This is a genomic window from Alcaligenes faecalis (assembly GCF_002443155.1).
Classification (GTDB): Bacteria; Pseudomonadota; Gammaproteobacteria; order Burkholderiales; family Burkholderiaceae_B; genus Alcaligenes; species Alcaligenes faecalis.
Genome location: NZ_CP023667.1, coordinates 2,232,805 through 2,288,921, shown reverse-complemented (window position 1 = coordinate 2,288,921; position 56,117 = coordinate 2,232,805). Strand labels below are relative to the sequence as shown.

Here is a 56,117-nt window from a genome sequence, read left to right as displayed (position 1 = left end):
CCCAGCTCATAAGACATTTCCTCGACTGAGGCCACCATCCCGGCTCGTGAAGGCGGTACGCTTTGCATGATGGTGCTGGAGGCGGCGGTCATGGCTGCCCCTACACCCAGTCCAAGCATGACCAGGCTGATCACTTGCAGAAACTGTGCGCTGTTATGCCACAACAGATACGTGGCCATGCCCGCTCCAGCCAGGCTCAGCGCGCCCATCAAGAGGTACTTGCTGCCTATGACGACCAGCAAACGACCGGCCAGAGGACCTGCTACAAAAGCGGCCAGAGGCAAAGGCAAAATTGCCATACCGGCTTCCAGGGGCGAGAAACCCAGCACCAGTTGCAAGCGTTGGCTAAAGACCAGCTCCATGCCAATCAGGGCCGCTGAGGCCGTCAGTGCAGCCAGCACGGCCGTGCTCAGGGTGGAGTCCTTGAACAGGGAAAAGTCCAGTAAAGGAAATGGGCTGCGATTTTGTTGACGGACAAACCAGCTTAGAAAGGCAATGCCTGTCAGAAGGGCGATAGCGGTCAAGCTCCAGTTGATGTGCAGCTTGCCCATCTCCTTGATTGCCAAGGTGCTGGCCACCAGACCCACCATGATCAGCAAAGAGCCTTTGATGTCCCAGGGGCGGGAGGTGTCCGGTGTAGAGCGGGGAACCAGCAGCCAGCCCAAGGGCAAGGCGATCAAGACAATAGGGACGTTGATCAGAAAGACCGACCCCCACCAGAAGTGCTCCAGCAAGAAGCCGCCCAGGACCGGACCGAAAGCGGCTCCGCCTGACGCAATCGACGACCAGACACCAAAAGCTACCGCACGCTCGCGTTCATCGTGAAAGGTGATGCGTATCAGCGACAAGGTGGCTGGCATCATCATGGCGGCGGCCACCCCGAGAAACGCACGTGCGGCAATCAAGGCCGTTGGGTTGGGGGAGTAGGCTGCCGCAATCGAGGCCAGCCCAAAGGTAGCCAGGCCAGACAGAAACAGGCGTTTGTGACCCAGGCGGTCGCCCAGGGTGCCCATGCCCAGGAGCAGTCCGGAGACGACCAGGGCATAGCTGTTGACGATCCAGAGCTTGTCCGAGGCCGAAGCCTGCAGGTCATGCGTCAAGCGGGGCAGGGCGGTGTAGAGCACCGTCATGTCCACCACAATCAGCAAAAGGGCTGCCGACACAATCGCCAGGATCAACCAGCGACGGCTTGGAGACAGGGGAGCAGTTTGGGCTTGATGGGTAATCGAGCTGTGCAACATAGGGAACCAGAAGGGTAGGAAAGCCATTATGATCTATCAATATTATCAACAGAAAAAGTTGATTAGCATCTATAAAATAGATAAATGGATTGGACTTTAGAACGTATTCGACACTTTGTAGCCGTGGCTGAAACCGGCTCCATGACCCAAGCGGCCAAAGAGCTGGGCAAGGTCCAGTCCGCGGTCAGCACCTCGATTTCTCTGCTGGAAGCGGATTTGAATCTGGAGCTGTTTGATCGCTCAAGACGAACCTTGAGTCTGACGGTGCCAGGTGAAATCATGTTGCTTGAGGCCAAGGCCTTGTTGCGTCAGGCAGACGGTTTGAATCGTCGCGCTCTGGATTTGTCACAGGGACAGTCGGCCCGCCTGGAAATTGGTCTGGATGAGGCTTTGCCGCAGGAGCCCCTGCGCTTATTGCTGAAAGAGCTGGCTGTACGTTGGCCTGCGCTGGAGTTGACGATCTGGAACGGGACGGCATCCGAGGTCATGGATTACCTTGCCGAGGGGCGCTCGGATGTAGCCATTCAGTTTGATCGTGGGGCCGATGCCAGTTCTTTTGCGCAAAGCTATATCGGAGCCGTACCACAAGCGATTTGTGTTGCGCGTACGCACCAGCTGGCCAGTCAACAGCAGGTCAGTCGTAAGGAACTGACAGCGCATAGACAGCTGCTGATTCATATTGAAGGGGTGGAACAGACGGTGGTCAGCCCCAGTGTGTGGCGCTCGGACAGCTTTTATGTGATTGCCGATATGGTGGCTGATGGCTTGGGCTGGGCGATTCTGCCCTTGAATATTGCGGAGTATGAAAACCTGCGCAATAAATTAGCGCAGCTGCATTGCAAGGAACTGGCCTTGCCGCCTTTGCCGGTGCAGATGTTGTGGCGACAGGGGCAATCCTTAGCACCTGTGGCTGTGTGGATGCAGCAGCGCCTGTCGGAGCTGCTGCCCTGAGCCTGCTCAACAGGCCAGCGGAGTGGGGCGGGGCAGTTGGCCATTTGCCCAGCGCTTTACGCCTTCCCAAATATCGTTGGCGTGGTGCACGGTCAGATCAGCCTGCCAGGTGCCGATGCTTTCGTCGCCAGCGCAATAGCCGTAGGCGGCAACCATGGTCGCCATGCCGGCCGCCTGACCAGCCTGAATATCACGCAAATCGTCGCCTACATACAGGCAGTCTGCCGGCGTAAAACCGGCTTTTTTAGCCGCGTACAACAGGGGCTCGGGATGCGGCTTGGTGTGCTGGGTCGTGTCGCCGCCTACCGTGACGGCACACGTCTCTGCCAGGCCCAGGTGACGAATCAGTGGCAGGGCCAGGTATTCCAGCTTGTTGGTGACAATGCCCCAGGTGTAGCCCGCCTGCTCCAATTGCGTGAGCATGTGAGCCACGCCTTCAAACAAATGGGTCAACTCCGTCATGTGATCGTGATAGTCCTGCAGGAACTGCGCTCGCAACTGCGCGTAGTCAGGATGATCGGTATTGATATCCAGCGCTACCTTGAGCAGACCACGAGCGCCGTGCGAGGCATAGGGCCGCAGCGCTTCGTAAGGCAGTTCAGACAGGCCATGTTCCTTGCGCATCCGATTGGCCGTAGCAGCCAGATCCGGGGCAGAGTCGGCCAGGGTGCCGTCAAAATCGAATAGAACCAGTTTATTCATGAGGACTTAGCTTTGGCGACGACTGGCCAGCAGGTAGTTGACGGAGGTGTCGCCGGACAGGCGATAGTGCTCGGTAATCGGGTTGTATTCCAGACCTTTCAGGGCGAGGGCATCCAGACCGCTGCGACGGGCCGAGGAAATCAGCTCGCTGGGCTTGATGAAGCCTTCGTAACTGTGGGTGCCCTTGGGGATCAGTCGCAAGAGATACTCGGCGCCCACGATGGCGAATAAAAAGGATTTGGGATTGCGGTTCAGGGTCGAGAAAAAGACCCAGCCACCGGGTTTGACCAGCTTGGCGCAAGCCGCAATGATGGAGCCCGGATCAGGGACGTGTTCCAGCATTTCCATGCAGGTGACCACATCAAAACGCCCGGGGTGCTGATCGGCCATGTCTTCGGCGCTGATCATTTCATATTTGACCGGCACACCCGACTCCAGGCTGTGCAGACGGGCAATCTTCAAGGAGCGCTCGGCCAGATCAATGCCGGTGACGTCAGCGCCGGACTGAGCCAGGCTTTCTGACAGAATTCCGCCACCACACCCCACGTCCAGAACCTGCTTGCCCGCCAGGGAGCCGGTGTAGGACAGAATCCAGTCCAGACGCAAGGGGTTGATGGCGTGCAGCGGTTTGAATTCGCTGTCTGGGTCCCACCAGCGGGATGCCAGTGCACTGAATTTATCGATCTCTGCGGGATCGACATTGACGTTAGTGACGGTGGAAGCGGTCATGGCTCATCCAAAAAAATTAAGGCCCCGCAAAAGCGGAGCCTTAATTGTAGCCTTAGCTACAGAAATACGTGATGCAGCAAGAATTACTTGCGGTTGCCCACGATTTCGATTTCTACGCGACGGTTTTGAGCACGGCCTTCGCGGGTCTTGTTGGACGCCACGGGCTGAGCTTCGCCCTTGCCTTCGGTGTAGATACGGTCAGCAGGTACGCCTTTGTTGACCAGGTATGCTTTAACAGCATTGGCGCGACGCTCGGACAGCTTCTGGTTGTAAGCTTCAGCGCCGATCGAGTCAGTGTGACCGGTAGCAATCAGAGTTTCCAGATCGATGGACTGAACAGTGTCAGCCACTTGATCCAGAACCTGGCGGCCTTCTGGCTTGATGGTGGATTTGTCGAAGTCGAAGAAAGTGTCAGCGTTCAGGGTCACTTTAGTGACGGTAGGAGCGACGACAGGAGCTTCGGGGGCTTGGGCAACGGGCACACCGTCACAACCTGGAATACCTGTAGCAGGTGTCCAGAAGTTGTTGCGCCAGCACAGTTCGTTGGTGCCGTTTTTCCAAACGTCGCCGAACGGATTGCGCCAGTTGTTAACTTCGCCGGACTCTTGTGCGGAAACTGCACTAGTGGCCGATGCGGCGGCAATGGCGAGTACAAGTGCGATTTTGGAGGGTTTGTTCATATTTCTCCTCGTTGAGCTGATGCTGTTAAGTGACCGCAGCGAACCCCTGCCGCTGATTAACGGAACCAGTATAGCAATCCTTTGAACGGAACAAAGACTTGCTTGCGCTGGGTTTCATGCGTGTTAGGTCGAATCTTAAGACATTTCGGCCGCATGCGTGAGGGGGACAAGGAACGATTCGCGAAGATGCGTGGAATTAGCCTTGTTCTTTCCCGTTATTGTTGGTTTTAGGCAACAGGATGAGGGTGGGGCTACGGCTCTGATCCATGATCGATACGATTAGTGGATGAAGGATTTTTGGTGAATCGACTGTTTCAATCACCTATCGCTCGCCTTGTCGCCGCGCTACGCTGCGTCCCTCTATGTGAAAGTGCTAGAATTTCCTCTTGTCCGTTTACGGCTGGCTTACTGCTTAACCCATATCTATAAAGAATTGACCTATGGATTCCTTTGCCAAGGAGACGCTTCCCGTTTCGCTTGAAGAGGAGATGCGCCGCAGCTACCTCGATTACGCCATGAGCGTGATTGTGGGCCGTGCTCTTCCCGACGTGCGAGATGGTTTGAAGCCCGTGCATCGCCGTGTTCTGTTCGCCATGCATGAACTCAATAACGACTGGAATCGTGCCTATAAGAAGTCGGCTCGTATCGTCGGTGATGTGATCGGTAAGTACCACCCTCATGGTGACTCTGCCGTCTATGACACTATCGTGCGTCTGGCGCAGGACTTTTCCATGCGCTACACCCTGGTCGACGGACAAGGTAACTTTGGTTCCATCGACGGGGATAACGCCGCGGCCATGCGTTACACCGAAATCCGTCTGGCCAAGATCGCCCACGAACTGCTGGCCGATATCGACCAGGAAACCGTGGATTTCGTGCCTAACTATGATGGCAGCGAAAAAGAACCGGCCTTGTTGCCTTCGCGTCTGCCCAACCTGCTGGTTAACGGCAGCTCGGGTATTGCCGTGGGTATGGCCACCAATATTCCGCCGCATAACCTGGCTGAAGTGGTCAATGGCTGTCTGTACTGCCTGAGCCACCCCGAGTGCACGGTTGATGAACTGATCGAATACATCCCGGCCCCCGACTTCCCGACTGGCGCCATTATTTATGGCATGTCCGGTGTGCGCGAAGGCTATCGCACGGGTCGTGGCCGCGTCATCATGCGTGCCAGCACGCACTTTGAAGACATGGAAAAGGGCAACCGTCAGGCCATCGTGGTCGACGCCATCCCTTATCAGGTCAACAAGAAGTCGCTGCAGGAACGTATTGCCGAGCTGGTCAACGAAAAGCGCATCGAGGGTATCTCCGATATTCGCGACGAGTCCGACAAGGATGGCATGCGTCTGGTCATTGAACTGAAGCGCGGCGAAGTGCCGGAAGTTGTGCTGAACAACCTCTACAAGAATACGCAGCTGCAAGAAACCTTCGGGATGAACATGGTGGCACTGGTCGATGGCCAGCCCCGTCTGCTCAACCTGAAGCAGCTGGTGGATTACTTCCTGAGCCACCGCCGTGAAGTGGTGACACGCCGCACCGTATTCCAGTTGCGTAAAGCGCGCGAGCGCGGTCATGTGCTGGAAGGTCTGGCTGTGGCCCTGGCCAATATTGATGAGTTCATCGAAATCATCAAAGCCGCTCCTACGCCACCCGTTGCCCGTGTCGAGCTGATGGCTCGTTCCTGGGATTCCGGTCTGGTACGCGAGATGTTGGCCCGTGCTGACACCAGCGCCATTGTGGGTGGCCGTCAGGCTTACCGTCCTGATGATCTGGGTACCGAATTTGGCATGAACACAGATGGTCTGTACCGTCTGAGCGAAGTGCAGGCTCAGGAAATCCTGAACATGCGCTTGCAACGCCTGACTGGCCTGGAGCAGGACAAGATTGTTCAGGAGTACCGCGAGGTCATGGACAAGATTGCTGACTTGCTGGACATCCTGTCCAACCCGGCTCGTGTGTCTGCCATTATTGGTGACGAACTGATCGCCGTGCGCGACGAGTTCTCGGCGACTGGCAAGGACGTTCGTCGCTCGCAAATCGAGCACAACGCCACCGAGCTGGATACCGAAGACTTGATCACCCCTATGGATATGGTGGTGACGCTCTCGCATACCGGCTACATCAAGAGCCAGCCGCTGTCCGAATACCGGGCCCAGCGTCGTGGTGGCCGTGGCAAGCAGGCCACCGCCATGAAAGAGGACGACTGGATCGACAAGCTGTTCATCGCCAACACGCACGATTACCTGCTGTGCTTCTCCAACCGTGGCCGTGTGTACTGGCTCAAGGTCTGGGAAGTGCCACAAGGTTCGCGCAACTCGCGTGGCCGTCCTATCGTCAATATGTTCCCTCTGGAAGATGGCGAGAAGATCAACGTGGTGCTGTCCGTCAAGGAATTCAGCGAAGATCAGTTCGTGTTCATGGCGACCTCGCGTGGCACGGTCAAGAAGACCCCGCTGTCCGACTTCTCCAACCCCCGTAAGGCCGGCATTATTGCTGTGGGCCTGGACGAGGGCGACTACCTGATCGGTGCTCAACTGACCGATGGTGTCCATGACGTCATGTTGTTCTCTGACGCCGGCAAGGCCGTGCGCTTTGATGAGGGTGATGTGCGTCCAATGGGCCGCGCTGCCCGTGGCGTGCGCGGCATGACGCTGGAAGAGGGTCAGTCCGTGATCGCCCTGCTGGTGGCCGAAGACGAAACGCAATCGGTGCTGACCGCAACCGAGAACGGTTTTGGCAAGCGCACTCCGATTGGCGAATACACCCGTCACGGTCGTGGCACCAAGGGCATGATTGCCATCCAGACCTCGGCCCGTAACGGCAAGGTGGTGGGTGCCGTGCTGGTCCGTGAAACCGACGAAATCATGCTGATTACCAATGCGGGTGTGCTGGTCCGCACCCGTGTGGCTGAAATCCGCGAAATGGGTCGTGCCACACAAGGCGTTACCTTGATCAGTGTGGATGACGACAGCGAGCTGTCTGGTGTGTACCGCGTGGTAGAGACCGATGATGAGGTCGATGCCGAGCTGGCTGAAGACGGTCAAGCGCCAGAAGGTCTTGAGCAGGACAATCAAACTGATTCCGCCCAAGATCAGGCGGACCCTTCCGGCGAGGAAAACGAGTAATGCGTGTATGGAATTTTTCGGCAGGCCCGTCGATGCTGCCGTTGGAAGTGCTGGAACAAGCCGCTGCTGAAATGACCGACTGGCACGGCACAGGCATGTCCATCATGGAAATGAGCCACCGTAGCAAGGACTACATGGGTGTGCGTGACGAGGCGGAAGCCGATTTGCGCGCCTTGCTGTCCGTGCCCGATGACTTCGCGGTGCTGTTTGTTCAGGGTGGGGCACAAGGCCAGAACGGCCTGTTGCCCTTGAACCTGATCCAGCGCAACGGCAGCGGCAAGGCGGACTACGTGCTTTCGGGCAGCTGGTCGGTCAAGTCCTGCGAAGAGGCTCAGCGCTACGGCGACATTCGTGTTGCCGGTACCAGCGGCCAGGCTTGGCAGGATCAGGGCAAAGAGTGGGCGCCCTGGACCTGGTTTCCCGAGCCTTCCCAATGGGACGTGCGCCCGGATGCGGCTTACTTGCACGTCTGCACCAATGAGACCATTGGTGGCGTGGAGTTCAACGATATCCCGAAGCTGGATGTGCCCGTCGTTGTCGACGTGTCGTCCAACATCCTGTCCTGCCCGATTGATTTCTCGCGCGTGTCGGTTGCTTACGCCGGTGCCCAGAAAAATGCCGGCATGTCCGGCATCGCCTTGATGATGATACGCAAGGACTTGCTGGGCCATGCCATGGACCTGTGCCCGTCGGCGTTCAACTACGCCAACATCGAAAAACAGCAGTCCATGTTCAACACGCCGCCGACCTACTCGATCTACATGGCTGGTCTGATGTTCAAGTGGCTGGAGCGCCAGGGTGGTGTGGCTGCCATGCAGGCACGCAACGCGGCCAAGTCCGAAGCTTTATACGGTTTCCTGGATGCGTCCGAGTTCTATACGAACACCGTGCATCCGGCGTACCGTTCGCGCATGAACGTACCGTTCCTGTTGCGAGATCAGTCGCTGGATGCCTTGTTCCTGGAACAGGCCACGGCAGCGGGTTTGACCTCCCTGAAAGGGCACAAGAGCGTGGGCGGTATGCGCGCTTCTATCTATAACGCCATGCCGCTGGAGGGTGTGCAGGCACTTATCGATTTCATGACTGAATTTGAACGACGGAATGGCTAATACCTTAACTGAGCGCCTGCTCCCTTGGCGCAATCGTATTGATGAGCTGGATCGCCAGATCCTGGAGTTGCTCAACGAGCGTGCTCGGGCGGCTTTGGAAGTGGGCAAGATCAAGCAGGACTTCAATACAGAGGAAGTCATCCTCAAGCCCGAGCGCGAGGCACGTATTGTGCGCCGCCTTCAGTCTGAAAATATTGGACCCTTTACTCCGGCAGCAGTAGAAGCTGTGTGGGGGCAGATTATTTCTGCTTGCCGCGGCCTGGAAAGCGTATTGCGCGTGGCGTATCTGGGCCCACAAGGCTCTTTTTCCGAGCAAGCTGCTTATGAGCATTTCGGCCATGCTTTGGATGGTCTGCAATGCGATTCCTTTGACGAGGTTTTCCGCAGCGTCGAAGTGGGTCAGGCCGAGGTGGGCATGGTGCCTGTTGAGAACTCGACAGAAGGCGCCGTGAACCGCACGCTGGATCTTTTGCTGAACTCACCCTTGCGTGTGCTGGGTGAGCGCTCGATTCGTGTGCACCATAATCTGCTGACCCAAACCGGCACCATGGAAGGCGTCACCCGTGTGATGGCTCATCCGCAGGCCTTGGCGCAGTGCCAGAACTGGCTGCAAAAGCACTACCCCCAGCTTTTGCGTGAAGCCGCTTCCAGCAATGCGGAAGCCGCTCGCATTGCAGCCTCCGATCCCACTGTGGCGGCGATTGCCGGTAATACCGCTGTTACCGCCTGGAATCTGGGCGTGGTAGAAGCCGGTATTCAGGACGATCCGCACAACCGCACTCGTTTTCTGGCTATCGGCAATATCGAGTCCCTGCCTAGCGGCAATGACAAGACCAGCATCATTCTGGCTGTGCCCAACCGGGCTGGCGCTGTCTATGACATGCTGTCTCCTTTGGCGGTTCATGGTGTGTCCATGACGCGTCTGGAGTCGCGTCCTGCGCGAACAGGGCAGTGGGAATATTATTTCTACGTAGACCTGATCGGCCATCGTGATGAGCCCGCCATGGCTGCAGCCTTGGCTGAATTGAAGAAACAAGTCGCCTTTTTCAAGATTCTGGGTTCTTACCCCGTAAACGACTTTTAAGCATCAGAAACAAGAAAGGCCTGGGTGGGGAAGGTTGCGCTTTTCCCCCTCAAGGCCTTTTGCCTGAGTTAACGCAACAATCAGGCAAAGTCTGCATCAATATCCCGGTTTTGCTCGTGCTATTTCACGCAATACGCGCAGCATGGACGGCCTGAAAGGGAACGGAATTAATCATGATAGCGTCATCAGAAACTATGGCGCCGCCGCCCTTGGTTCCGGTGCTGGCGGTCGTCGGAGTCGGTTTGATTGGCGGCTCTTTGGCCCTGGCGCTCAAGCGCTTCGGGGCAGTAGGAAAAGTACTGGGCGTAGGCCGGCAGCTGAAAAGCTTGCGGCGCGCCCAGGAACTGGGCTTGATCGACGAGGTCGTCACGCTGGAACAAGCCGCGCAGCAAGCGGACCTGATTGTGCTGGCCACACCTATTGGTGCAATGGCTTCGGCATTGAAAACCCTGCGTCCTCATCTGCGCGACCATACCCTGATCAGTGACGCAGGTAGCACCAAAGTCGATGTGGTCAGTGTGGCACGTGAGGCACTGGGTGATCGTATTGGCCAGTTTGTTCCCGGCCACCCCATCGCCGGTGCGGAAACCGTAGGTCCTGAAGCGGCGCGTGCTGATCTGTACGACGGCCGTAACGTCATTTTGACCCCCCTGGAAGAAAACAGTGCCAGCGCACGCGAGCGTTTGATCGCCGTGTGGGAAGCTTGCGGGGCGCGGGTCATGTTGATGGACCCGGCTACACACGATGAAGTGCTGGCATCAGTCAGCCATGTGCCGCATTTTTTATCCTCGGTTTTCATGTGGCAGGTCGCCTCCAGCGCCAACTCGGATCAGCGTTTTGCCTTGGCGGGGACAGGTTTTCGGGATTTCACCCGTATTGCGGCCGGATCAGCTGAAGTGTGGCGCGATATTTTCCTGAGCAACCGCGAGGCTGTCCTGGGCCAGTTGCAGGAAGTACGTCAGGCCCTGGATCAGGCCGAACAGGCTTTGCAGGACCAGGATGGCCAGGCTTTATACGAATTTTTAGAGCGTGCTGCCTTGGCACGCCGTTTTTGGGCAAGTAGGAGTGGTTTGCAATGAGTCAGAGCGACAGTCTTGTTTTGAACCCCGTCAGCCGCGCCAGTGGACAGCTGCAATTGCCGGGGTCCAAGAGCATTTCCAATCGGGCCCTGTTGTTGGCCGCTTTGGCTCAAGGGCAAACGCGCCTGGAAGGCTTGCTCCATTCGGATGACACCCGCGTCATGATGGCTGCGCTGCAGCAAATGGGCGTGGCAGTACAGGATCTGGGGCAGGGCACAGTAGTAATCGACGGTGGGGCTCCTTTTGCGCATCGCGATGCCGACCTGTTTTTGGGTAATGCCGGTACGGCTTTTCGCTCCTTGACGGCTGCCTTGGGTTTGATGGGCGGCCGTTTCAATCTTGGTGGTATTGCTCGCATGCACGAGCGTCCTATCGGGGATCTGGTCGATGCGCTGCGCACCCTGGGTGCTGAGGTGCACTATCTGGGCACAGAGGGCTATCCTCCTTTGGCGATCGGTGAATTGGCCCAGGCAGATCAGCGTTGCGTGTCGGTGAAAGGCTCGGTATCCAGCCAGTTCCTGACAGCCTTGCTGATGGCCGCGCCGTTGTTGACCGCCCGTACGGGACAGCCTTTGCGTATTGAGGTGGAGGGGGAGTTGATCTCCAAGCCCTATATTGAAATTACGCTGGCCATGATGGCGCGTTTCGGCGTGCAGGTGGAGCGTGATGGCTGGAGCAGCTTTACCGTGCCCGCTGATGCGGCCTATGTCAGCCCCGGTTTGTATGTGGTGGAGGGGGATGCCTCGTCTGCCTCTTACTTCATCGCTTTGGGAGCGATAGGCGGTGGGCCCCTGCGCATTCAGGGCGCAGGCACAGAAAGCCTGCAGGGTGATATTCAGTTTGCGGATGTGGCCGAGGCCATGGGCGCGCAGATCGAACGTCATGCCAACGAGTTGATCGTCTCGGGCTTGTCCGTGGCCAAGGGCGACAAGCTCAAGGCCTTTGATCTGGACTTCAATCACATACCCGATGCGGCCATGACAGCCGCTGCCATGGCCATGTTTGCCGATGGTCCTTGCACCTTGCGCAATATCGCCAGCTGGCGCGTCAAGGAAACCGATCGTATTGATGCCATGCAGGCCGAACTGCGCAAACTAGGTGCGAAAGTGGAGTCCGGGCCGGACTGGCTGACCGTGCATCCTGTTGCGGCCGATCAATGGCGTTCGGCCAGTATCGAGACGTATGATGATCACCGCATTGCCATGTGTTTTTCGCTGGCCAGCTTTGGCCCGGTGCCGGTCACTATTCTGGACCCTGCCTGCGTCAGCAAGACTTTCCCCGAGTATTTTTCTGTTTTTGAACAATTGGTGCAGGTATGACAGAGCAGACCATTCCCGTCATCACCATTGATGGTCCTACGGCTTCCGGTAAAGGAACGATAGCCTCTCTGGTTGCGCAGCGGCTGGGCTGGCACACGCTGGATAGCGGCGCCTTGTACCGTCTGACAGCCTTGTCCTGCTTGCGTGCTGGCGTAGATGTGCAAGACGAGGCCCAGGTCCAGCGTGCAGCCCAGAACCTGAACGTGCGTTTTGACTACCCTCATATCTATATGGACGGTGATGACGTTACAGATGCCATCCGTCAGGAGGAGGTGGGGAATCTGGCCTCTCAGGTGGCGGCCTTGCCGTTGGTGCGTGAGGCACTTTTGCAACGTCAGCGGGATTTTCGCGTTGCCCCCGGTTTGGTGGGCGATGGCCGCGATATGGGCACAGTTGTGTTCCCGGACGCGCCTTTAAAGATATTTTTGCTGGCAGATGCCGAAGTGCGAGCCCAAAGACGCTGTAAACAGTTGAGCGAAAAGGGTATTTCTGCTAATCTTACGAGTCTTTTGGCGGACTTGCGTGCGCGCGATGAACGTGATCGTTCTCGAACTCATGCCCCGCTCGTGCCTGCGCCGGGTGCCCACATTGTGGATTCTTCCCAGCTCAGCATCCAGGAAGTTGTAAATAAGGTGCTCGACCTTTGGTCGGGTATTGCGGTCCCGACAGCCTAATCCCGTGCTGATCGGGCTTTGTTCACTCCACCGGGTTCTGCCTGGTGTGTTTTTTATGGCCATTTTGGCTAACGGATTGATTTAATGTCCACTAACCTTCACACAGACGCAACGGGCGGCGAAAGCTTTGCCGATTTGTTTGCAGAAAGCATTAAAAACCAAGACCTGAAAAGCGGCGAAGTTATCTCCGCCGAGGTTCTGCGTATTGACCACAACTACGTTCTGGTCAATGCTGGCCTGAAGTCCGAAGCACTGATCCCTCTGGAAGAGTTCCTGAACGATCAGGGCGAGCTGGAAGTTCAAGCTGGTGACTTTGTTTCCGTGGCAATCGACGCCTTTGAAAACGGCTACGGCGACACCATCCTGTCCCGCGACCGCGCCAAGCGTCTGTCGGCCTGGTTGTCCCTCGAGCAAGCGCTTGAGTCCGGCGAACTGGTCAACGGTACCATCACTGGTAAGGTCAAGGGCGGTCTGACTGTCATGACCAACGGCATCCGTGCATTCTTGCCCGGTTCGCTGGTTGATCTGCGTCCTGTCAAGGACACCACGCCATACGAAGGCAAGACCCTGGAATTCAAGGTTATCAAGCTCGATCGCAAGCGTAACAACGTCGTGTTGTCGCGTCGCGCTGTGCTGGAAGCCTCCATGGGCGAAGAGCGTCAGAAACTGCTGGAAACCCTGTCCGAAGGCGCTATCGTCAAAGGTATCGTCAAGAATATCACCGATTACGGTGCGTTCGTGGATCTGGGCGGCATCGACGGTCTGCTGCACATCACCGACATGGCATGGCGCCGTGTTCGTCACCCATCCGAAGTTCTGCAGGTGGGTCAGGAAATCGAAGCCAAGGTCCTCAAGTTCGATCAGGAAAAGAGCCGCGTCTCCCTGGGCGTCAAGCAGCTGGGCGAAGATCCATGGATCGGTCTGGCACGTCGCTACCCACAAAACACCCGTTTGTTCGGCAAGGTTACCAACCTGACCGACTACGGTGCATTTGTTGAAGTGGAAGACGGTATCGAAGGTCTGGTTCACGTATCCGAAATGGATTGGACCAACAAGAACGTTGACCCACGCAAGGTTGTGACCTTGGGTGAAGAAGTCGAAGTCATGGTTCTGGAAATCGACGAAGATCGTCGTCGTATCTCCTTGGGCATGAAGCAGTGCCGTGCCAACCCATGGGAAGATTTCGCCATCAACTTCAAGCGCGGCGACAAGGTTCGCGGTGGCATCAAGTCCATCACCGACTTCGGCGTGTTTGTTGGTCTGCCAGGCGGCATCGACGGTCTGGTTCACCTGTCCGACCTGTCCTGGTCCGAGACTGGCGAAGAAGCCGTTCGCAACTTCAAGAAGGGCGACGAAGTTGACGCCGTGGTTCTGGGCATCGACACCGACAAAGAGCGCATTTCCCTGGGTATCAAACAGCTGGAAGGCGATCCGTTCAACAACTTCGTAGCTACCTACGACAAGGGTGCTGTAGTTAGCGGCGTCGTCAAGTCGGTAGAAGCCAAGGGTGCTGTTGTTACTCTGTCGCTGGACGTTGAAGGCTACCTGCGCGCCTCCGAGATCTCCTCGGGTCGTGTTGAAGATGCCACGACGGCTCTGAAAGAAGGTCAGGAAATCGAAACCATGATCTTGAGCGTGGATCGCAAGACCCGTTCGATTCAGTTGTCCATCAAGGCTCGTGATACCGCCGAAACCGCTCAATCCATGGCCCGCCTGACCGAAGCCAGCGCTTCGTCCGGTACGACCAATCTGGGTGCTCTGCTGCGTGCCAAGCTGGACCAGCAGCAACGTGACGACGGTTAATCAGCGTGACAAAGTCTGAGCTGATCGCGTTGTTGGCCAGCCGCTATCCGCAGCTGGCTCTGCGCGATATGGATTTCGCCGTGAAAACGGTTTTGGATTCTATGACCCAGGCCCTGGCCAGCGGTCAACGGATCGAAATCCGAGGGTTTGGCAGTTTTTCGCTCTCTACCCGCTCGCCGCGGGTAGGGCGCAATCCCAAATCCGGTGAGAAAGTGATGGTGCCTGGCAAGCAGGTGCCTCACTTCAAAGCGGGCAAGGAATTGCGCGAGCGAGTCGATTCTGTCTTTCTTGAGCAAGAGCAAATCGAAGCAGACGACCAGTCGTCTGCCTTTGAGCAGCTCAATGCGAGAGTCCGTCACGGTTAAGACCTACTTGCACACTGATTACACAGGCCCTTTACAGGGCCTGTTTTGCGTGTGCGCTAAATTCCGCTTGCACGTACAATCAGACATTATAAAAACACTGTTGGAGCCCTAAAAATGCGCTATCTAGTCTGGGTACTGCGTCTGCTCGTTTTTGTGATCGTGCTGCTGTTCGCACTGAAAAACACGGAACCCGTGCAGGTCAGCTTCTTTGCCGAGCATATTATTCAAGACGTTCCCCTGATCGTCGTGATGCTGGCCGCGTTTATTTTAGGCTTGGTGTTGGGGCTGCTTTTGATGGTGGGCGCGGTCATGCGTCGCCGTCGCGAGGTCAACCGCTTGCGCCGTGAAATGGACCGTCTGCAAGACAGGCTGGAGCAAGTGCAGCAATCGCCCGTGAATACGGCAGCCGTTGCGCCCGAGACCATCGCCCCCCTGGCACCTTTGTAAGCCCTTGGAGTAAACAGTGGATTTTGAAACCTGGTGGTTGGTTTTTGTACCAATTCTTTTTGCCTTGGGTTGGGTTGCGGCACGGGTGGATTTTCGGCAGATGATGTCCGAAACTCGCACTTTGCCGGACTCCTACTTCAAGGGTTTGAACTTCCTGCTCAATGAAGAGCCGGATCGTGCCATTGACGCTTTTGTGGAAGTGGCCAAGCTGGACCCCGAAACCACCGAGCTGCACTTTGCACTGGGCAGTCTGTTTCGCCGCCGTGGTGAAATGGAGCGCGCCATCCGTGTGCATCAAAGTCTGCTGTCGCGCGCCGATCTGCCGGTTGCCGATCGTGAGAATGCCCAGTTTCAGATTGCCCAGGATTTCTTGAAAGCCGGCATGCTGGATCGGGCTGAAGCTGCTTTTGAAGCAGTGCGTGAAACGCGCTTTGCCATTCCGGCCATGCGTGCCTTGATCCGTATTTATGAGTCCGAGCACGATTGGCCGCGCGCCATTGAAGCGGTGCGCCGTCTGCGTGCCCTGGTCGATGAGCCTGTGCCGCAATTGGTGCATTACCAGTGTGAGCAGGCCGAAGGGGCCTTGCAAGGCAAGCAGCCCGATTTCGAACGTGCCGCCAAAGCCTTGGACGAGGCTGATAATGCCATTCGCAAACTGGGTACTGGCCAGGGCATGTATGCGTCCCAGGCCCGGGTTGCCGGCTTGCGTGCCCGCGTGGCCCGCATGCAAGGGCAGAGCGAGCAGGAGCGTGCTTACCTGGTGTCCATTCTGAGCAGTGCCCCTGAATATGTGGGCCTGTACGCGACCGAGCTGCTGGACAGTTACCGCAAGCTGGGTCGTGGTGACGAAGGTGTTGCCATGTTGCGCAGCCATTATCAGAAGCACCCCAGCCTGGATATTTTCAATGTGCTGTTCCGTGTGTTGCGCGAACAGCAGGGCCATTTGCAAGCCTGGGCCTTTGCGCGTGATGCCTTGCGTGCCCATCCCTCTTTATTGGGGCTGGACAAGATGCTGGAAGTCGAACTCCAGGATCAAGGGCAGAACAAGGAAGGCGCTGAAGGTGCAGCGGCCGTCGGTGTTGATCAAATTATTGCCGGTGCGGATTTAAGCCTGCTGCGCTCCTTGATTCATCGTCACACACAGCGTCTGGATCGTTATTCCTGCAGTTCTTGCGGCTTTGAGGCTCGCCATTTCTATTGGCAATGTCCCGGTTGCAACTCCTGGGAAACCTATGCCCCTCGCCGTCTGGAGGAGCTGAAATGATGACTTTTCCTGGTGAAGCCGTCGCGGCCAGCCGTGTGCTGGTAGTGGGCGACGTCATGCTGGACCGTTACTGGTTTGGCGATGTGGATCGTATCTCCCCTGAGGCGCCGGTTCCCGTGGTCAAGATGGGGCGCGTGGAAGATCGTCTGGGTGGTGCCGCCAACGTGGCGCGCAATATTGCCGCCTTGGGTGCCCAGGCCAGCCTGTTGGGCGTAATCGGGCAGGACGAAGCGGGCAAGACGGTGCGTGCACTGGCTGAAGCGGATCATGTTCAGGCTCATTGGGTTCAGGACCCGGCCATGCCTACGTCGCTAAAGCTGCGCGTGCTGGGGCGCCAGCAACAATTGCTGCGTGTGGATTTTGAAGAAAGCCCCGCCAGCAATGCTCTGGACCAGTTGCAGCAAAGCATGAGCGACCTGCTGGATCAGCATCAGGTGCTGGTCTTGTCGGACTATGCAAAAGGTGCTTTGGCGCAGGTGGAAAGCTTGATCGCTTTGGCGCGTTCCAGGAACATCCCTGTTCTGGTCGATCCTAAAGGTAAAACGTACGAGCGCTATCAAGGTGCCACGATCCTGACGCCGAATCGTTCGGAAATGCAGGAAGCCGTAGGCGCCTGGAAAGATGAAGATGATTTGATGCGACGCGCTCAGGATTTGCGTCGCAAGCTGAATTTGGAATGCTTGCTGATTACCCGTTCCGAGCAAGGCATGACCTTGTTCACCGAGCAGGGGCGTGAGCATGTGGATGCCCAGGCACAAGAGGTATTCGATGTCTCGGGTGCCGGGGACACGGTATTGGCAACGCTGGCGGTCATGCGGGCGGCTGGTCTGGACTGGTTGCAGGCCATGCGCTGGGCGAATCGCGCGGGTGGTATCGTGGTCGGAAAATTGGGTACGTCCATTGTGACGGCAAAGGAATTGGCATGATCGTAGTGACCGGTGGCGCTGGCTTTATAGGCAGCAATTTGGTGAAAGGCCTGAACCAGCAGGGTGTGACCGACATTCTGGTGGTGGATGACCTTAGCGATGGCGACAAGTTCGTCAATCTGGTGCATGGCCAAATTGCCGACTATATGGACAAGGACGATTTCCGTGCTCGTCTGGCGCGGGACGAGTTCTCCAATATTGAAGCTGTGCTGCACCAGGGTGCATGTTCGGACACCACCGAGCGCAATGGTCAGTTCATGATGGATAACAATTACCGCGTGACGCTGGAAATTTTCGAGTATTGCCAGGCCAAGCGCATCCCTCTCTTATATGCGTCGTCCGCCGCTGTTTACGGTGCGGGTCCCTTGTATGTCGAGGATCTCAGCAACGAAGCACCGTTGAACGTCTACGGCTATTCCAAGTTTCTGTTCGACCAGGTGCTGCGCCGCCATCTGGATAGCCTGCGTGCACCAGTGGTGGGCCTGCGTTACTTCAACGTCTATGGCCCACAAGAACAGCACAAGGGTCGTATGGCCTCGGTGGCTTATCACAATATGCTGCAATACCGCCGAGACGGTCATGTGCTCTTGTTTGGTGCCTGGGATGGCTATGTGGACGGCGGCCAGCAGCGCGACTTCGTCTTTATTGATGATGTCGTGTCGGTGAATCTGCATTTCCTGGGTCAGGACAAGCAGTCGGGCGTGTTCAACTGCGGTTCGGGCCGTGCCCAGCCCTTCAATGATGTAGCCCAGACCGTCGTCAACACCTTGCGTGAGCACGATGGCCTGCCTGCCCTGGCATTGGAAGAGTTGGTGACGCAACAGTTCCTGCAATACATTCCTTTCCCGGATGATTTGAAGGGCCGTTATCAAAGCCATACCCAGGCGGACCTGACTCAGCTGCGTGCTGCGGGTTACGATAAGCCTTTCCACGATGTGCAGACCGGCGTGGCCGAGTACGTCCGTCGTCTGCTGCAGTCGGGCGCTCTGCGCTAAGCAGCAGGCCCTTAAAGTCCATGCGGGCTGCCACGCATGGCTAAACGCGCTCTCCGGACCGCTTTTCCATTCACCCATGCAGCACCATAAAGGCTTCTTTCCAAGGAGCCTTTATCATGTCTACCTCCCTGATTTTGTCCCCCGTTTTTCATCGCTGGCAGCACCCGATGCAAGGCTGGCGTGCTTCCGTTTTGCGCTTCCTGCTTGCTCTATGTCTATTGGGGCCTTGGAGCTTGGCCGCTGCGGTCGACTTGAATACGGCTGATGTCCAACAGTTGCAGCAAATCAAAGGTATAGGTCCCCGGACGGCCGAGCTGATTTTGGAGGAGCGCCAGCGGGGTGGTCCTTTTGACTCTTTGCAGGATTTGGCAGACCGGGTCAAAGGCATAGGCGCGAAAAAGATCATTACGATGGAGCAGTCGGGTCTGAAAGTGGAGCCTGCCAAAGCCTCAGGCAAGGCGGTTTCCAACACGGCCAACGCGGATATAAGAAGAAAGCCGTAGCTCTGGGCGTAGACTCGCTTTAAGCTAGTGGTTTGTTTAGTCTGCATGGGCAGTCAGTGCGAGCTGGCTGCCTTCTTGCTCAAGGTAAGAGATTGATCGATGAAAAACTATCCCACCATTGAAGATACCGTTGGCCAAACCCCCTTGGTGCGCTTGCAGCGTATTCCAGGCGAGTTTGGGCAGGCGCGCGGTAATGTCCTGTTGGCCAAGCTGGAAGGCAATAACCCCGCCGGTTCGGTGAAAGACCGTGCTGCCAGTTCCATGATTCAAGAGGCCGAGCGCCGCGGTGATATCAAGCCGGGAGACACCTTGATCGAGGCCACCAGCGGCAATACCGGTATTGCGCTGGCCATGATTGCGGCCGTGCGTGGCTACAAAATGATTTTGATCATGCCCGACAACCTGTCGCTGGAGCGTCGTGCGTCCATGACGGCGTATGGTGCGAAGTTGATTCTGACGCCTGCCGATCAAGGCGGCATGGAATACGCCCGTGATCTGGCGCTGAAGATGCAGGCCGAAGGGCAGGGCAAAGTGCTGGACCAGTTTGCCAACAAGGACAACCCAGCGGCTCACGTGCACAGCACTGGCCCGGAAATCTGGCAGCAAACCGATGGCCAGGTGACTCACTTTGTCAGCGCCATGGGGACGACCGGCACCATCATGGGTGTGGGTAATTACTTGCGCAGCCAAAACAGCGGCATTGTGGTGGTGGGTGCTCAGCCTGCACCAGGGGCGCAAATTGCCGGTATTCGTAAATGGCCAGAAGAGTATCTGCCCAAGATTTACGATCCATCCAAAGTGGATATGTTCGAGGAAATTGGCCAGCAAGAGGCCGAGATCATGACGCGGCGTATGGCCGCTGAAGAAGGGATCTGTGCCGGTATTTCCTCTGGCGGTGCCTTGGTGGCTGCCATGCGCGTTGCTCAACGCGTAGAAAACGCCACGATCGTTTTTATTGTGTGCGACCGTGGCGACCGTTATCTGTCTACCGGCATCTTTAATTAATTAGGGTTGCCGTAACCCATTTGTTTAGCCAGTTCGGACGCCAGGTCGGCGACCGAGCTGGCATAAAAATAACTGCGGTTGTAATGGGTGATAGCAAAGAAGTTGGGCGTGCCCAGGCGATACTCGGTGGTATTGCGTGGCTCGTCCACCAGGTTCACCACCCCTAATTGAGCCTGCTGCCAAGAGCCTGCATTTTGGCTTTGGCCTTTCACTGTGGCACCGGCATTGTTCAATTGCGCCCAACTCAGCTTGGGGTAAATGCCGCCATCTACCATGCCTTTATTCGCGTTGCTTAGCTCGACCGGGGCAAAAACCGGCAAGCCGGGTTCCCACCCATGCGCGCGCAGGAAGTTGGCAATCGAGGCCATGGCATCGGCGGGATTGTTGCGCAGGTCAATCCGACCATCTCCATCGCCATCCACGGCATAGCGTATCAGGCTGCCCGGCATGAATTGGGACATGCCCATGGCACCCGCAAACGAACCCTGCACAATACGTGCGTCCAGCTCGCCTTGATAATGCAGCTCGATCAGGTCAGCCAATTGATCGCGGAACAGCTGACCGCGTTCGGGGCGGCTGTCGTCGGGATAGGCAAAGCCCAGCGTGAACAGGGCATCGAGCACCTTGAAGTCGCCCATGATTTTGCCGTACACGGTTTCCACGCCCAGAATGGACACAATAATCGAGGGTGGCACGCCGTAGTCTTTGGATATCTGGTCCAGCGCCAGACGGTGTTTTTGCCAGAACTGGACGCCGCCTTGAATGCGCGCCGGGTCTACATTGCGCTTTTTGTACGTTACCCAGCTGCGCTTGATACGTCCTTTGGTGGGGCGCATTAACTTGGCGGCGGTCTCGTTATATTGAGCTTGCTGCAAAATATCGGTGACCACATCCAGGGGGATTTTGCGCACCGTCGCCACTTCCTGGGCGTAGCTCGCAATGTCATCGTTTAATTCACCGTTTAATTTAAAAAATTGTGTCCGACCAGAGCGGGATTCACCGGCCTGAATGGACGCCGGTTCGGCCAAAGCCTTGATTGTGATGGCTCCGGTTTTTTTGGATGAAGCCTGGAAGCCCGCGCCAGTGCTGGGTTTGGTGTCCGAAGAAGGGGCCTGGGAAGTGGTTGTTGCGCAGCCGGCAGTGCTCAGCGCGATCAGTACTGCTTGCAAAATTCGAGTGGGTCTGAACATAATCCATCCTCATGGAGACACTATATTTTATCCATCCATCGTGCCATTTGCATGAGATGGGCCGATGGCATCCGGAAAGTCCGCAGCGACTGGATGCCATAAACGATCAACTGCTATCGAGCGGCCTTGCATCTTATCTGGCCCAGCGACAAGCCAGGCTGGCGACGGATGAAGATATCTTGCGGGTACACGATGCCGCTTACGTGCAAAAGCTCAAGGAGCAGTTGCCGCAGCAGGGGTATTTCAATATCGATCCGGATACTCTGATGAACCCGCACACCCTGGAAGCCGCCTATGCTGCTGCCGGAGCCGGTCTGGATGCCGTCGATGGTGTCATGAATGAAGGGGCGACGGGGGCATTTTGCGCAGTACGCCCTCCCGGACATCATGCCGAACGTGCGCGGGCGATGGGGTTTTGTTTTTTCAACAATATCGCCGTGGCCGTGGCCTATGCATTGGAAAAATATGATCTCAAGCGGGTGCTGATCGTGGATTTCGATGTGCACCATGGCAATGGAACCGAGCAGATTTTTGCCGGCGACGAGCGGGTTCTGATGTGCAGTTTCTTTCAGTCCCCGTTTTTTCCTGATTCCTTTCAGGACCCGGCGGCGCAAAACATGGTAAATATACCGGTTGAGGCCTACACCAAGTCTGCTCAGATTATCGATCTGTTCAAACAGGTTTGTTTGCCCTGCATAGAGGCGTTTGCCCCTGAAATGGTCTTTTTCTCGGCAGGCTTTGATGCCCACCGTGAAGACGAGATGGGACAGCTAAGTCTGATTGAAGCCGATTATGCGGAATTGACCGCCATGGTGGTCCAAGCCTGTGCGCCCAGTGCCGGACAACGTCTGGTCAGTATGCTGGAAGGGGGGTACGATCCCTCGTCCCTGGGACGCAGCGTGGTGGCCCACATCAAGGCCTTCGCCGGGCTTTAGGCGATTGGCTCCGGGCTTTGGAATTCTTCCAAGGCCTTATTTCAACAGAACAATTTTTATTTAAGACTGCACTGGAGAACATTACATGAAGGTGTTAGTACCCGTGAAACGCGTAGTTGACTATAACGTCAAGGTGCGCGTGAAATCTGACCAAACCGGGGTGGACATTGCCAATGTGAAAATGTCCATGAACCCTTTTGACGAAATCGCTGTCGAAGAGGCCACTCGCCTCAAAGAAAGCGGTGCAGCCACAGAAGTTATCGCACTGTCTTGCGGTGTTGCACAAAGCCAGGAAACCCTGCGTACGGCCTTGGCCATTGGTGCCGATCGTGCCACCTTGGTGCAAACCGATGCCGAATTGCAGCCTTTGGCCGTTGCCAAGCTGATCAAGGCCGTGGTGGACAAAGAGCAGCCTCAGCTTGTGATCCTGGGCAAACAAGCGATCGACGATGACGCCAACCAAACCGGCCAGATGCTGGCTGCCTTGCTGGATTGGCCACAAGCCACCTTTGCCAGCAAAGTGGAAGTTTCGGGCGATAGCGTATCGGTCACTCGTGAAGTGGACGGCGGTCTGGAAACACTGAAACTGAGCCTGCCTGCTGTGATCACTACCGACCTGCGCTTGAACGAGCCTCGTTACGTGACACTGCCCAATATCATGAAGGCCAAGAAAAAGCCTTTGGAAACCCTGACTCCTGAAGAGCTGGGCATTGATGTGGCTCCTCGTATCAAAACTCTGAAAGTGACTGAGCCTCCAGCTCGTGCTGCCGGCATCATGGTGCCCGATGTTGCCACACTGGTCGAGAAACTGAAGAACGAAGCGAAGGTGATTTAAATGGCTATCCTTGTTATTGCCGAGCACGACAATCAGCAGCTGAAGGCTGCAACACTCAACGCTCTGGCTGCCGCTCAGAAGATCGGCGGTGATGTGCATGTTCTGGTCGCTGGTAACCAGGCCGCTGGCGTGGCCCAAGCGGCTGCCAAAGCCCAGGGTGTCAGCAAAGTGCTGTTGGCCGACGGCCCTGCATTGGCTGAGGGTCTGGCCGAGAACGTGGCTGCTCAAGTGCTGGGCATTGCCTCCAATTACAGCCACATCCTGTTCCCCGCCACCGCTTCGGGCAAGAATATTGCCCCCCGCGTGGCCGCCAAGCTGGATGTCGCTCAATTGTCGGACATCTTGTCCGTCGAGTCGGCAGACACCTTTACCCGTCCTATTTATGCCGGTAACGCTGTTGCCACCGTTCAGACCAGCGATACCGTCAAAGTCATCACCGTGCGTACCACGGCGTTTGATGCGGTGGCCGCTGAAGGTGGTAGCGCCGCGGTTGAAGAGCTGAGCGCCGTTGCTGATTCGGGTCGTTCGACTTTCGTCAGTCGTGAAGTGGCCAAGAGCGATCGTCCTGAACTGGCGGGTGCCGGTGTGGTCGTGTCCGGTGGCCGCGGTATGGGCAGCGCCGAAAACTTCAAATTGCTGGACGGTCTGGCTGACAAGCTGGGTGCTGCACTGGGTGCTTCGCGCGCCGCTGTGGACGCCGGCTATGCACCCAACGACTGGCAAGTGGGGCAGACAGGCAAGATCGTTGCTCCTCAGTTGTACGTGGCCGTGGGTATTTCCGGTGCCATCCAGCATTTGGCCGGCATGAAAGACTCCAAGGTCATTGTTGCCATCAATAAAGATCCCGAAGCGCCTATTTTTGGCGTGGCCGACTACGGCTTGGTCGCGGACCTGTTTGAGGCTGTGCCTGAGTTAGAAAAAGCGCTCTAAGCGCCAATCGGCCTGCTGGATACTTCTCCAGCAGGCTTTTTTTCAGTGCGTATACCCCAGGGGCCTGGTTGTGGCTTCGGTCCTTTTTGTTTCTGTGTAGGAGTGTTCATGACGTATCGTGTACCCACCCAAGACATCCGCTTTGCACTTACAGAGCTGGCTGATCTGCCTGGTGTGCTGGAATTGCCTGGCTTTGAGGATTTCTCGGCCGAGTTGATCGATGCCATTATTGATGAGAACGCCCGTTTCGTTGAGCAGGAAGTAGCACCTTTGAACCGCGCCGGTGATCAGAATGGCGCCAAGTGGAATGACGGTGTGGTCACCACCACACCCGGCTTTAAAAAAGCCTTTGAAGAATTTGCCAAAGCCGGCTGGCAGGGTTTGCAGCACGAAGCCGAACTGGGTGGCCAAGGCCTGCCCAAACTGATCGGTGCCGTGGCTTGTGAAAACATCAATGCCGCCAACCTGGCTTTTTCCCTGTGTCCTTTGCTGACGGACGGCGTGATCGAAGCCGTATCCATGGTCGGCTCGGACGAGCAGAAAGAACGTTTCCTGCCTCCGTTGCTGGAAGGCCGCTGGACCGGCACCATGAACTTGACCGAGCCTCAGGCCGGTTCGGATCTGGCCCAGGTTGCCAGCCGCGCTGTTCCTCAGGATGACGGCAGCTACCGCATCAGCGGTCAAAAGATTTTCATCACCTACGGTGAGCACGATATGGCCGAGAACATCGTCCATCTGGTGCTGGCCCGTACGCCGGATGCGCCAGCCGGTGTGAAAGGGATTTCGCTGTTCATCGTACCCAAGTTCATGGTGAACGATGATGGTTCCCTGGGCGCCCGTAACGACGTCTGGTGTGCTTCGCTGGAGCACAAGCTGGGCATCCATGGCAGCCCAACCGCTGTGCTGCTGTACGGCTCTGGCAAGGGTGATGTGGGCGAGGGCGCTGTCGGTTATCTGGTCGGCAAGGAAAACGAAGGCCTGAAGTACATGTTCATCATGATGAACGCGGCCCGTTACGCAGTGGGTGTGCAAGGTATTGCCGTGGCTGAACGTGCGTTCCAGCAGGCTCTTGAATACGCCAACGAGCGTGTACAGGGTGCGCCTCTGACTGGCGGCAAGGCCGTGTCGATTGCCCATCACCCCGACGTGCAGCGCATGCTGGTGCAAATGCGTGCCCTGACAGAAGGCTCCCGTGCGCTGGCTTACTTTGCCGCTGGTGTGAACGACAAGGCGCGTCACAGTGCAGATGAAAATGCCCGCAAGCGTTATCAGGCTCTTTACGAGTTTCTGGTGCCTGTGGTCAAGGGCTTCAGCACTGAAATGTCCCTGGAAGTCACTTCCCTGGGCGTGCAGGTGCATGGCGGCATGGGCTTTATCGAAGAAACCGGTGCAGCCCAGCACTACCGCGACTCGCGCATTTTGCCTATCTACGAAGGGACCACCGCCATTCAGGCCAACGACTTCATCGGTCGCAAGGTTCTGCGTGACGCCGGTGCTGTGATCCAGGGCCTGGCTCCCGAGCTGGGCGCGACCGTTGCCAAGCTGCGTGAACGTGCGGCTCAAGGCGGTGATCACAAAGCAGCCTTGACCCTGATTGCCGATCGTCTGGAAGCCGGTGTGAAGAGCGTGGAACGGGCTGCCATGTTCACCTTGATGAATGCTCAGAAAGACCTGCCGGCCGTGTTCCTGGGTAGCGTGCCATTCCTGATGCTGTCCGGCTATGTGCTGACCGGCTGGCAGATGGCTCGTGCTGCTTTGGCTGCAGAAAAAGCATTGAGCGAAGGCAGTCAGGATCCATTCCTGCGCCGCAAACTGTCTACCAGCGTGTTCTTTGCCAGCCACTTGCTGCCACGGGCTACCGCCTTGGCTCAGTCTGTGGCTGACGGCGTGGAGCTGACACCTTACTTGTCGACCGAACTGTTGTAAGTCGACCAGACCCAAGGCATAAAGGCCCGTGCAGCTTTTTTTGGCTGCCGGGCCTTTTTTCGGTATATTGATATAGCTTTTAATTATTTGAAACGCACTCTTTATGCTGACAAAATCATCTGACTAGTCCTGATTATTTAAGCCGGTGATTACCTGATCGCGGCTGCATTTCGAAAAGAGGAACGTAATGGCTACACTTCGTCTGGGTGACCTGGCCCCTGATTTTGAACAAAAATCCTCCGCTGGCACCATCAAGTTTCACGAGTTCTTGGGTAATAGCTGGGGCGTCTTGTTCTCCCACCCAGCCGACTTTACGCCTGTGTGCACCACCGAACTGGGTTACACCGCCAAGCTGGCGGACGAGTTCGCCAAGCGCGGCGTGAAAGTGATTGCGGTTTCGGTTGACGATGTTGATTCCCACGGCAAGTGGATTGACGACATCAACGAAACTCAGAAAACCACCGTTAACTTCCCCATCCTGGCTGATGCGGACCGCAAGGTGTCGGATCTGTACGATATGATCCACCCCAACGCCAGCACCACCGTGACCGTGCGCTCGGTGTTCATCATCGACCCGGCCAAGAAAGTGCGTCTGATCATCACCTACCCAGCCAGCACGGGCCGCAACTTCAACGAAATCCTGCGCGTGATCGATTCCTTGCAACTGACCGACAGCCACAGCGTGGCCACGCCAGTGAACTGGGAAGACGGGGATGACGTGATCATCGTTCCTAGCCTGAAAGATCCTGAAGTTCTGAAGCAGAAATTCCCCAAAGGCTACACCGAGATCCGTCCTTACCTGCGTGTGACGCCTCAGCCTAACAAGTAATCGCTACTTGGCCTTCAGGCTCAGGCAGAAAGCCCTCCTGCAAATAGCATGAGGGCTTTTTTGTGGGTGTGACAGGAGGAGTTGCTGTGCAGAACTGCTGTGTAAAGTACTGTATGGAAGTGCCTTGCCAGTACCGAAAACGCATGGGAGGGATAGGGCCGGCCTGGTAGTGAATTGGCTGTGACTGGCTCCGGGACTGGGTTTCAGCTTGTCAGTGGGGCAGGCGCAACATCATGGCAGGTACTGATTGCACTGGATGCTGGTTTTAAGTACAGTACTGTATAAGAAAACAGTAAACGGAGTTAGCCATGTCCAGTCCAAGCCGTCATTACCGTCCTCAAGCCACTCCCCGTTTCCGTGGTCCGGTCCGTTCCGCGGCCTCGTCCAGCCCGTTCTCCAAACCGCTGTCCTTCAAGGCCAAGGTCATGGATGTGTGTTTGGTTGCTGTGTGGGGTGCCAGTATTCCTGGCTTGCTGTGGTTGGGTAGCATGGGCGGGTTTTAAGGCCACGCCCTTGTGCTGCTCCAGGGGGCGATCAGGGCACCAGTTGTGTCCAGTCGTTTGACAGGAAGCGGTCGCGTGCCAGCTTTTCGGCCTGTTCCAGTGTTGATGTATCCAGTGTGCTGGGTTTCAGTGCCGTCTTTTTGCGGAACACGTCCAGCATGGCTTCAATAACCGCTTCGCGGCTCATGCCGGTTTGGCTGCGGATAGGGTCCACGCGTTTCTTGGCGCTGGTGGTGCCTTTGTCCGAGAGCTTTTCCTTGCCGATGCGCAGGACTTCCAGCATCTTGTCGGCATCAATGTCGTAGGCCATGGTGACATGGTGTAGAACAGCATTGCCACGGCGCGCTTGTGCAGCACCGCCAATTTTCCCACCAGCGCTGGTAATGTCATTCAAGGGCTGATACCAGGCATCAATACCAATTTCGCGCAGGGCTTCAATGACCCAGGAATCCAGAAACTCGTAGGACTCCTGAAACGTCATGCCAGCTACAAACTGCTTGGGTACGCTAAGCGAATACGTAATGGTATTGCCGGGTTCGATGAACATGGCGCCACCGCCACTGATACGACGCACCACACGAATACCATGACGGGTTGCGGCCTCGGCTTCAATTTCATTGCGCAGGGACTGGAAACGTCCAATCACTACAGCCGCCTCTTGCCATTCCCAGATACGCAGGGTGGGGGCGCGGGTGCCTTCACTGACTTGCTGGGTAATGATTTCGTCCAGTGCCATATGCAGGGCAGCGGGCTGCGGCTCCATATGGACCAGTTCCCAGGGCAACTCGTTCCAGCTCATCATGCCAGGGCCCTCCGCACGACCACGCCAATGGCTTGCGGGTCCAGACCGAACATTTCAATGTCTTTGGGCAGGGCGCGGCTAACGTGAGCCGCAATTTCTTCGGCACTGCTGTTGACGGACAGGCCCTGCAGGGCCTGGTTGATCAGGCTCAGTGCTTCGGGGGGTTCCAGAAAAAAGTCGCCGCTCAATCGTGCTTGTTCGATCATATGGTCTTTGACATCCAGATCGATCACGACCAGCTTGCCGCCAGGAACTTTGTATTCAGCATGCATAGACTGTGTCCTTTGATAAGGTCGGCCCCTTTTTGCCAAGGGGAGGGCGAAGCGAGTAAAATCCCGCTTTTGCTGCGTTTAATACAAGGGCATCATGCCCAAAGTGTCGTATTTTAGCGTAGTTAAACGTCCGGAAACGAAGCCGTCATCCGTCAAAAAGCTTGGTAATTCAGGCTTTTTGCTGATAGAATCATGGGCTAATCATTTTTTCATCCTCTGTCAGCGCGATTTTTATAATGTGTGCGGCTGATACGATGGTTTTGGAGTTAATCGTGGATTTGATCGCTATTCTTGAGCAAGAAGAAATCCAGCGCCTGACCGGTGGCAAGCTGCCTCCCGAGTTCGGTCCTGGTGACACTGTTGTTGTGAACGTAAACGTGGTTGAAGGTACACGCAAACGTGTCCAGGCTTACGAAGGCGTGGTTATCGGCCGTCGCAATCGTGGTTTGAACTCTTCTTTCATCGTTCGCAAGATTTCTTCCGGCGAAGCCGTTGAGCGTACATTCCAGCTGTATTCCCCTCAGATCGCCAGCATCGAAGTCAAGCGTCGTGGCGCTGTGCGTCGTGCTAAACTGTACTATCTGCGCGATCGCTCGGGTAAAGCCGCTCGCATCAAAGAAAAACTCGTTCGTCGTTCGGGCAACTAATTCCCAAGCGAACAGCGATGCAAAGGCACCCAGGCGGGTGCCTTTGTTTTTATGTGGGATCACATACCAGTTCTTATGGATAAGCCTCGTATCAGGCCCGTTATCGTTCCTGGATTCGACCCTCGCAGCCAGCCGCTGGTTGCATTAGACCCTTTGCCTGAATTGCCTGCCCAGGCCCAGCAACTGGATTTTCTGCGTAGTGCTTTCGCCCAGCCCATACAGTGGCAGGTCGAGCCTTTGTTTCGCGGCTCCTTTTATCCAGAGTTTTTGCCCGGTTCCATGAATGTGCGCTCCGCCGTCTGTATTGGCGTGATGCAGCGCCCCGAAGGGCCTGCCGTTATTTTTACGCGTCGGGCCATGCACCTGCACAATCATGCGGGGCAGATCAGTTTTCCGGGTGGACGTATTGAAGCCTCGGATCTGGGGCCGGTAGAGGCAGCCTTGCGTGAAACCCAGGAAGAGATTGGCATCGAGCCGCGCTTTGTGCGCTATCTGGGCCAGCATCCGATTTTTGTCACCAGCACCCAGTTTGCGATGCGCCCCATTATCGGCGAGCTGCAAGAGGGTTTTCAGGTGCTGCCCGATAGCTCAGAAGTGGCCGAGGTCTTTGAAGTGCCCTTGTCAGTCCTGCTGGACCCGCAGCGCCATCAGTTGCACCACGCCGATTTGCCGGACGGGGCAGGGCGTTACTACTTTTCTATCCCTTGGGGCCCGTACTTTATCTGGGGTGCCACGGCGGTCTTGATCCGTAATCTTTACCACCACTTGTCGGCTGCCTGGGTGCAGTTGTCTGCTGGTGGGGATGCGCGCGCCAAAGGCCTGTAATTCGGCCTGACAGACGGGCGCTTTGCAGCGTATCCCGCCCTCACAAAAAAGGGCGTTTTGCTTCGCCCCTGGTTCCCTTAATAACGTGGTTTGTTTTCGTGCTCGGCCAGCAAGCGCTGGTACAGCGCGTGACGCTCGGGGTGAATGCTGCCTGCTTCGATGGCCGCCAGCACTCCACAGCCGGGTTCATGCCGGTGGGTGCAGTTATAAAAGCGACAGGACTCCACGGCTTTCCGGAAATCGGGAAAGCCATGCGCAATATCTTCCTGTGTCATATGCGACAGACCAAAGGCCTGGAAACCGGGGCTGTCGATCAGGTCGCCACTATTGGGCAGGTGATACAGGCGGGTGCTGGTGGTCGTGTGTCGGCCCGCGCCCAAGGCTTGCGAATATTCCTGGGTCAGTGCGCCTGCATCCGGGACCAGGGCATTGAGCAGGGTGGATTTACCCATGCCGCTTTGCCCCAGCAGTAAAGTGCGTTTGTTCGCCAGCCAGGGAGCCAGGGCTTGCCGTGTTTGTTCTGGCTCCAGTGCCACCATTTCCAGAATAGGCACGCCCAGAGCGGCGATAGGGGCCAGCTTGGCGCGTGCGCGTTCCAGGTGAGTGCCCAGATCAGCCTTGTTCAGAATAATTACCGGCTCAATATCCACACTCCAGGCTGCGACCAGGGCGCGCCCCAGCAAGTCTTCGGAGTAAACGGGTTCCGGTGCCACCACAATCAGAAGCTGATCAATATTGGCGGCAAACTGCTTGGTGCGGAAGTCGTCAGAGCGATACAGCAGATTGCGCCGTTCCTGCACTGCCTCAATAGAGCCTTCTCCTTTGGCCTGCATCAGCACATCGACTTGATCACCAACGGCTATCCCGGCTTTTTTTCCACGTGGAAAGCATTTGATGGTTTCGCCATCCGGCAGCTCGACAAAGTAGTGGCGACCGTGGGCGGCGGTCACCAGACCGCTAATGTATTTAGATGTCATGCCAGGCTTTTCAGGTGTCGAATGCGATCGATCGCGTTGGGGTGGCTATCGTAAAAGGCGGAATGCATAGGGTCGGGCGTCAGGGTTGCGGCATTGTCGTTATAGAGCTTGAGCAAGGCGCTGATCAAGTCCTGGGCCTGACTGTGCTGGGCGGCAAAGCTGTCGGCCTGATATTCGTCCCGGCGCGAGAGCAGGGCGCTCAAGGGGCCCATCCAGAAGGTGAAGGTAGGCACCACCATAAAGAACAGGATCAGGGCCAGGGCGTCGTTAGGGCGACCTAACTGGGGAATCACACCCAGCCCAGTATAAAAGCCCACCTTGCCCCAGGCCCAACCAGCCAGCAGAAAAAAGATCAGGGACGTGACCACGCTGATCAGCAGGCGACGTTGGATATGGCGATGCTTGAAGTGGCCCAGCTCATGCGCCAGCACGGCTTCCACTTCCTCGGGCTGCAGCTTGTTCAGCAAGGTATCAAAAAACACGATGCGCTTTTGGCGACCCAGGCCGGTGAAGTACGCATTGCCATGGGCGGAGCGGCGCGAGCCATCCATCACATACAAGCCATTGGTCTGAAAGCCGCAACGCTGCGCCAGGGCATTGATGCGCTCGCGCAGGCTGGTATCTTCCAGCGGTTTGAAGGTATTGAAAATGGGGGCGATAACGCGCGGGTATAGCCACAGTACCAGCAGATTGAAAACCAGCCACAGACCCCAGCCGTACCAGGGCCAGGAGGGGCCAGCCCAAGCCATCAGGCCGAGCAGGGCGGCGCACAAGGGTGTGCCCAGAATCAGGACGATCACCAGTGTTTTGGCGGTGTCGGCAAAGAACAGCGCGGGCTTCATGCGGTTAAAGCCAAAGCGCGCTTCCAGCACAAATTTGCGATACCAGGCAAAAGGCAGGCCCACGACACCCATAATCGCCAGGACTGCGCCAATCAGGGCCAGCTGACGCAGCAGTTCATGGCTGATCCAGTTGCCCAGCGTGACATCCAGCCATTGCAGACCGCCCAGCAGCGTAAAGCCCAGCAGCACCAGGGCTTCGACCAGGCGTTCGCTCAAACCCAGCCGGGTGCGTGCGATGGTGTAACGTGCAGCGCGTTGATGGCTATGCAGACCAATGCGTTCGGAAAATTCGGCAGGCACCTCGTTCTGATGACGATAAACGTGCCGGATCTGCCGCAGGCCTAAATAAAAGCGCAGCAAAACGTCTGCAAGCAGAAAGATAATGAACAACAAAGTCAGCATGTAGGCGGCTATATGTAAAATGGGCGTTTTGAGGAATGATTATATGGCGGTTCATACACAGCGTCTGGTCTGGCTCGATATGGAGATGACAGGACTGGATCCGGACAAAGAGCGCATCATCGAAGTTGCGGTCGTGGTAACAGAAGCAGATTTGACTCTGGTGGCCGAAGGCCCGGTTCTGGTGGTTCATCAAAGCAATGCCTTGCTCGACGGCATGGACGCCTGGAACAAGGGGACGCATGGCCGCAGCGGCCTGATCGACAAGGTCAAAGCTTCCACCCTGACTGAAGCGCAGGCCGAAGATCAGTTGCTGGAGTTCCTGAAAGAGCACGTACCGGCTGGCAAATCGCCTTTGTGCGGCAACACCATCAGCCAGGACCGCCGTTTCATGTACCGCTACATGCCCCGTCTGGAAGCCTTCTTCCATTACCGCAATCTGGATGTCAGCACGCTCAAAGAGCTGGCTTTGCGTTGGAAGCCAGAAGTGGTTAAAAGTTTCGTCAAGCAAAGCCGCCACGAGGCCTTGGCCGATATTTACGAGTCCATTGACGAGCTGAAACACTACCGCGAGCACTTCATCCGTCTGTAAACGGGAAGGGCAGGCCAGGCGGGTGTTACGCTGGCCCCGGCAAGCTCCGTGATCGGGCTGCATGCTTTATGTGGGGGCGCATTGGCAGGATCAAAACCGAGGATAGCGATTTGTCGCTCCTCGGTTTTTTTATGTCTAAGTATTTACCCTTAAAGTATCTGTTCTGGGGCCATATGATACGGATTTGCGATTGACATCACATTTTTCGTATTAAATAATGAAGTGTATATGGTTTGCGTCGAAACAAAATTTGTTTGGGCGCTTTCAGCACTCTTACCGGGGATGGTCATGTATGCACAACTTGTAGAGACAGGCGTCAAGCAGGTCCAGGATATCGAGCAGATGTCCGACGAAGAACGTCGGTTCCAAGAGCGCATCGATGAGGGTGTCCGCATCGAAGCCAGGGACTGGATGCCCGAAGCCTATCGCAAAACCTTGGTGCGCCAGATTTCTCAGCACGCGCACTCCGAGGTTGTCGGGATGCTGCCCGAAGGTAACTGGATTACCCGCGCCCCTTCGCTCAAGCGCAAAGCCATCCTGATGGCCAAGGTGCAGGACGAGGCCGGTCACGGTCTGTACCTGTACAGCGCTGCCGAAACGCTGGGCGTAAGCCGTGACAAGCTGGTCGACGATCTGCTGTCGGGCAAAGCCAAGTACTCCAGTATTTTTAACTACCCAACATTGAACTGGGCTGACATCGGCATGATCGGCTGGCTGGTCGACGGCTCGGCCATCATCAACCAGATTCCGCTGTGCCGCTGCTCCTACGGCCCTTACGCCCGTGCCATGGTGCGCGTGTGTAAAGAAGAGTCCTTCCACCAGCGCCAGGGTTACGACCTGTTGATCCAGATGTGCCTGCACGGTACACCCGAGCAAAAGGCCATGGTTCAGGACTCCATCAACCGTTGGTGGTGGCCTGCCTTGATGATGTTCGGTCCTTCGGATGCGGACTCCACCAACAGCGCCCAGTCCATGCAGTGGAAAATCAAGCTGTTTTCCAACGACGAGCTGCGCCAGAAGATGGTGGACCAGACCGTGCCTCAGGCCGAGTATCTGGGTCTGACCATTCCTGATCCTGATCTGCGCTGGAACGAAGAGCGCGGTCATTACGATTTTGGCGAGATCGACTGGGAAGAATTCTGGGCAGTGATCAAGGGCAATGGTCCCTGTAATCGTGAGCGACTCGAAGCCCGGGTTCAGGCCCACGAGAACGGCGCCTGGTTCCGTGATGCACTGGATGCACATGCCCAAAAGCAGGAAGCCGTCCGCAAGGTGGCTTGATCAAGAAGGCCAGGAAACCGGCACGGTTTCTGATTCGATCCGATTCGCAGCCAGCGCTTGGACAGCGCGGCTGCACAGCAAGGAATTTTCAGTTATGAGCAAGAACGATTGGCCCCTGTGGGAAGTTTTCATTCGCAGCCAGCACGGCCTGGCCCACAAGCACGTAGGCAGCCTGCACGCTCCGGACGCCGAAATGGCCATCAACAATGCCCGTGATGTGTATACCCGCCGTAATGAAGGCGTGAGCATCTGGGTCGTGCGTGCAGCCGATATCGCTGCCTCCAGCCCTGGTGACAAAGGCCCGCTGTTCGAGCCTTCCAATACCAAGGTCTACCGTCACCCTACTTTTTTCCCTATGCCTGACGGCATCAATATGTAGGAACCGGCATGGATAAAGCCCTGTTTTCTTACGCCCTGCGCATGGGCGATTCCACCCTGGTGCTGGCCCAGCGTCTGGGTGAGTGGACTGGCCACGGCCCGGCTCTGGAAGAAGAGCTGGCCTGTGCCAACACCGCACTGGACTTGTTGGGTCAGGCCCGCATGTGGCTGACTCTGGCTGGCGAAACCGAAGGCCAGGGCCGTGACGAAGATCGTCTGGCCTATCACCGTGATGTTCACGAGTACACCAACTACTTGTTGGTGGAGCGCGAGAATGGCCACTACGGCGACACGCTGGCACGTCAGTTCCTGTTTGATGCCTGGCATTGCTTCCTGCTGGAGCAGTTGATCGAATCCAGCGATGAGCAGATTCGCGAAATTGCCCAGAAGGCGCATAAGGAAGTGCTGTATCACTTGCGTCGCTCGACCGACTTGATCGTGCGCCTGGGTGACGGTACCCCGGAAAGCCACAAGCGCATGCAAAAAGCGATTGATGATGCCTGGTTCTACCTGGGCGAGCTGTTCCTGGATGACGAAGTCACCGAGGAACTGGCCCAGCGTCAGGCCGTGCCTTTGATGGCCAGCCTGTGGCAGCCTTGCCTGGAATACATCCAGAATGCGCTGGAGCGCGCGACCCTGCGTTGCCCGGCCGAACAGGATGCTCAGCACAAGGCCTACCGTGGTGGCCCGCAAGGCCGTCACACAGAAGCGTTAGGGTTTCTGTTGGCAGAAATGCAGCATCTGCCACGTATGTATCCCGACGCCACTTGGTGATCGCCATGACACAGACCTGGAGCACCGAGCAGGTCATGCAAGTATTGGCCACGGTTCCAGATCCGGAGATCCCCGTGATCTCCTTGCTGGACCTGGGCATTGTGCGTGACGTGAGTTGGGAGCAGGGCGTGTGTGTGGTCACCATCACACCGACCTACTCCGGTTGTCCGGCGATGTACGAGATGAGCCACTCGATTGAACAGGCCTTGCAACAGGCCGGTATCGAGCAGGTTCGGGTGGATACGAAGTTGTCACCGGCCTGGACGACCGATTGGATGAGCGAGCAGGGCAAGCTGGCCTTGCGCGACTACGGTATCGCTCCTCCGGCCCAAAGTGCGGTTGATATTTCTGGTTTGCTGCGTCAGCCCGAGGCGCCCGTGGTGGCCTGTCCTCAATGCGGCTCCACGCATACACGGGTGATCAGCCAGTTTGGCTCCACACCCTGTAAAGCGCTGTATCGCTGCATCAGCTGCGGTGAACCATTCGATTACTTTAAGGCGCATTAGTCCTATGAGTCAGTTTTATTCTCTTCCTGTGGCCTCGGTCTCCCGCAGCACCCGCGACGCCGTGGTGGTGGCCTTTACCGTGCCCGACGATTTGCAGGATGTGTTTCAGTTCCGCCCCGGTCAGTACCTGACCTTGCGCACCCATCTGGACGGCCAGGAACTGCGCCGCTCCTACTCGATCTGTGCAGCGCCGCACGACCGTTTGCTGCGCGTGGCGATCAAGCGCGTCAATGATGGTGCATTTTCTACCTGGGCCAACAGCCACCTGGAAGCCGGTGCTTCCCTGGAAGTGATGCCGCCGGATGGCAACTTCACCGTGGACTTTGATCCCAGCCAGGCTCATCGTTACGCTGCCTTTGCGGTCGGTAGCGGTATTACCCCGATTCTGTCGCTGGTGAAAACCGCGCTGGATACCGAGCCCAAGTCGACCTTCACGCTGTTTTTCGGTAACCGCGCGTCCTCGGCCATCATGTTCCGCGAAGAGATCGAGGACCTGAAAAACACCTATATGGAACGTTTCTCCATCGTGTATATCATGAGCCGGGAAACGCAGGATATTGACCTCTTTAACGGTCGTCTGGACGGCGAGAAAGTGCGTCAGCTGATGCAGCAATGGTTCGATCCCGCCAGCGTGGATGTGGCCTTTGTCTGCGGTCCCCAGGACATGAGCGAGCAGGTGGTTGCTGCCTTGCAGGAAAATGGCCTGGAAAAATCCCAGATCAAGTTCGAGCTGTTCGGTGCTCCCAAAGGCCCACGTGCCTTGCGTACGGGCGAAGAGTCGCGCAAGGCTCCGGGCAAGGAAGAGTGCGAGCTGACCGTGATTCAGGATGGCATTACCCGCAATCTGACCATCAGCAAGAACAACAGCAGTATTTTGGACGCGGCGCTGGAGCAAGGGCTGGAATTGCCTTACTCCTGTAAAGGTGGGGTTTGTTCCACCTGCCGTTGCAAAGTGGTAGAGGGCGAAGTGGATATGGACGCCAACTTTGCACTGGAAGATTACGAAGTCGCCCGCGGTTTCGTGCTCAGTTGCCAAAGCTTTCCGGTTACCGACCGGGTGGTGATTGACTTCGATCAGGAAACCTAAGACCGCAGCAAAATAGCGGTTTTTCAAGAATCTGGACGCCAGCTTCGCAGCTTGGCGTCCTACTAGTTTCAGGAGCACATTGTATGGCAGCAGATTTTTTCAAGACGCATCAGGCAACGCTGGATCAGGCTCTGAGCAGCATTCTGGAGCGCAACTTCTGGAGCGCTTACCCTGAGAATCCCAGCCCGCGCGCCTACGGTGAAACTGCGGCTCAGGAGGGTCAGGCTGCTTTTGAAGCCTACCGCGGCAAAGCCTTTCCTTTGACGCTGGAAGGCGCACAAGGTGAGGTGGGCAATGAGCAATCGCCTTTTGGTTTTGATCTGGGCATTCGCTATCCCAAAGTGCCTGTGGATCAACTGCTGGCCCAGTCGCAACTGGCGCTGGACAGTTGGCGTGACGCTGGCCCGCAAGCCTGGGTTGGTATCTGCCTGGAAATCCTGCATCGCTTGAACCAGCGCAGCTTTGAGATTGCGCACGCTGTGCAGCACACCACGGGTCAAGGTTTCATGATGGCCTTCCAGGCCGGTGGCCCTCACGCTCAGGAGCGTGCGCTGGAAGCCGTGGCCTATGCCTGGCAGGAAATGTCCCGTATTCCCGGTCTGGTCGACTGGATCAAGCCCCAGGGCAAGCATGATCCCATCCAGATGAAGAAGCAGTTCAAAGTGGTACCCCGTGGCATTGGTCTGGTGATTGGTTGCTCCACCTTCCCGACCTGGAACGGTTACCCAGGCCTGTTTGCTTCCCTGGCAACCGGTAACACCGTGATTGTGAAGCCGCACCCTGGCGCGATTCTGCCTTTGGCTATTACCGTTGCTGTCGCCCGCGAAGTGCTGGCCGAAGCGGGTTTCAATCCTAATGTGGTCTTGCTGGCCGCTCACGAGCCATCGGAAGATACCGCACAGCAACTGGCACTGAACAAGGCTGTCAAGCTGATCGACTTTACCGGCAGCAGCCAAAACGGTAACTGGCTGGAAGAAAATGCCCGCCACGCTTTGGTTTACACCGAAAAAGCCGGTGTGAACCAGGTCATTATTGATTCGGTTGAAGATTTCAAGGCCGTTGCCCGCAACCTGGCTTTCTCCTTTGCACTGTACTCCGGCCAGATGTGTACCGCTCCTCAGAACATCTATGTGCCTCGCGACGGTATCCGTACTGCCGATGGTGTGATGAGCTTTGATGAAGTGGCGCAAGGCCTGGCACAAGCCGTGCAAAAGCTGGTGTCCGATCCGGCCCGCGCCGTTGAAATTACCGGCGCCGTGCAAAACGAAGCTTGCGCAAAGCGTATTGATCAGGCTCGCCAATTGGGCATGCCTGTCCTGGCTGACAGCCAGACGCTGGAGCACCCCACATTCCCCGGTGCCCGCGTACGCACACCGCTGGTCTTGCAGGCCCGTGTGGACCAGCCGGAGATCCAGCAAGAATGGTTTGGCCCCATCGTGTTTGTGGTGCAAACCGATTCGACCGAGCAAAGCATTGAAGTGGCAGGCCGCAACGTGATCGAGCACGGCGCACTGACCTTGTCGGCTTACAGCACTGATGATGCTGTGACTGCCAAGATCCAGCGCATGGCCGAGCGTTCCGGCGTGTCCCTGTCCCTGAACCTGACCGGCGCTGTGTTCATCAACCAGACCGCAGCCTACAGCGACTTCCACGGCACGGGCGCCAACCCGGCCGCCAACGCATCCCTGTCGGATTCGGCCTATGTCGCTAACCGTTTCCGTGTCGTTCAGACTCGCTGGCATTTCTAAAGGAGGGTGGCCAGGTGACTGACCAAAGTATTCAATTTCAGCTGGAAAATGGCGTAGCACGCATTACCTTGAACCGTCCCGACAAGCTCAACAGCTTTACGGCCGATATGCACGGTGAGCTGGCTCAGGCGCTGGATAAAGTCGAACAGTGCGCGGATCTGCGCGTACTGATTCTGACGGGTAATGGCCGTGGCTTTTGCGCGGGTCAGGATTTGTCCGAGCGTCAGATGAGCGCCGGTGATGCTCCCGTGGATCTGGGTGGCACCATCGAGAAATACTACGCACCGCTGGTGCGTCGCCTGCGCGCGCTGGCGGCCCCTGTGGTGGTGGGTGTCAACGGTGTGGCTGCCGGTGCCGGTGCCAACCTGGCTCTGGCCGGTGACATCGTGATCGCCACCCGCTCGGCCAGCTTCATCCAGCCTTTCTGCCGCTTGGGCCTCTTGCCCGATACCGGCGGTACCTTCTTCTTGCCGCGTCTGGTGGGTACAGCACGCGCCATGGGTCTGTCTTTGCTGGGCGATAAGCTCTCGGCCGAGCAGGCGGCTCAGTGGGGCCTGATCTGGGAATGTGTGGATGACGACGCGTTCCAGGCTCGCCTGAATGAGCTGGCCGCCCATTTTGCCCAGGCCCCGACCAAAGGTCTGGCCTATGCCAAGAAAGCGATTTATGCCAGTGATGCCCATTCGCTTGATCAACAGTTGGATCTGGAACGCGACTTGATGCGTGAACTGGGTGCATCCGAGGATTATCGCGAGGGTGTTAATGCATTCCTGGGCAAACGTGCCCCCCAATTCAAAGGAAAGTAATGCAAAGCAACGCACTTGCTGTTGAAGACCCACAAGCGCTGGCCCAACAGGTCAGCGAGTATATGTATGGCAATGACCAGGCCTCTCAGGGCCTGGGCCTGAGCCTGGACAGCGTGGCACCGGGTGCGGCCAATATGAGCATGACGGTGCGCGCCGACATGCTCAACGGCCACAAGACCTGTCACGGTGGTTTCATTTTTGCCTTGGCCGACAGCACATTTGCGTTTGCCTGCAATTCTCGCAATGCACCGACCGTTGCGTCCGGCTGCACCATCGATTACCTGGCACCTGCCTTTGAAGGGGATGTTCTGACAGCTCGCGCCGTCGAGGCTTCCCTGGCAGGCCGCACGGGTGTGTATGACATCGAGGTGGTCAACCAGAACGACAAGCGCGTTGCCTTGTTCCGTGGGCGCTCGTACCGGCTAAATGGCACGGTATTGGGCGGGATTGAAAAAAAATAACTTTTGACGATACATACCCTGTAGACCCGGGGGGGCGGTAGTACCACACCAGCGGCAGGGCAGGAGTACACCATGACAGCAATTAAAGAACAGGTTGGCCGCGATGCCATCGAGCATGCAAGTGTTGACGAAATCCGTAATGTGCAGCTGGAGCGTCTGAAATGGACGCTAAAGCATGCTTACGACAATGTGCCGCATTACCGGCAGAAATTTGATGAAGCGGGCGTGCACCCCGACGATTTGAAGCAATTGTCGGATATTTCCAAGTTCCCCTTCACGACCAAGCAGGACCTGCGTGACAACTACCCCTTCAAGATGTTTGCGGTTCCCCGCGAACAGGTAGCACGCGTTCACGCGTCCAGCGGCACCACGGGCAAGCCTACCGTGGTTGGCTATACCGCCAAGGACATTTCCACCTGGGCAGACTTGTTTGCCCGTTCCATGTGGGCGGCCGGTGCCCGTCCGGGTGACATTGCCCACGTGGCTTACGGCTACGGCCTGTTCACCGGCGGTCTGGGTGCGCACTACGGTGCCGAGCGTCTGGGTTGTACCGTGGTTCCCATGTCCGGTGGTCAGACTGAAAAACAAGTTCAGCTGATTCAGGATTTCCGTCCCGACGTGATTCTGGTTACCCCCTCGTACTTCTGCAATATCGTGGAAGAGATCGAGCGCCAGGGCATGGACCCACGCGATACCTCCTTGCGTATCGGTATTTTTGGTGCCGAGCCCTGGACAGGCCAGATGCGTCTGGATATTGAGCAGCGCGCTGGCATCGACGCCGTGGACATCTACGGTCTGTCCGAAGTGATGGGCCCGGGTGTAGCCATGGAGTGTGTGGAAAGCAAGGACGGCCCAGTGGTGTGGGAAGACCATTTCTACCCCGAAATCATCAACCCTGAAACCGGCGAGCCTGTGGCCGAGGGTGAAAGCGGTGAACTGGTCTTTACCTCGCTGAGCAAGGAAGCCATGCCCGTCATTCGCTACCGTACTCGCGACCTGACACAACTGTTGCCGCCCACTTCGCGCAGCATGCGCCGCATTGGCAAGATCACTGGCCGCAGCGACGATATGCTGATTGTGCGTGGTGTGAACCTGTTCCCGACCCAGGTCGAAGAACTGGTTCTGAAAATGCCTGAGCTGGCTGCCCAGTACCAACTGGTTCTGAGCCGTAACGGCAATATGGACGAGCTGGAAATTCTGGTGGAAGTGCGTGCCGAGTTCAATCATTTGAATGAAGCCCAGCGCGAGCAACTGGCCCGTCGTTTGACTCACTCCATCAAGACCTTTATTGGCGTTAGCGCACGTATCCGTGTGCAGTCCTCCGGCATGGTCGAGCGTACTGTGACCGGCAAGGCCAAACGGGTGATCGACAAGCGCGCGTTCTAAGTCGGCTTGCTTGAAGTCGAAAAAAACGGCTCTGCTCTGGCAGGGCCGTTTTTGTATTCTGCGCTCTCACGGTATCATTGCAAGCTGGTAGGCGGCCCAAGCCGTTTTCGCTGTATTTTTTCTGATGACATCATGCCCCCAATACCGTCCGGTTTGATTGCCGGCATCGGCACCGACCTGATCCGTATCGAGCGGATCGAGCGCGCCTTGGCTCGTCATGGTGATCGCTTTGTAAAGCGCATCCTGGGCGAGCAGGAGCGGGAAGTTTATGCTCGCCGTCAGGCACGCGACCCGGTGCGCGGCCTGCGTTATCTGGCCACGCGTTTCGCGGCCAAGGAAGCCTTTTCCAAAGCGGTGGGGCTGGGCATGCGCATGCCCATGGCCTGGTCGCGCATGCAAACCCTGAATGCGCCTGGCGGCCGCCCGATGGTGCGCCTGTCCGCGGATCTGCAAAGCTGGTTTGACGCCCGCTTCGGGGCTGTTCATATTTCCCTGACTGATGAATCCGATATGGCCATGGCCTTTGTAGTGCTGGAAGCCAAAGCGCCTGCCATTCCTTCCTTATCCTTAGCTGAGTCTGACACTAAATGAGTTCTTCCTCGCAAGCAGTACTGCCTCCGGGCCCGGTCATGGTGGACGTGCAGGGCATGGTCCTGACGGATCAGGAGCGCGAGCGCCTGCGTCATCCGCTGGTCGGTGGCGTGATCCTGTTCAGCCGCAACTTTGAAAACCGTGCTCAGCTGACCGCCCTGTGCCAGTCCATTCACGACGCGCGTGATGAGCCCTTGCTGATCGCCGTGGACCACGAGGGTGGCCGGGTGCAGCGTTTCCGCGAGGATGGCTTTACCACGCTGCCCGCCATGAGCCAGTTGGGTCAATTGTGGACGCGCGATGCCGTCAAGGCCGCTGCGGTGGCCGCCGATACGGGCTATGTGCTGGCGGCCGAGCTGCGCGCTTGCGGCGTGGACATGAGCTTTACGCCGGTACTGGATCTGGACTGGGGTGTCAGCAAGGTCATTGGTGATCGTTCCTTCCACCGTAATCCTCGCGCCGTCTCCATGTTGGCCGCTGGCTTGATCCGTGGTTTGAACAAGGCCGGTATGGCTGCCTGCGGCAAGCATTTTCCCGGTCATGGCGGCGTAGAGGCGGATTCGCACCACGAGATTCCCGTGGACGACCGTACGCTGGAAGAGATTCTGGACGAGGATGCTGCCCCTTACGGCTGGCTGGGCACCTTGCAGCTGCCCTCCGTCATGCCTGCTCACGTGATCTATTCCAAAGTAGACCCGCTGCCAGCCGGCTTCTCGCCATACTGGATTCAGCGTGTGCTGCGCAAGGCCCTGGCCTATGATGGCGTGATCTTCTCCGACGACCTGACCATGGAAGGCGCCACCGTAGTGGGCGATATCCTGGCACGTGCTCAGGCCGCCTTGGGGGCCGGTTGCGACATGGTGCTGGTATGCAATCGTCCTGATCTGGCCGACGACTTGCTCTCGCGCCTGGATTTCACGATTTCCGAAGAATCGCAAAACCGCATTCGTCGTCTGATGCCCACCACGCCAGCCTTGGATTGGGACGCTTTGCAAGCGGATGAACACTATCAATATGCCCGCGGACTTCAATCTAAAATCCTATCTGTCTGATTTGCCGAATCTGCCGGGCGTGTACCGGCACATCGACGAACAGGGCGAGGTACTGTATGTGGGCAAGGCGCGTGATCTCAAGCGCCGTGTCAGCTCGTACTTCCAGAAAACGCTGAGCAGTCCCCGTATTGCCCATATGGTGGCGCGCGTCGCGCGCATCGAGGTCACCGTCACCCGCAGCGAGGCCGAGGCCTTGCTGCTGGAAAACAACCTCATCAAGCGTCTGCGACCGCGCTACAACATTCTTTTCCGGGACGACAAGTCCTACCCCTACCTGATGATCAGCGCCCACCAGGCGCCTCGTATTGCCTACTACCGGGGCAGTACCAGCGGAAAGGGGCATTTCTTCGGTCCTTATCCCAACTCCTGGGCGGTGCGTGAAACCATTCAGATCCTGCAGCGGGTGTTCCGTTTGCGGACCTGTGAGGACAGTGTCTACGCCAATCGTAGCCGCCCCTGTTTGCTGCATCAGATCGGGCGCTGTTCGGCACCCTGTGTGAACCTGATCTCGCCCGAGCAGTATCAACTGGATGTGCAGCGCGCCATCAGCTTTCTGGACGGCAATACCTCTGAAATCCTGGGCGAGCTGCAAGAGCGCATGATGCAGGCCTCGGACTCGCTGGATTTCGAGCAGGCAGCGATTTTGCGCGACCAGATGAAAGCCTTGTCCGCCGTACTGCAACAGCAAAGCATGGAGCAGGTGGGCAAGGAAGATGTGGACATTATTGTGGTGCTGAACGCCGGTGGTAAGTTCTGTGTGAACATGGCCATGGTGCGCGGTGGCCGTCACCTGGGCGACCGCGCGTTCTTCCCCACACAAATCAACGATGACACTCCCAGTGATGTGCTGGCGGCATTTATCGCCCAGCACTATCTGGAGCGCCGCATGCCGCCGGTTCTGGTCTGTTCGCACGCTTTGCCCGATGCGGACCTGATGCCGCTGCTGGCCGAGCAAACTGGCGTGAAGGCGCGCGTTGTGGTGCGTCCGCAAGGGGTGCGCAAGATCTGGCTGGAGCAGGCTACCAAGAATGCCGGCCTGGCACTGGCCCGAGTATTGAGCGAATCTACCGCCCGTGCCGATCGAACCCGAGCCCTGGCTGAAGCGCTGCAGCTGGACCTGGATGAGGCCCAGCTCGATACCCTGCACATTGAATGTTTCGATATCAGCCATACGGCAGGGGAGGCCACTCAAGCCTCCTGTGTGGTTTATAAACACCACGAGATGCAGAATTCGCTTTATCGCCGCTACAACATTGCAGGCATCACGCCGGGTGACGATTATGCGGCCATGCGCCAGGTGCTGAACCGACGTTTCTCGCGGGTTGCCGAAGGTTTGGCACCTTTGCCCGACATTGTTTTGATTGATGGCGGCAAGGGCCAGGTGGAGATCGCGCGCCAGGTTTTTGTAGAACTGGGCCTGGATATTCATGTTCTGGTCGGCGTTGCCAAGGGTGAAAAGCGTAAAGTAGGTCTGGAAACTCTGGTGTTTGCCGATGATCGCCCGCCTGTGGCGTTGGGTGTGGAGTCTGCGGCCTTGATGCTGGTCGCTCAGGTGCGTGATGAAGCGCACCGTTTTGCCATTACGGGCATGCGTGCCCAACGTGCCAAAACGCGCAATGTGTCACGCCTGGAAGATATTGACGGGATTGGCGCCAAACGGCGTCAGCGTCTGCTGGCTCGCTTTGGTGGTTTCAGCGGGGTCGCCGATGCAAGTATTGATGAGCTTAGTGCGGTTGATGGAATATCCACTGAACTGGCCGAACGCATTTATCATGCTTTACGATAGGCGAGAGCCTTTGTTTTAAATTAGGTTGGTATCCAAGCTATGCCTTTTAATCTGCCCATAGCCCTGACGTGGCTTCGCATCGTTCTGATCCCCTTGATCGTCGCCCTGTTTTATCTGCCAGCGGATTGGCTGAGCATGGAAACACGCGATCTGTGGGCCGCTTCGGTGTTTATCGTGGCCGCCGCTACGGACTGGTTTGACGGCTGGCTGGCTCGTCGCTGGAACCAGACGTCCTCCTTCGGCGCCTTTCTGGACCCGGTTGCGGACAAGCTCATGGTCAGCGCTGCCTTGCTGGTCTTGCTGGATCTGGGCCGTGTGGATGCCTTTATCGCGCTGATTATTATTGGCCGCGAAATCACCATTTCGGCATTGCGGGAATGGATGGCCAAGATTGGTGCCAGTGGTAGTGTGGCTGTTCACCGCTTGGGTAAATTCAAAACTGCGGCGCAAATGGTTGCCATTCCTTGTCTGCTGTACTGGTCGCCTGTTATGGGCTTGCCGACACGGATCATTGGGCAAGCCCTGATTATTGTCGCCGCAGTCCTGACGGTCTGGTCCATGTGCTACTACTTGCAAAAGGCCTGGCCGGAAATCAAGAAAAAGCAACTCTAAGACAAATGGCTAATTCATCAACAAGGACGCTGGACGGGGCGGGGCCCGACGGTTCGCAGGACTGGCGGGTTATTGGTGTCATCGGTATTGCACACGCCAGTTCGCACTTCTTTCAGCTGATTCTGCCCACACTGTATATCTCCCTGGGCCAGGAATTCGGTTACGACTTCCTGACCTTGGGCGGTCTGGTAACCACCTTTTATCTGGTGTCCTGTTTTGGGCAGGCTTCTTCCGGTTTTCTGGTTGACCGCATCGGCGCCTTGCCGGTCCTGAAGGTGGGCCTGTCCTGTTTTGTGGTAGCGGCCTTGCTGATCGGTACGGCCAATGGCTATGGTATGTTGCTGGCGGCGGCCTTGATCGGTGGCGTGGGCAATGCCGTGTTTCATCCGGTGGATTATTCCATCCTGAATCACCGTGTCAGCCCGGCTCGTTTGGGTCACGCTTTTAGCGCACACGGTTTGACGGGGAATCTGGGCTGGGCCTTGACGCCGGTCTTTATCACCACGCTGACCATCTATTTCAACTGGCGCGTTGCTGTACTCTCGGCGGCAGCCTTGATTGCGGCCATTCTGGTGCTGGTTCTGATGAACCGGGATGCCTTGGCAGGGCGCACGGCCTCGGGAGCAGCGCCTGCGCGTCCGCAGGCCAAGGAGTCGGTCTGGACGACCTTGTCTACCTTGCTGTCGCGTCCCTCCTTGTGGGGTGCCTTCCTGTTCTTCGCCTTTGCGACGGCAGCCATGGCGGTGGTGCAGAACTACACCATCCCCATGCTGCACAACACCTATGGCATTGATAAGGTGACGGCGGGTACGGCCTTGTCCGGCTTCATGCTGGCTTCGGCCGCGGGCATGTTCGTAGGCGGCTTCATTGCTTCCACCACACCACGCTCTGAAGTCATTGTGTTTGTGTCTCTATGCGTATCCGGGGCTTTGCTGCTGGTGCTGGGCGCGGGCTGGGTCATGCCGTCACTGGCCTTGTTTGTGGTGGGGGCGGCTGGTTTCTGCTCGGGCATTGCCTCGCCGTCGCGGGACATGCTGATACGCCGTGTCACCCCCAAAGGGTCTACCGGCGCGGTATACGGCCTGGTGTATTCGGGCATGGACGTGGGCTCTTCTCTGGCGCCAGTAGGCTTCGGTTTGCTGCTGGACGTGGGCTTGACCCAGGCTCCCTGGTACGGCGCAGCCATCGGGTATTGGACTGCGGCCGGCCTGGCGGTGTATGTGGCTTCTACCGTAAGTCGTGCGACCAAATCCTGATTGGCTTGAAGCTATTCATGGCTACTTGGACAGCCCTAAAAGAGAACCCCAAAAACCTGTCAAGTTTTTGGGGTTTTTTCTTGCCCTGACTGCGTCTTGCTGCGGGGCTTGGCACCTTGAATCCAGAAAGGCGTATTGGCCCTCCTGGTTCAAACATCCCTAGCGGGCTTTATATAGAGATCACTGACGCGCCAGTCGAGGTTCGTCCACGCTATCCGCGTGGCTGCTGCGCCAGGGATTGATGTCCAGGCCGCCGCGGCGGGTATAACGCGCGTACACCAGCAAACGTTCAGGCTGGCAGCTTTGCAAAATATCGCTGTACAGGCGCTCTACACAATGCTCATGGAACTCGGTGTGACGGCGCAGCGAAACGATATAGCGTAGCAAGGAAGCAGGATCAATCTGCGGACCGGTGTACCGCACTTGCACGCTGCCCCAGTCGGGCTGGCCGGTGACAGGGCAATTGGACTTGAGCAAATCGGACACCAGGGACTCGGTCACAATGGGGGCATTTGGGAGGCATTTCAGCAAACCACTTTGTGGCGTGTAGTCCTGAATGCTGATGTCCAGCTCATCAATGCAGTGGCCTTCCAACTGGCTGATGGGCTGACCGTTCAAGGCGCCAAGCGGAATCAGCGTCACATTGACGGCAGCACCGGCAACCGCGCTCAAGTCGTGCTCCATGCGCTGCACAAGACTGGCCATATCTTCCACCACTTCATCATTGAACGAGTTCAGATAAAGCTTGAAGGACTTGGATTCAATGATGCGTGGACTATTCCAGGGAATGACAAAGCGTGCCAGGGCGACAACGGGCTTTCCTTTGGGATTGAGCCAGGAGATTTCGTAACCGTTCCAGATATCGGCACCATTCCATTGCTCGGGAACTTGGAGCGCCTGGCGGTTCAGGGAGCGCTCAATGCCAAACAGGACGCTGGGATCGTACTGTGTGGGATAAACCACATCGTGCCCAAGAGGCGAGTCTTTTAGAGGGGAGGTGTTGCTCATTGGCGGGTACTGCAGAAATAAAACAGGAAACCGGTGCAGCGAGCAGGCGCTCACCGGGCAGCATAAAGACGATTATCCCACATTGTGAAATCCTTGTCTCAGTATGCAAAAAACGCCTGTCGCGTCGCACAGTTTTTCATTTCACAAACAGGTAAGTCATTTCATATCTCGAAATTATTTATTTATCTATATGATATTAAACAGAAAAATAATTACTCTTATATAAGATAGAAAACATGGTTGCGGTGCAGCATTTGGGTAGACTGTAGTCATCTTGTTCACTGTTCAATCCATCTTAGGAGTCCATCATGAATGCTCGAGAAACTGAGATCCGCAATTTGCAAAAACGCTGGGCAGAAGATCCACGCTGGCAAGGTATCAAGCGTGGTTACACCGCTGAGGAAGTAATTCGTTTGCGTGGTTCTCTGGTCGAGGAGCACACTCTGGCTCGCCGTGGCGCTGAGCGTCTGTGGCAGTCCATCAATCAGGAACCCTTTGTGAATGCACTGGGCGCCCTGACGGGTAACCAGGCCATGCAACAGGTCAAGGCTGGTTTGAAAGCGATTTACCTGTCGGGTTGGCAAGTGGCTGGCGATGCCAACAGCGCCGGCGAAATGTACCCTGACCAATCGCTGTACCCCGTTAACTCGGTGCCTTCCGTGGTGCGTCGCATCAACAACTCCCTGGCCCGCTGTGATCAGATCCAGTGGATGGAAGGGGTGAACCCAGGTGACGAAGGCTACGTGGATTACTTCGCTCCTATCGTGGCCGACGCGGAAGCCGGTTTCGGTGGCGTGCTGAACGCATTTGAACTGATGAAAGCCATGATTGTGGCGGGCGCTGCTGGCGTTCACTTCGAGGACCAGCTGGCTTCGGCCAAGAAGTGTGGTCACTTGGGTGGCAAGGTGCTGGTGCCCACTCGTGAAGCCATCTCTAAGCTGGTGGCTGCTCGTCTGGCTGCCGACGTTCTGGACGTTCCCACGATTCTGGTTGCCCGTACCGATGCGGACGCAGCGGACCTGATCACCAGCGATGTGGACGAGTACGATCGCCCCTTCATTCTGGACGAGCGTACGGTTGAAGGCTTCTACCGCACTCGTGCCGGTCTGGATCAAGCCATTGCCCGTGGTCTGGCCTACGCTCCTTACGCCGACCTGGTCTGGTGCGAAACTTCCACCCCGGATCTGGAATACGCTCGCCGCTTTGCGGAAGCCATCCACCGTCAGTTCCCTGGCAAGCTGCTGTCCTACAACTGCTCGCCATCGTTCAACTGGAAGAAGAACCTGGACGACGCCACCATTGCCAAGTTCCAGCGCGAGCTCGGTGCCATGGGCTACAAGTTCCAGTTCATCACCCTGGCTGGTTTCCACGCACTGAACTACGGCATGTTCGAACTGGCTCACGGCTACGCCCGCAACCAGATGAGCGCCTTCGTTCAACTGCAGGAAAAAGAGTTCGCCGCGGCACCACTGGGCTTTACCGCGGTGAAACACCAGCGCGAAGTGGGTACAGGCTACTTTGACGCTGTCACCCAGACAGTTGAAGCCGGTAAGTCCTCGACAACCGCACTGGCCGGTTCGACCGAAGCCGAGCAGTTCGCGCCCTCCGAGGCATAAGCAGGACAGGGAAGGGTAGATAGCCCCTTCTCTGGTTGCAGGCAGCCCACCGTACGCTCCAGTCGGTGGGCTGCTTTTTGTTTGCGCGCTGGTTTTTGCTTAAAAACTACATATTTCAAATATCAAATTTGAAGGCTTGATATTTGATGGCAATGGCTTTGAACAGGGTTTGGAAGTACCGAGAACGAGGGCAGAAAACGGGCCTGAAAAGGCTTGCAAAGCGGGTGGCAGGCTCTGCATGTTTTTAAATTCAGGATGGACGTTTTCGTGAATTGATTTGCATTCACGCAGTTACGTCATTTCGTCATGAAAAGGCTTGATAATCAAGCCATTCTCATAGAGACAAGGCGTGGTAGACTTTGGCCGTGCAAGGAGCAGATAGCCAATGCAACGGAGTTGTCCTGGCTTGCGTTTGGGAATAAAAAAAAGGCTGCCAATGAGCAGCCTTGAAAGCATTGAACAGTTAGCGCCGTGTTGGGGGGGTAACGGCCTGAACAAGATGCATAAGGACAACGATATAGGATCGAAGCAAAGTCGTATTGATTTAAATCAAGAATGAAGAAATATCAGTGGCTTATAGTCCTTCCATGCGCGCATATTCGATTTTTTCTCTTCCAAAGCCTCTCACTGATGAGCAGCGGTCGCGTCGGCGACACACATTAGCCCGTTTGGGGCTGTCCTGGCTGGCTGCCATGCAGGTGATGATGTTTGCTTTTCCCGGTTATATGCGCTCCTTCAGCACTCGCGCTGAAGACATCGAATCCCTTTCGCAAGTCATTGTGCTCATGAACTGGGCGGGCCTGTGCCTGACCATGCCTGTTGTTCTGTACTGTGCCTGGCCCATCTTGAAGGGCGCGCTCAAAAGCCTGTCCGAAGGGCGTGTTGGCATGGACGTGCCCGTGGCTCTGGGTATTGTGGGTGCCTTCCTGCCCAGCGTCTATAACACCTGGACCCAGCAAGGCGAGGTGTATTACGACTCGGTCACGATGTTCGTGGCCTTTTTGCTGACCGCTCGTTATCTGGAGCTTTGTGCGCGCCAGTCGGTTACGCAATCGGCCTCCCATGATCTGATCGAACGCTTTCGTCAGTCCGTGACGGGTCATTCCAATACGCTGGCGTTCTGGTTTGTCAGCATCCAGCTGGTGCTGGCTGCTGCCTTTGGCCTGGTCTGGTACTGGATAGACCCCTCGCATGTTGTTCCCGTGGTGGTTGCCATGCTGGTCATGAGCTGCCCCTGTGCCATGTCCATGTCGGTTCCTTCAGCCGTCGCCTCGGCGCATGCAGGCTTGCTGGCCAGACCTGCGAAAAATGAATTTGAAGTTGTACAACTGACCCAGCAAACCGGTCGCATCGCTCGTCAAAACCTGTACGGTTCGATCGTCTGGCACTTGCTCATGACTCCTTTGGCGGCCTTGGGCATTGTGGCCCCCTGGCTGGCCGCCGTCAGCATGCTGGTGTCCTCTTTGGCCGTGGCGGCCAACTCCTGGCGCATCTATCGCAGCCGCACCCGCGAGGTGCCGGCTCAATGGACCGGTCCAGCAGCAAGGCAGGGCTGATATGTTTGGCTCTTTGCTGGTCCTGATCCCCATCTCCATTTTTCTGGTCATTGTCATCGGTGTCTCTTTCTGGTGGGCGATTTTTGCCGGTCAGTTTGAAGATACGGGCAATGCGGCGGATTCCATCTTGCTGGACGACGACTCCACAGTGGGTCTGTCGGGAGCAAAGCGTCCACCCGATTCCTGATACCTGCCAATTTTGTTTTTTAGCCCTGCAAATGGTCGGCGACACACAGTCTGCGGGGCGGAAACACACGCGAGCGCGTGCTTTCCGAAGTTTTTTGATAAGCATCAAGTAGCGGATTACCGACTTGCTGGATGATGTAGCTTGTTGTCGCTTGTATTAACAATGTTTGTTTAGGGGAAGCAAATGGGCACTTCCGATGCAGTCGGAAATAACGCCGAAGTCTTCAATTACGGGATTGTGAGGCAGTTCGCCATCATGACCGTATTTTGGGGCGTCATCGGCATGGCAATAGGCCTTTTTATTGCCTTGCAGTTGATTTGGCCAGAACTCAATTTCGACACACCGTGGCTTAGTTTTGGACGTCTGCGTCCACTGCATACGAACGCTGTGATTTTTGCCTTTGGTGGCACCGGCTTGTTCGCGACATCCTACTATGTCGTGCAGCGTACCTGTCAGGCCCGTTTGTTCTGCGACAAGCTGGCCGCCTTCACTTTCTGGGGTTGGCAAGCTGTGCTGGTGGCTGCGGTCATTACCCTGCCTATGGGTTACACCAGCTCCAAAGAGTACGCCGAACTGGAATGGCCCATTGACATCCTGATCACGCTGGTCTGGGTGGCTTACGCCATTGTGTTCTTTGGCACGATCGTCAAGCGCCGTGTGCGTCACATCTATGTGGCCAACTGGTTCTTTGGCTCGTACATCGTCACGATCGCTGTACTGCACATTTTCAACAACCTGGAACTGCCCGTCAGCTTCATGAAGTCCTACTCGGCCTACGCCGGTGTGCAGGATGCCATGGTGCAGTGGTGGTACGGCCATAACGCCGTGGGCTTTTTCCTGACCACGTCCTTCCTGGGCATGATGTACTACTTCATCCCCAAACAGGCCAACCGTCCCATCTACTCCTACCGCTTGTCCATCGTCCACTTCTGGGCTCTGGGCTTTACGTACATGTGGGCTGGTCCTCACCACTTGCTGTACACCTCCTTGCCAGACTGGACCCAGTCCTTGGGCATGACTTTCTCCCTGATTCTGCTGGCTCCCTCCTGGGGCGGCATGATCAACGGCATCATGACCCTGTCGGGTGCCTGGCACAAGCTGCGTACTGACGCGATCCTGAAGTTCATGGTTGTGGCCCTGTCCTTCTACGGCATGTCGACCTTTGAAGGCTCCATGATGGCTATCCGCACGGTGAACGCGCTGTCGCACTACACCGACTGGACCATTGGTCACGTGCACTCCGGTGCGCTGGGCTGGGTTGCCATGATTACCTTCGGTTCCCTGTACTACCTGATCCCACGTCTGTACGGCCGTACTGAAATGGCTCGTCCTCGTCTGATCGATCTGCACTTCTGGCTGGCTACCCTGGGCGTGGTGCTGTATATCGCCGCGATGTGGATTGCCGGTGTGATGCAAGGTCTGATGTGGCGTGCTACCGGTGTTGACGGCACCTTGACCTACAGCTTTGTGGAAGTTGTGAAGGCGACTTACCCCTTCTACGCTATCCGTGCTCTGGGCGGCGCCTTCTTTGTGGCCGGTATCTTGCTGATGTCCTGGAACGTGTTCCTGACCATCCGTGCAGGCGAGAAAGGCATCAACCCTGTTGTGCCCCTCAAGAACCCAGACGCCCGCGATCCAGCCCTGGTGGGTCCCACCCCTGTGCTGGCCTAAGGAGTAAATCATGGCTAATGACACTAAAAAGCGCTTTTCACACGCCACGATCGAGAAAAATACCGGGTTGTTGATCATCCTGAGCATCTTGGTGATCTCTTTCGCAGGTCTGGTTCAGATTGTGCCCTTGTTCTTTCAACACTCGACGACCCAGCCCACTGAAGGCATCGAGCCGTACGAGCCCTTGCGACTGATGGGGCGTGACATCTACATCCGTGAAGGTTGTGTGGGCTGTCACTCGCAGCAGATTCGTATGTTGCAGTCCGAAGTGCAGCGTTATGGTCCTTACTCGCTGGCTGGGGAGTCCGTCTATGACTATCCCTTCCTGTGGGGTTCCAAGCGTACGGGTCCTGACCTGGCCCGTGTGGGCCAGCGCTACAGCGACGAATGGCACCGCATTCACCTGCGTAACCCACGTAACGTGGTGAAAGAGTCCAATATGCCCGCCTACCCATGGCTGCAGAAAAACTCGGTCGAAGGTGAAAACATTCAGGATCGCATGAAGGTATTGCGTACGCTGGGTGTGCCGTACACGCAGGAACAAATTGATGCCGCTCCAGGGGAGCTGGTGGGCAAGACCGAAGAAGATGCCGTGGTTGCCTATCTGCAAGGCTTGGGTGTAGCCAGTCGCGACGCAGCTGCTAGGGCTGTGGAGCAGGGGAGTCACTAAATGCTAGCCATCATCAACGGTGTTATGACTGCTTTGGCGATGGCGACCTTCCTTGGCATTTGCTGGTGGGCGTTCTCTCGGGGACGCCGCCAGGCCAACGAAGAAGCCGCGCTTCTGCCTTTCGCCTTGCCCGACGAGGGATGCAACGATAAAAACCCTGGGGGTTCCGAATGAGTGACTTTTTTAATAATGGCTGGAGCCTCTGGATTTCCGGCATCGCCTTGCTAGGCATCATATTTTGTTTGTGGCTGTTGTTTACCCAGCGTGCATTTCTGGGCAAGACGGTCGATGTGGAAGAAACCGGCCACGTCTGGGATGGTGACCTGACCGAGCTGAACACGCCGGTGCCTCGCTGGTGGACTGTGATGTACATCGGTTTGTGTGTGTTTGCCTTGGGTTACCTGGTGCTGTACCCCGGCCTGGGCAGTTTCAAGGGTACATTGGGTTTTAGTTCCGGCCAGCAGGTCAAGCAGCAACAGGCCGAGATCAATGCTCGCCTGGAGCCTGTGTACGCCCGTTACCGCGAAATGCCTATCGAAGAGATCGCTCGCGATCAGGAAGCCCGCGAAATTGGTCAGCGTCTGTTCTTGAACAACTGCGCTCAGTGTCACGGTTCCGATGCACAAGGTGGTCCCAGCTTCCCTAACCTGGCCAACAAAGCCTGGTTGTGGGGTGGCGAGCCCGAGCAGATTCTGCACACCATTACCGAAGGCCGTACCGGGATGATGCCGCCACAAGCGCAATTCACCCCCGCTCAAGCCTCCGATGTGGCTCAGTATGTGCGTTCCTTGTCCGGCCTGGCTGCCGATCCTCTGCGTCTGGTTGCTGGTAAACGTGTCTATGACAGCGCGTGTTTTGCCTGTCACGGTGCGGATGCCAAGGGCAACACGCTGTTGGGCGCTCCTGACCTGACTGACGATTACTGGCTGTATGGCAGCTCCGAAGCCACTATCGTTCAGACTGTCCTGCAGGGTCGTACCAACCAGATGCCGGCACAGAAAGCCACTCTGACTCCTGAGCAGATTCGTTTGCTGGCAGGTTGGGTCTGGGGCTTGTCGAACAATGCCGAGCCTGCCCAGGCTAACTAGTGTGTTTTAAATTGATCTGACGCCTTCAGGACTTGCAATGAGTAGTGATTCTTCCCAACCCGGCGCTGATAACGCGCAGGGAACCGTGCCCAAGTGGCAACCTCCACGTAACACCAAGGGAGCGGGTGGAACCTCTCCGCAAGTCGAGAAGGCGCTGGTCGATGTACGCAGCAAAATCTATCCACGATCCGTCAAGGGCGTGTTCGCCCGCTGGCGGATCTGGATGGTGTATTTCACGCAGATCATCTTCTATGGTCTGCCCTGGCTGGAATGGCACGGTCGTCAGGCGGTGCTGTTTGACCTGCTGGAACGCAAGTTCTACATCTTTGGCATGATTTTGTGGCCCCAGGACGTTATCTACCTGACGGTGCTGCTCCTGATATCTGCCTTCTCATTATTCCTTTTCACCGCCATGGCCGGCCGCTTGTTCTGTGGCTACGCCTGTCCGCAGACGGTCTATACCGAGATCTTCATGTGGGTCGAGCGCAAGGTGGAAGGGGACCGTCTGGCGCGTATCCGCTTGGATGAACAAGCCTGGAACGCCCGTAAATTACGTCTCAAGGCAACCAAGCACTTCCTGTGGATCGTGATTGCTTTGTGGACCGGCTTTACCTTTATTGGCTACTTCGCTCCGATCCGTGAACTGGGGGGCGAGCTGATTGCCTTGTCCCTGGGCCCTTGGCAGTGGTTCTGGCTCTTGTTCTATGCCTTTGCCACCTGGGGTAACGCCGGTTTCATGCGCGAAGCCGTTTGTAAGTACATGTGCCCCTACGCACGTTTCCAAAGTGCCATGGTGGACAGTGATACCTTTGTGGTGACTTACGACTTCGTGCGTGGTGAAACCCGCGGTGGTCGATCTCGCAAGATTGACCACAAAGAAGCCGGCATGGGCGACTGTGTGGACTGCAGTCTCTGTGTTCAGGTCTGTCCGACCGGTATTGATATTCGCGATGGCCTGCAATACATGTGTATTGGCTGTGGCGCCTGTGTGGACGTCTGTGACCAGGTCATGGACAAGATGGGCTACGAAAAGGGCCTGATCCGCTACACCTCGGAGCGCGCCATTAAGGAGCGCATGACGCAGCCCCAGGTGCGACGTCGCATGCTGCGCCCGCGCGTGCTGTCTTATATCCTGATTCTGGCCGTCATTTGTGGTGCCTTCGTCTATACCTTGGCGACACGTACACCGATGCGGGTGGACGTGATCCGTGACCGTGGCGCACTGGGGCGTGAAGTGCCCGGCGGCATGATTGAAAACGTGTTCCGTCTGCAAGTCATCAATACCTCGGAAGAGGCCATGGAGCTGCAGTTGTCCGTCACCGGTCTGGAAGGCGCGCGCATTCATTTGACCGAGAACGGCCAGGATCACATTCATGTGGCGCCTGCTGGCAATCGATTGTTGCCGGTCGTGGTGCAAGTCCCAATTAGTAGTGCCAAGCCGGGCCTGTATGATATTTCAATCCAGGCGGTAGGCGAGCACGACGGGGGCCGCAAGACCTACGTGAATGAACGCAGTAGTTTCTACATTCCTCAGTAACTTTATAAAGAGCAAAACATGGACGAATCAAAGGACAGTGGACCCTGGTGGCGTGAACCGTGGCCCTGGTTGTTGATGGCCGGCCCGGCTCTGGCTATCGTGGGCTGCGCCATCACTATTGTGCTGGCGTTCCAGAACTTCAGTAATCAGGGAGTGACAGACGGCGGCGTCAAGCAGGGCCTGGTCGTCACCAAAGGCGAGCCTGCTCGAGAGCAGCACTGAAAGTAGTTGATACACCGTTACGCTAGGGTTGAGAGAAGTATGTTTCCGTTCAAGAAGGGGGTACGAATGACCATCCGATCGTTGATGTGGATACTGTGGCCTTCATTCCTGGTCGCTGGGGTGCTAAGTGCAATTGTGTTTGCCTTGGTGGACCCGTTGGACATCGTTGTACTTGGACATATGCAAGTGGATCGACTGACCTTTTATACGGTGGCGTTTTTTCTGTTCTGGGTAGCCGCATCGGTGGCTTGTACGCTTAGCCTGTATATGTCGTCTGGCTCGCCAGCGGCATTGGCTGAACCGGCAGATAGTCTGGACTGATCCAGACAAGCG

General features: G+C 56.8%; 58 protein-coding genes (1 of these 58 running past the window's edge). 48 read left to right on the top strand and 10 right to left on the bottom strand.

Annotated features, from left to right (window positions below; all coding sequences use genetic code 11):
• Positions 1-1,241, bottom strand: partial view of an MFS transporter gene (locus CPY64_RS10765; RefSeq protein WP_042481753.1) — the 5' portion only. The gene continues 301 nt to the left of window position 1, outside the view; the window shows 1,241 of its 1,542 coding nt (coding positions 1-1,241); the start codon lies at positions 1,239-1,241; its stop codon lies beyond the left edge, outside the window.
• A gap of 84 nt (positions 1,242-1,325) precedes the next feature.
• On the opposite strand from CPY64_RS10765, the gene CPY64_RS10760 reads away from it, so the two are divergent.
• Positions 1,326-2,192: a LysR family transcriptional regulator gene (locus CPY64_RS10760; protein WP_042481750.1), complete on the top strand. Its 867-nt coding sequence runs from the start codon at positions 1,326-1,328 to the stop codon at positions 2,190-2,192.
• A gap of 6 nt (positions 2,193-2,198) precedes the next feature.
• Here CPY64_RS10760 and gph read toward each other — a convergent pair whose 3' ends face one another.
• The 3 genes from gph to ompA all read right to left on the bottom strand — a co-directional run bounded on the left by gph (position 2,199) and on the right by ompA (position 4,303).
• On the bottom strand, positions 2,199-2,894 hold the full coding sequence (gene gph / locus CPY64_RS10755; protein WP_042481747.1) for a phosphoglycolate phosphatase: 696 nt from the start codon (positions 2,892-2,894) through the stop codon (positions 2,199-2,201).
• 6 nt (positions 2,895-2,900) lie between these two features.
• A complete protein-coding gene (gene ubiG / locus CPY64_RS10750; protein ID WP_009464176.1) occupies positions 2,901-3,623 on the bottom strand; it encodes a bifunctional 2-polyprenyl-6-hydroxyphenol methylase/3-demethylubiquinol 3-O-methyltransferase UbiG in 723 nt (240 codons plus the stop codon).
• 83 nt (positions 3,624-3,706) lie between these two features.
• The gene (gene ompA, locus CPY64_RS10745) at positions 3,707-4,303 is read right to left on the bottom strand and encodes an outer membrane protein OmpA (RefSeq protein WP_009464175.1); all 597 of its coding nucleotides are present in this window, start codon (positions 4,301-4,303) and stop codon (positions 3,707-3,709) included.
• Between the two features lie 440 nt (positions 4,304-4,743).
• On the opposite strand from ompA, the gene gyrA reads away from it, so the two are divergent.
• The 14 genes from gyrA to cysM all read left to right on the top strand — a co-directional run bounded on the left by gyrA (position 4,744) and on the right by cysM (position 20,001).
• Positions 4,744-7,428, top strand: a complete 2,685-nt coding sequence (gene gyrA / locus CPY64_RS10740) for a DNA gyrase subunit A (protein ID WP_042481738.1) — start codon at positions 4,744-4,746, stop codon at positions 7,426-7,428.
• Positions 7,428-8,537 (top strand): 3-phosphoserine/phosphohydroxythreonine transaminase, encoded by a 1,110-nt coding sequence (gene serC / locus CPY64_RS10735; RefSeq protein ID WP_042481735.1) that lies wholly within the window; start codon positions 7,428-7,430, stop codon positions 8,535-8,537. Before gyrA ends, serC begins: the two co-directional genes overlap by 1 nt.
• Positions 8,530-9,621, top strand: coding sequence for a prephenate dehydratase (gene pheA / locus CPY64_RS10730; RefSeq protein WP_042481733.1), 1,092 nt, complete (start codon positions 8,530-8,532; stop codon positions 9,619-9,621). The genes serC and pheA overlap by 8 nt, the downstream gene beginning before the upstream one ends.
• A gap of 194 nt (positions 9,622-9,815) precedes the next feature.
• Positions 9,816-10,700: a prephenate dehydrogenase gene (locus CPY64_RS10725; RefSeq protein ID WP_042481730.1), complete on the top strand. Its 885-nt coding sequence runs from the start codon at positions 9,816-9,818 to the stop codon at positions 10,698-10,700.
• Positions 10,697-12,019: a 3-phosphoshikimate 1-carboxyvinyltransferase gene (gene aroA, locus CPY64_RS10720; RefSeq protein ID WP_042481726.1), complete on the top strand. Its 1,323-nt coding sequence runs from the start codon at positions 10,697-10,699 to the stop codon at positions 12,017-12,019. The genes CPY64_RS10725 and aroA overlap by 4 nt, the downstream gene beginning before the upstream one ends.
• Positions 12,016-12,693, top strand: a complete 678-nt coding sequence (gene cmk, locus CPY64_RS10715) for a (d)CMP kinase (RefSeq protein ID WP_042481723.1) — start codon at positions 12,016-12,018, stop codon at positions 12,691-12,693. The genes aroA and cmk overlap by 4 nt, the downstream gene beginning before the upstream one ends.
• Positions 12,694-12,777: 84 nt before the next feature.
• Positions 12,778-14,496 (top strand): 30S ribosomal protein S1, encoded by a 1,719-nt coding sequence (gene rpsA, locus CPY64_RS10710; protein WP_022983279.1) that lies wholly within the window; start codon positions 12,778-12,780, stop codon positions 14,494-14,496.
• A gap of 5 nt (positions 14,497-14,501) precedes the next feature.
• Positions 14,502-14,861 carry an integration host factor subunit beta gene (locus CPY64_RS10705; protein WP_026482971.1) on the top strand — a complete coding sequence of 120 codons (360 nt, stop codon included), beginning with the start codon at positions 14,502-14,504 and terminating at the stop codon, positions 14,859-14,861.
• 114 nt (positions 14,862-14,975) lie between these two features.
• The gene (locus tag CPY64_RS10700) at positions 14,976-15,308 is read left to right on the top strand and encodes a lipopolysaccharide assembly protein LapA domain-containing protein (RefSeq protein ID WP_042481713.1); all 333 of its coding nucleotides are present in this window, start codon (positions 14,976-14,978) and stop codon (positions 15,306-15,308) included.
• Between the two features lie 16 nt (positions 15,309-15,324).
• Positions 15,325-16,572 carry a lipopolysaccharide assembly protein LapB gene (lapB, locus tag CPY64_RS10695; RefSeq protein WP_042481710.1) on the top strand — a complete coding sequence of 416 codons (1,248 nt, stop codon included), beginning with the start codon at positions 15,325-15,327 and terminating at the stop codon, positions 16,570-16,572.
• Positions 16,569-17,498 (top strand): D-glycero-beta-D-manno-heptose-7-phosphate kinase, encoded by a 930-nt coding sequence (rfaE1, locus tag CPY64_RS10690; protein ID WP_052362884.1) that lies wholly within the window; start codon positions 16,569-16,571, stop codon positions 17,496-17,498. Before lapB ends, rfaE1 begins: the two co-directional genes overlap by 4 nt.
• Positions 17,495-18,493 carry an ADP-glyceromanno-heptose 6-epimerase gene (rfaD, locus tag CPY64_RS10685; protein WP_042481707.1) on the top strand — a complete coding sequence of 333 codons (999 nt, stop codon included), beginning with the start codon at positions 17,495-17,497 and terminating at the stop codon, positions 18,491-18,493. The genes rfaE1 and rfaD overlap by 4 nt, the downstream gene beginning before the upstream one ends.
• A 116-nt stretch (positions 18,494-18,609) precedes the next feature.
• Positions 18,610-18,996, top strand: a complete 387-nt coding sequence (locus CPY64_RS10680; protein WP_042481703.1) for a ComEA family DNA-binding protein — start codon at positions 18,610-18,612, stop codon at positions 18,994-18,996.
• 99 nt (positions 18,997-19,095) lie between these two features.
• Positions 19,096-20,001: a cysteine synthase CysM gene (gene cysM / locus CPY64_RS10675; protein ID WP_042481700.1), complete on the top strand. Its 906-nt coding sequence runs from the start codon at positions 19,096-19,098 to the stop codon at positions 19,999-20,001.
• Here cysM and mltB read toward each other — a convergent pair.
• Complete coding sequence (mltB, locus tag CPY64_RS10670) at positions 19,998-21,191, bottom strand: lytic murein transglycosylase B (RefSeq protein WP_042481698.1); 1,194 nt, start codon at positions 21,189-21,191, stop codon at positions 19,998-20,000. The two genes, cysM and mltB, sit on opposite strands and share 4 nt — an antisense overlap.
• 11 nt (positions 21,192-21,202) lie before the next feature.
• Here mltB and CPY64_RS10665 point away from each other — a divergent pair, with 11 nt between their 5' ends.
• The 6 genes from CPY64_RS10665 to CPY64_RS10640 all read left to right on the top strand — a co-directional run bounded on the left by CPY64_RS10665 (position 21,203) and on the right by CPY64_RS10640 (position 27,149).
• Complete coding sequence (locus CPY64_RS10665) at positions 21,203-22,126, top strand: histone deacetylase family protein (protein WP_042481696.1); 924 nt, start codon at positions 21,203-21,205, stop codon at positions 22,124-22,126.
• A gap of 85 nt (positions 22,127-22,211) precedes the next feature.
• On the top strand, positions 22,212-22,961 hold the full coding sequence (locus CPY64_RS10660; RefSeq protein ID WP_009456000.1) for an electron transfer flavoprotein subunit beta/FixA family protein: 750 nt from the start codon (positions 22,212-22,214) through the stop codon (positions 22,959-22,961).
• Complete coding sequence (locus tag CPY64_RS10655; RefSeq protein ID WP_042481694.1) at positions 22,962-23,891, top strand: electron transfer flavoprotein subunit alpha/FixB family protein; 930 nt, start codon at positions 22,962-22,964, stop codon at positions 23,889-23,891. It abuts the gene before it with no gap.
• Positions 23,892-23,999: 108 nt separating this feature from the next.
• On the top strand, positions 24,000-25,817 hold the full coding sequence (locus CPY64_RS10650; protein ID WP_042481691.1) for an acyl-CoA dehydrogenase: 1,818 nt from the start codon (positions 24,000-24,002) through the stop codon (positions 25,815-25,817).
• 187 nt (positions 25,818-26,004) lie between these two features.
• Positions 26,005-26,646: a peroxiredoxin gene (locus CPY64_RS10645; RefSeq protein ID WP_009455994.1), complete on the top strand. Its 642-nt coding sequence runs from the start codon at positions 26,005-26,007 to the stop codon at positions 26,644-26,646.
• A gap of 308 nt (positions 26,647-26,954) precedes the next feature.
• Positions 26,955-27,149, top strand: coding sequence for a hypothetical protein (locus CPY64_RS10640; protein WP_042481688.1), 195 nt, complete (start codon positions 26,955-26,957; stop codon positions 27,147-27,149).
• Between the two features lie 31 nt (positions 27,150-27,180).
• On the opposite strand, the gene CPY64_RS10635 is transcribed toward CPY64_RS10640, so the two are convergent.
• Both CPY64_RS10635 and CPY64_RS10630 read right to left on the bottom strand, forming a co-directional pair.
• Positions 27,181-27,951 (bottom strand): lipoate--protein ligase family protein, encoded by a 771-nt coding sequence (locus CPY64_RS10635; RefSeq protein ID WP_045930124.1) that lies wholly within the window; start codon positions 27,949-27,951, stop codon positions 27,181-27,183.
• Positions 27,948-28,223 (bottom strand): lipoate-protein ligase small subunit, encoded by a 276-nt coding sequence (locus CPY64_RS10630; RefSeq protein WP_035272700.1) that lies wholly within the window; start codon positions 28,221-28,223, stop codon positions 27,948-27,950. The genes CPY64_RS10635 and CPY64_RS10630 overlap by 4 nt, the downstream gene beginning before the upstream one ends.
• Before the next feature lie 272 nt (positions 28,224-28,495).
• Between CPY64_RS10630 and rplS the strand changes: the two genes are divergently transcribed.
• The gene (gene rplS, locus CPY64_RS10625) at positions 28,496-28,870 is read left to right on the top strand and encodes a 50S ribosomal protein L19 (protein WP_003799181.1); all 375 of its coding nucleotides are present in this window, start codon (positions 28,496-28,498) and stop codon (positions 28,868-28,870) included.
• Positions 28,871-29,023: 153 nt separating this feature from the next.
• Positions 29,024-29,695 carry an NUDIX hydrolase gene (locus CPY64_RS10620; RefSeq protein ID WP_052362902.1) on the top strand — a complete coding sequence of 224 codons (672 nt, stop codon included), beginning with the start codon at positions 29,024-29,026 and terminating at the stop codon, positions 29,693-29,695.
• 77 nt (positions 29,696-29,772) lie between these two features.
• Here CPY64_RS10620 and rsgA read toward each other — a convergent pair whose 3' ends face one another.
• Together rsgA and CPY64_RS10610 are read right to left on the bottom strand one after the other, a co-directional pair.
• The gene (rsgA, locus tag CPY64_RS10615) at positions 29,773-30,672 is read right to left on the bottom strand and encodes a ribosome small subunit-dependent GTPase A (protein WP_042481677.1); all 900 of its coding nucleotides are present in this window, start codon (positions 30,670-30,672) and stop codon (positions 29,773-29,775) included.
• Positions 30,669-31,916 carry a M48 family metallopeptidase gene (locus CPY64_RS10610; RefSeq protein ID WP_042481676.1) on the bottom strand — a complete coding sequence of 416 codons (1,248 nt, stop codon included), beginning with the start codon at positions 31,914-31,916 and terminating at the stop codon, positions 30,669-30,671. Before CPY64_RS10610 ends, rsgA begins: the two co-directional genes overlap by 4 nt.
• A gap of 43 nt (positions 31,917-31,959) precedes the next feature.
• On the opposite strand from CPY64_RS10610, the gene orn reads away from it, so the two are divergent.
• The 15 genes from orn to CPY64_RS10535 all read left to right on the top strand — a co-directional run bounded on the left by orn (position 31,960) and on the right by CPY64_RS10535 (position 46,229).
• Positions 31,960-32,505 carry an oligoribonuclease gene (gene orn, locus CPY64_RS10605; RefSeq protein ID WP_009455985.1) on the top strand — a complete coding sequence of 182 codons (546 nt, stop codon included), beginning with the start codon at positions 31,960-31,962 and terminating at the stop codon, positions 32,503-32,505.
• 288 nt (positions 32,506-32,793) lie between these two features.
• Positions 32,794-33,786 (top strand): 1,2-phenylacetyl-CoA epoxidase subunit PaaA, encoded by a 993-nt coding sequence (gene paaA / locus CPY64_RS10600; RefSeq protein ID WP_009455984.1) that lies wholly within the window; start codon positions 32,794-32,796, stop codon positions 33,784-33,786.
• A 94-nt stretch (positions 33,787-33,880) separates the two neighbouring features.
• A complete protein-coding gene (gene paaB / locus CPY64_RS10595) occupies positions 33,881-34,165 on the top strand; it encodes a 1,2-phenylacetyl-CoA epoxidase subunit PaaB (RefSeq protein WP_003799192.1) in 285 nt (94 codons plus the stop codon).
• Between the two features lie 8 nt (positions 34,166-34,173).
• On the top strand, positions 34,174-34,938 hold the full coding sequence (gene paaC, locus CPY64_RS10590) for a 1,2-phenylacetyl-CoA epoxidase subunit PaaC (RefSeq protein ID WP_035272706.1): 765 nt from the start codon (positions 34,174-34,176) through the stop codon (positions 34,936-34,938).
• 5 nt (positions 34,939-34,943) lie between these two features.
• Positions 34,944-35,444: a 1,2-phenylacetyl-CoA epoxidase subunit PaaD gene (paaD, locus tag CPY64_RS10585; RefSeq protein WP_042482208.1), complete on the top strand. Its 501-nt coding sequence runs from the start codon at positions 34,944-34,946 to the stop codon at positions 35,442-35,444.
• A gap of 4 nt (positions 35,445-35,448) precedes the next feature.
• Entirely contained in the window at positions 35,449-36,531 is a 1,083-nt protein-coding gene (paaE, locus tag CPY64_RS10580) for a 1,2-phenylacetyl-CoA epoxidase subunit PaaE (protein WP_042481668.1), read from the top strand.
• Between the two features lie 83 nt (positions 36,532-36,614).
• On the top strand, positions 36,615-38,279 hold the full coding sequence (gene paaN / locus CPY64_RS10575) for a phenylacetic acid degradation protein PaaN (RefSeq protein ID WP_042481665.1): 1,665 nt from the start codon (positions 36,615-36,617) through the stop codon (positions 38,277-38,279).
• 14 nt (positions 38,280-38,293) lie between these two features.
• Positions 38,294-39,085 (top strand): 2-(1,2-epoxy-1,2-dihydrophenyl)acetyl-CoA isomerase PaaG, encoded by a 792-nt coding sequence (paaG, locus tag CPY64_RS10570; protein WP_042481663.1) that lies wholly within the window; start codon positions 38,294-38,296, stop codon positions 39,083-39,085.
• On the top strand, positions 39,085-39,546 hold the full coding sequence (gene paaI / locus CPY64_RS10565) for a hydroxyphenylacetyl-CoA thioesterase PaaI (RefSeq protein WP_042481660.1): 462 nt from the start codon (positions 39,085-39,087) through the stop codon (positions 39,544-39,546). Before paaG ends, paaI begins: the two co-directional genes overlap by 1 nt.
• Positions 39,547-39,618: 72 nt before the next feature.
• Positions 39,619-40,932: a phenylacetate--CoA ligase PaaK gene (gene paaK, locus CPY64_RS10560; protein WP_042481657.1), complete on the top strand. Its 1,314-nt coding sequence runs from the start codon at positions 39,619-39,621 to the stop codon at positions 40,930-40,932.
• Positions 40,933-41,064: 132 nt separating this feature from the next.
• A complete protein-coding gene (gene acpS, locus CPY64_RS10555; RefSeq protein ID WP_042481654.1) occupies positions 41,065-41,523 on the top strand; it encodes a holo-ACP synthase in 459 nt (152 codons plus the stop codon).
• A complete protein-coding gene (gene nagZ / locus CPY64_RS10550) occupies positions 41,520-42,575 on the top strand; it encodes a beta-N-acetylhexosaminidase (protein WP_026482949.1) in 1,056 nt (351 codons plus the stop codon). Before acpS ends, nagZ begins: the two co-directional genes overlap by 4 nt.
• Positions 42,538-44,361: an excinuclease ABC subunit UvrC gene (uvrC, locus tag CPY64_RS10545; RefSeq protein WP_042481650.1), complete on the top strand. Its 1,824-nt coding sequence runs from the start codon at positions 42,538-42,540 to the stop codon at positions 44,359-44,361. Before nagZ ends, uvrC begins: the two co-directional genes overlap by 38 nt.
• Positions 44,362-44,400: 39 nt before the next feature.
• Positions 44,401-44,973 (top strand): CDP-diacylglycerol--glycerol-3-phosphate 3-phosphatidyltransferase, encoded by a 573-nt coding sequence (gene pgsA / locus CPY64_RS10540; protein WP_026482947.1) that lies wholly within the window; start codon positions 44,401-44,403, stop codon positions 44,971-44,973.
• Positions 44,974-44,978: 5 nt separating this feature from the next.
• A complete protein-coding gene (locus CPY64_RS10535) occupies positions 44,979-46,229 on the top strand; it encodes an MFS transporter (protein WP_042481648.1) in 1,251 nt (416 codons plus the stop codon).
• A gap of 180 nt (positions 46,230-46,409) precedes the next feature.
• Here CPY64_RS10535 and queF read toward each other — a convergent pair whose 3' ends face one another.
• Positions 46,410-47,237, bottom strand: coding sequence for an NADPH-dependent 7-cyano-7-deazaguanine reductase QueF (gene queF / locus CPY64_RS10530; RefSeq protein ID WP_042481646.1), 828 nt, complete (start codon positions 47,235-47,237; stop codon positions 46,410-46,412).
• A gap of 308 nt (positions 47,238-47,545) precedes the next feature.
• Between queF and aceA the strand changes: the two genes are divergently transcribed.
• From aceA to CPY64_RS10480, 10 genes are all read left to right on the top strand, one after another.
• Entirely contained in the window at positions 47,546-48,853 is a 1,308-nt protein-coding gene (gene aceA, locus CPY64_RS10525) for an isocitrate lyase (RefSeq protein WP_009455950.1), read from the top strand.
• A gap of 587 nt (positions 48,854-49,440) precedes the next feature.
• Positions 49,441-50,409, top strand: a complete 969-nt coding sequence (locus tag CPY64_RS10520) for a membrane protein (RefSeq protein ID WP_042481643.1) — start codon at positions 49,441-49,443, stop codon at positions 50,407-50,409.
• Between the two features lies 1 nt (position 50,410).
• Positions 50,411-50,596: a cbb3-type cytochrome oxidase assembly protein CcoS gene (ccoS, locus tag CPY64_RS10515; protein WP_042481642.1), complete on the top strand. Its 186-nt coding sequence runs from the start codon at positions 50,411-50,413 to the stop codon at positions 50,594-50,596.
• A gap of 183 nt (positions 50,597-50,779) precedes the next feature.
• Positions 50,780-52,267 (top strand): cytochrome-c oxidase, cbb3-type subunit I, encoded by a 1,488-nt coding sequence (gene ccoN, locus CPY64_RS10510; RefSeq protein WP_021446465.1) that lies wholly within the window; start codon positions 50,780-50,782, stop codon positions 52,265-52,267.
• A 10-nt stretch (positions 52,268-52,277) separates the two neighbouring features.
• Positions 52,278-52,937 carry a cytochrome-c oxidase, cbb3-type subunit II gene (gene ccoO / locus CPY64_RS10505; RefSeq protein ID WP_042481640.1) on the top strand — a complete coding sequence of 220 codons (660 nt, stop codon included), beginning with the start codon at positions 52,278-52,280 and terminating at the stop codon, positions 52,935-52,937.
• Entirely contained in the window at positions 52,938-53,111 is a 174-nt protein-coding gene (locus CPY64_RS10500; protein ID WP_009455945.1) for a CcoQ/FixQ family Cbb3-type cytochrome c oxidase assembly chaperone, read from the top strand.
• Complete coding sequence (gene ccoP / locus CPY64_RS10495; protein WP_042481638.1) at positions 53,108-54,025, top strand: cytochrome-c oxidase, cbb3-type subunit III; 918 nt, start codon at positions 53,108-53,110, stop codon at positions 54,023-54,025. The genes CPY64_RS10500 and ccoP overlap by 4 nt, the downstream gene beginning before the upstream one ends.
• A gap of 37 nt (positions 54,026-54,062) precedes the next feature.
• On the top strand, positions 54,063-55,562 hold the full coding sequence (gene ccoG, locus CPY64_RS10490; RefSeq protein ID WP_042481636.1) for a cytochrome c oxidase accessory protein CcoG: 1,500 nt from the start codon (positions 54,063-54,065) through the stop codon (positions 55,560-55,562).
• An 18-nt stretch (positions 55,563-55,580) separates the two neighbouring features.
• Complete coding sequence (locus CPY64_RS10485) at positions 55,581-55,784, top strand: FixH family protein (protein WP_042481634.1); 204 nt, start codon at positions 55,581-55,583, stop codon at positions 55,782-55,784.
• 66 nt (positions 55,785-55,850) lie between these two features.
• The gene (locus tag CPY64_RS10480; protein WP_042482206.1) at positions 55,851-56,105 is read left to right on the top strand and encodes a hypothetical protein; all 255 of its coding nucleotides are present in this window, start codon (positions 55,851-55,853) and stop codon (positions 56,103-56,105) included.
• The last annotated feature ends 12 nt before the right edge of the window (positions 56,106-56,117 follow it).

Coding starts and splice junctions, on each gene's coding strand:
- CPY64_RS10660 (WP_009456000.1), top strand. CDS start 22,212: ATGAAGGTGTTAGTACCCGTGAAACGCGTAGTTGACTATAACGTCAAG.
- CPY64_RS10655 (WP_042481694.1), top strand. CDS start 22,962: ATGGCTATCCTTGTTATTGCCGAGCACGACAATCAGCAGCTGAAGGCT.
- gyrA (WP_042481738.1), top strand. CDS start 4,744: ATGGATTCCTTTGCCAAGGAGACGCTTCCCGTTTCGCTTGAAGAGGAG.
- CPY64_RS10635 (WP_045930124.1), bottom strand. CDS start 27,951: ATGATGAGCTGGAACGAGTTGCCCTGGGAACTGGTCCATATGGAGCCG.
- ompA (WP_009464175.1), bottom strand. CDS start 4,303: ATGAACAAACCCTCCAAAATCGCACTTGTACTCGCCATTGCCGCCGCA.
- CPY64_RS10760 (WP_042481750.1), top strand. CDS start 1,326: ATGGATTGGACTTTAGAACGTATTCGACACTTTGTAGCCGTGGCTGAA.
- queF (WP_042481646.1), bottom strand. CDS start 47,237: ATGAGCAACACCTCCCCTCTAAAAGACTCGCCTCTTGGGCACGATGTG.
- paaE (WP_042481668.1), top strand. CDS start 35,449: ATGAGTCAGTTTTATTCTCTTCCTGTGGCCTCGGTCTCCCGCAGCACC.
- rfaE1 (WP_052362884.1), top strand. CDS start 16,569: ATGATGACTTTTCCTGGTGAAGCCGTCGCGGCCAGCCGTGTGCTGGTA.
- CPY64_RS10520 (WP_042481643.1), top strand. CDS start 49,441: ATGCGCGCATATTCGATTTTTTCTCTTCCAAAGCCTCTCACTGATGAG.
- nagZ (WP_026482949.1), top strand. CDS start 41,520: ATGAGTTCTTCCTCGCAAGCAGTACTGCCTCCGGGCCCGGTCATGGTG.
- paaK (WP_042481657.1), top strand. CDS start 39,619: ATGACAGCAATTAAAGAACAGGTTGGCCGCGATGCCATCGAGCATGCA.
- CPY64_RS10650 (WP_042481691.1), top strand. CDS start 24,000: ATGACGTATCGTGTACCCACCCAAGACATCCGCTTTGCACTTACAGAG.
- pheA (WP_042481733.1), top strand. CDS start 8,530: ATGGCTAATACCTTAACTGAGCGCCTGCTCCCTTGGCGCAATCGTATT.
- CPY64_RS10610 (WP_042481676.1), bottom strand. CDS start 31,916: ATGCTGACTTTGTTGTTCATTATCTTTCTGCTTGCAGACGTTTTGCTG.
- CPY64_RS10630 (WP_035272700.1), bottom strand. CDS start 28,223: ATGCATGCTGAATACAAAGTTCCTGGCGGCAAGCTGGTCGTGATCGAT.
- gph (WP_042481747.1), bottom strand. CDS start 2,894: ATGAATAAACTGGTTCTATTCGATTTTGACGGCACCCTGGCCGACTCT.
- ccoN (WP_021446465.1), top strand. CDS start 50,780: ATGGGCACTTCCGATGCAGTCGGAAATAACGCCGAAGTCTTCAATTAC.
- mltB (WP_042481698.1), bottom strand. CDS start 21,191: ATGTTCAGACCCACTCGAATTTTGCAAGCAGTACTGATCGCGCTGAGC.
- ccoP (WP_042481638.1), top strand. CDS start 53,108: ATGAGTGACTTTTTTAATAATGGCTGGAGCCTCTGGATTTCCGGCATC.
- paaI (WP_042481660.1), top strand. CDS start 39,085: ATGCAAAGCAACGCACTTGCTGTTGAAGACCCACAAGCGCTGGCCCAA.
- CPY64_RS10725 (WP_042481730.1), top strand. CDS start 9,816: ATGGCGCCGCCGCCCTTGGTTCCGGTGCTGGCGGTCGTCGGAGTCGGT.
- orn (WP_009455985.1), top strand. CDS start 31,960: ATGGCGGTTCATACACAGCGTCTGGTCTGGCTCGATATGGAGATGACA.
- serC (WP_042481735.1), top strand. CDS start 7,428: ATGCGTGTATGGAATTTTTCGGCAGGCCCGTCGATGCTGCCGTTGGAA.
- rfaD (WP_042481707.1), top strand. CDS start 17,495: ATGATCGTAGTGACCGGTGGCGCTGGCTTTATAGGCAGCAATTTGGTG.
- CPY64_RS10645 (WP_009455994.1), top strand. CDS start 26,005: ATGGCTACACTTCGTCTGGGTGACCTGGCCCCTGATTTTGAACAAAAA.
- aroA (WP_042481726.1), top strand. CDS start 10,697: ATGAGTCAGAGCGACAGTCTTGTTTTGAACCCCGTCAGCCGCGCCAGT.
- uvrC (WP_042481650.1), top strand. CDS start 42,538: ATGCCCGCGGACTTCAATCTAAAATCCTATCTGTCTGATTTGCCGAAT.
- cysM (WP_042481700.1), top strand. CDS start 19,096: ATGAAAAACTATCCCACCATTGAAGATACCGTTGGCCAAACCCCCTTG.
- ccoG (WP_042481636.1), top strand. CDS start 54,063: ATGAGTAGTGATTCTTCCCAACCCGGCGCTGATAACGCGCAGGGAACC.
- rsgA (WP_042481677.1), bottom strand. CDS start 30,672: ATGACATCTAAATACATTAGCGGTCTGGTGACCGCCGCCCACGGTCGC.
- CPY64_RS10535 (WP_042481648.1), top strand. CDS start 44,979: ATGGCTAATTCATCAACAAGGACGCTGGACGGGGCGGGGCCCGACGGT.
- CPY64_RS10700 (WP_042481713.1), top strand. CDS start 14,976: ATGCGCTATCTAGTCTGGGTACTGCGTCTGCTCGTTTTTGTGATCGTG.
- ubiG (WP_009464176.1), bottom strand. CDS start 3,623: ATGACCGCTTCCACCGTCACTAACGTCAATGTCGATCCCGCAGAGATC.
- paaA (WP_009455984.1), top strand. CDS start 32,794: ATGTATGCACAACTTGTAGAGACAGGCGTCAAGCAGGTCCAGGATATC.
- aceA (WP_009455950.1), top strand. CDS start 47,546: ATGAATGCTCGAGAAACTGAGATCCGCAATTTGCAAAAACGCTGGGCA.
- paaN (WP_042481665.1), top strand. CDS start 36,615: ATGGCAGCAGATTTTTTCAAGACGCATCAGGCAACGCTGGATCAGGCT.
- CPY64_RS10500 (WP_009455945.1), top strand. CDS start 52,938: ATGCTAGCCATCATCAACGGTGTTATGACTGCTTTGGCGATGGCGACC.
- acpS (WP_042481654.1), top strand. CDS start 41,065: ATGCCCCCAATACCGTCCGGTTTGATTGCCGGCATCGGCACCGACCTG.
- CPY64_RS10665 (WP_042481696.1), top strand. CDS start 21,203: ATGGAGACACTATATTTTATCCATCCATCGTGCCATTTGCATGAGATG.
- paaD (WP_042482208.1), top strand. CDS start 34,944: ATGACACAGACCTGGAGCACCGAGCAGGTCATGCAAGTATTGGCCACG.
- CPY64_RS10485 (WP_042481634.1), top strand. CDS start 55,581: ATGGACGAATCAAAGGACAGTGGACCCTGGTGGCGTGAACCGTGGCCC.
- cmk (WP_042481723.1), top strand. CDS start 12,016: ATGACAGAGCAGACCATTCCCGTCATCACCATTGATGGTCCTACGGCT.
- CPY64_RS10680 (WP_042481703.1), top strand. CDS start 18,610: ATGTCTACCTCCCTGATTTTGTCCCCCGTTTTTCATCGCTGGCAGCAC.
- rpsA (WP_022983279.1), top strand. CDS start 12,778: ATGTCCACTAACCTTCACACAGACGCAACGGGCGGCGAAAGCTTTGCC.
- CPY64_RS10480 (WP_042482206.1), top strand. CDS start 55,851: ATGACCATCCGATCGTTGATGTGGATACTGTGGCCTTCATTCCTGGTC.
- ccoO (WP_042481640.1), top strand. CDS start 52,278: ATGGCTAATGACACTAAAAAGCGCTTTTCACACGCCACGATCGAGAAA.
- ccoS (WP_042481642.1), top strand. CDS start 50,411: ATGTTTGGCTCTTTGCTGGTCCTGATCCCCATCTCCATTTTTCTGGTC.
- paaC (WP_035272706.1), top strand. CDS start 34,174: ATGGATAAAGCCCTGTTTTCTTACGCCCTGCGCATGGGCGATTCCACC.
- CPY64_RS10640 (WP_042481688.1), top strand. CDS start 26,955: ATGTCCAGTCCAAGCCGTCATTACCGTCCTCAAGCCACTCCCCGTTTC.
- paaB (WP_003799192.1), top strand. CDS start 33,881: ATGAGCAAGAACGATTGGCCCCTGTGGGAAGTTTTCATTCGCAGCCAG.
- pgsA (WP_026482947.1), top strand. CDS start 44,401: ATGCCTTTTAATCTGCCCATAGCCCTGACGTGGCTTCGCATCGTTCTG.